Source organism: Pseudomonas botevensis, assembly GCF_019145475.1.
Taxonomy (GTDB): Bacteria; Pseudomonadota; Gammaproteobacteria; order Pseudomonadales; family Pseudomonadaceae; genus Aquipseudomonas; species Aquipseudomonas botevensis.
Genome location: NZ_JAHTKI010000038.1, coordinates 1 through 53,646 on the forward strand (window position 1 = coordinate 1; position 53,646 = coordinate 53,646).

Sequence of the window (53,646 nt, forward strand, 5' to 3'; positions counted from 1 at the left end):
TGGTGTTGCCATGGGGTGCTCTCCTTGCGGAATAAAGTTAAGGGCCCGGAGGCGATATCGCCCGGTGGGTGCCTGACGGTTATCAAGGAGCGTGCCAGTCAATTAAATAGCCTTGCAAAACAGCTCGTTGAGCGTTTTGTCGTAGGATTTTTGCGATTTGGCTGTAGGAAAAGCCTCTGAAGTGCGCAAGAAGTTGCGCAGTACTGCGCAACTTCTTGCGCACTTGGCTGGAGGCCACGTGGTACATGGGCTCCAGCGGTTTTTAGGGATGTTTTATTACGTGCAACTGCGCAACTTCTTGCGCACTGCTGTTCCAGGGCAGCGAAACGCTGAAAGCAATAGGGGCGACGCATCCACTCAGCCGCCAACCCCTGACTTGCCGCCCGGTAAAAGATAAACTTTGCGGCCCTCGCAGGAGCAGCCATGAATTATCGTCACGCCTTCCATGCCGGCAATCACGCCGATGTGTTCAAACACCTGACCTTGACCCGCCTTATCGCCCTGATGGCGCGCAAGGAACAGCCGTTTGCCTATCTCGACAGCCATGCCGGCATCGGTCTGTACGACTTGCAGGGCGATCAGGCCAACCGCACCGGCGAGTACCTGGAAGGCATCGCGCGGTTGTGGGATCAACCGGACCTGCCGGCGCTGACCGCCGATTACATGAAGGTGCTGCACGAGATGAACCCGGATGGCCAGTTGCGCTACTACCCGGGCTCGCCCGAGCTGGCGCGGCGTCTGACCCGTTCGCAGGATCGCGTGTTGCTCAACGAGAAACACCCGGAAGACGGCGTGCTGCTCAAGGACAACATGAAGGGCGACCGCCGCGTTGCGGTGCACCTGGGTGAGGGTTGGCATGTGGCGCGGGCGCTGCTGCCGGTGGCCGAGAAGCGCGCGGTGATGCTGATCGACCCGCCGTTCGAGAAGCTCGACGAGATGCAGCGTTGCGCGGCGTCGCTGAAAGAGGCGATCGCGCGGATGCGCCAGACCGTGGCGGCGATCTGGTATCCGGTCAAGGACCAGCGCGCGCTGCGTCGCTTCTATCAGGATCTGGCCGGCACCGGCGCGCCGAAACTGCTGCGGGTGGAGCTGCTGGTGCATCCGCTGGATACGCCGAACAGCCTGAACGGCTCCGGGCTGGCGATCGCCAATCCGCCGTGGGGGCTGGAGGAAGAATTGCGTGAGCTGCTGCCGTGGCTGTCCAAGAAGCTTGGGCAGACCCAGGGTGGGTGGCAGATGGATTGGTTGATTGCCGAGTAGCAGCGACAAGCTGCGAGCATATTGATGTGATCGTTCCCACGCAGGGTGTGGGAACGATCAGGTGTCGGCTTAGTTGCCCGCCAGGCTCGGCGGCATGCACACGCCGGTGCCGCCAATCCCGCAGTAGCCTTCCGGGTTTTTCGCCAGGTATTGCTGGTGATAAGCCTCGGCGAAGTACACGGTCGGGGCCTGTTCGATCTCGGTGGTGATTTCCCCCAGGCCAGCCTTGTTCAGTTCGGCCTGATAGGTTTCCTTGCTCTTGAGCGCCGCGTCCAGTTGTTCCGGGGTGGTGGCGTAGATCACCGAGCGGTACTGGGTGCCGATGTCATTGCCCTGGCGCATGCCCTGCGTCGGGTTGTGCAGTTCCCAGAACATGGCCAGCAACTCTTCGTATTTGACTTTGGCCTTGTCGAACACCACCAGCACCACTTCCGAATGGCCGGTCAGGCCCGAGCAGACTTCTTCGTAGGTCGGGTTCGGCGTGAAGCCGCCGGCATAGCCGACCACGGTGCTGACCACGCCTTCACGCTGCCAGAAACGGCGCTCCGCCCCCCAGAAGCAACCGAGGCCGAAGATCGCGAAGTCGACGTCTTCGAAGAACGGGCCGAGCAGCGGAGTCTCTTCGAACACGAAGTGTTTTTCCGGCAGGGTCATCGGAGTTTCGCGGCCAGGCAGGGCTTGTTCTTTAGTGGGTAGCACGTTTTTGTTCACCAGAATTTCCGAGCGCAGAACCATGATCGTTCCTCTCAGTCAGGATGGGATGTAAATCAACAGACAGCCAGTGTGCCCAATGATGCCAAGTTAATCACTAGCCAAAATGTGGGGGTACTGGCCGGCTTCCACAAGGGGCTTGTGGTTTACAGCGACAACGGGCCGCGCGGGTAGCGCTTGAGGGTGGGAATCAGTTCGGCGCCGGGGATCGGCCGGTCGAACAGGTAGCCCTGGCCGACGTCGCAGCGGTGGCGGCGCAGGAAGGCCAGTTGCTCGGCGGTTTCGATGCCTTCGGCCACGACCTTCAGCTTCAGGTTGTGGGCCATGGCGATCACTGCCGAGGTGATTTCCATGTCGTCCTGGTTGTCCGGGATTTCGTGGATGAAGCTGCGATCGATCTTGATGATGTCGATCGGGAATTTTTTCAGGTAGCTGAGCGACGAGTAACCGGTGCCGAAGTCGTCCATCGCCAGGGTCAGGCCCAGACGCTTGAGCTGATCGAGCTGCAAGTGGGTGTCTTCGGTGGCCTCCAGCAGCAGGCCTTCGGTTAGCTCCAGCTCCAGCAGATTGGCCGGCAACGCTTCTTCCTTGAGGATATTGGCGATGGAGGCGACCAGATCCGGGTCGGAGAACTGCTTGGGTGACAGGTTGATCGCCACTTGCAGATTGCCCATGCCGGCGGCGGTCAGGGCTTTGCTCATGCGGCAGGCCTGGCGCGCAATCCACTTGCCGATCGGGATGATCAGGCCGGTTTCCTCGGCGACGCTGATGAACTGGTCCGGGCGGATCATGCCGCGTTCCGGGTGGTTCCAGCGCAACAGCGCTTCCATGCCCAGCAAGCGACCGCTGCGCAGGCACAGCTTGGGCTGATAGAACACGTCCAGCTCGTTCTGGGTCAGGGCGCGGCGCAGGTTGTTTTCGACGAACAGCTTGTAACTGGCCTCGGCGTTCAGCGCTTCGGTGAACACCTGCACTTGATGTTTGCCGTTGGCCTTGGCCTTGTGCAGCGCCAGGCCGGCGTTGCGCATCAGGGTCTGCGGATCACGGCCGTGCAGCGGCGCACAGGCCAGGCCCACGGAGCCGGTGACGCTGATCAGCTGGTTATCGACGAACATCGGTTTGTCGAGAGTCATCAGCAACTGGCTGGCGATCTGCTGGCCGGCTTCGAGGTCGGTGTCGTCCAGCAGCACGGCGAATTCGTTACTGGCGAAGCGGGCGAGGCTGCCGCTCGGGCTGAGGCTGTTGCGCAGGCGTCGGGCCAGGCTGATCAACAGTTTGTCGCCGGTCTGGTGGCCGAGGCTGTCGTTGATCCGCTTGAAATTGTCGATATCCACCAGCAGCAGGCTGATCGGGGTATCGCTATCTCGGGCGAAGCGTTCATCCAGATTGCGGATGAACGCAGGGCGGTTGCCGAGGTTGGTCAGGTTGTCGGTGTAGGCCAGGCGCTCGATGCGCTGCTGCGCCAGTTTGGTCTGGGTGATGTCTTCGTAGATGCCGATGTAGTGCGTCAGCTCGCGGTTGTCGCCGTAGACCTTGGAGATCGACAACTGGCCCCAGTAGGGTTCGAGGTTCTTGCGGCGGCTCTTGAATTCGCCCTGCCAGCTGTTGCTCTTGGCCAGCGCCGAGGGCGCGTCGAACAGCAATTCGCTGAGGTTCTCCAGGGCCGGCAGTTCCGACAGGCGCTGGCCGTGGACTTCCTCGGTGCTGTACTGAGTGATCGCGGTGAAGCTCGGGTTGACGTACTCGACCACGCCGTCGCAGTTGACCAGCAGAAAGGCGTTGGCGCTTTGCTCGACCGCGCGCTGGAACAGGTGCAGGGCGCTGGTGGCGGTGCGGCGGTTGTGATTGTTGATGACCTGCGCGAACTGGTCGGCCAGTTCACCGGCAAAGGCGATTTCGTCGGACTGCCAGGCGCGGGTGACGCCGGTCTGTTCCAGACACAGCACGCCGACCACCTGGCCGTCGACGCGGATGCTGGCGTCGAGCATGGCGTTGACATCGCGCGGGCGCAGGGCTTCGGCCATCTCGCGGGTGCGCGGGTCGCGCATGGCGTTGTGGGCGTCGATGGCACGGCTGCTGTGCAGGGCTTCCATGTAGTCGGGGAAGCTGCTGACGTCGATCACGTCCGGCAGGATGTATTCCTGGGTCGCGCGGTGATAGGCGGAAATCGGCACCAGTTGCTGGCCTTCGAGGTTCCACAGGCTGGCGCAGTCGATCTCATAGATGTCGCAGGCGCAGCGGGTAATCAGTTCGGCGGCTTCCTGCAGCGAGTTATGGCTGCTGTAGCGCTGGCGGGCCAGTAGCAGGATCAGGTCCTGCTGGGCGCGCACCCGCTCCAGATGCTGGAGTTGTTCCTGCTGGGCGCGCTGATTGAGTTCAAGGGCGATTTGCAGGCGGGAGTTCTGGGTTTCGAGGTCGAGGGACGACAGCGATGGCGCTTCGGCGAACACGTTGTCGACCGCCAGCAGATAACCGCGCAGCAGGTGACGATTGTGTTGTTTATAGGCTTCGCCCAGTTCCAGGATGCTCAACACGCCGGCAGCGGTGTGCAGCGTGTAGCGCACCAGATAATGGGGGCTGTCGCTCAGTTGCTGCTGGATCGTGTCATGCAACTGATAACGCGCTTCCGGCTCCATCAGGCTGGCGTAGGGCGAGCCGACCAGGGCGCAGAGTTCGACGGCCGGCTGGCCGAACTGGCGTTCGCAGTTGGGATCGAGAAACAGCATCGCCCAACTGGCTTCATTCAAGCGCTCGAAACGCAGCATGCCGAGCCGCGAGGGCACAGGCAACTGCGTCACTACCTCGGCCGCCATACGGCTGGCGGCATCGGGTTGGCTCTTCATGAAGGGAACTCGCTTGGAAATATGCTGAACGCGCCGGGCTCTCGCCCTCTTTACTGTTGCCTGCGGCAAGGTTGCATCATTGCGGCACCGACTGACAAGAGACATGAAGGCCAAGTGCTATAAGAATATGTCGGCTGCTTTCCACATTTCTCCAGCGCGGGCTTGAAAAGAGCTCAGGATCGCCGTCTGCGGCTGTTTCTACAGGAAATGTAAACGTTTGTAGGCGCCACCGAAGACCGCGATTTTTTCTGTTTCAGCGCAGTTTCAGACTGACCGATTGCAGGGGTTTGCCATCCCGGTCGTGATAGGTGATTAAAATTTGACCAGCATCGACCCGCACATGGGCGAAGTTGTCCTCACTGATGACCTCGCTGGTGAGCTCATGCCGATAATCACCGCTGGTCGTTTGCGCCAACGGCTGGTCGAGCATGAAGCTGGATGCCTTGGCATAGGGCAACAACGCGCTGTTGTGCAGCGGTGACGAGACGAGGGTGTGGACTTCGAAGTCCGGGTCGTCGCTGTGCGTCAGGCGCGCCGTGAGCGAGCCATGCACGTCGCCGGAGACAAACACGACGTTGCTGATCCTGTGCGTGCGAATCAGCTCCAGCAGCCGCAGGCGCTGTTCCGGGAAGGCTTTCCAGGCATCGTCGCCCTGGGTTTTGCGATCCGGATAGAACATCACGCTGGTGACCACGAATTTGACCCGTGCCTGACTGTCGATCAGCCAGTCGCACAAGGCTTGCTCCTGCTGTTCATCGAGAATGCGCCGGTCGCTGGCCGACAAGCTGCGCCGGGTGCGGCTGTCGGTGACAAACCATTCAATATCGCCGTCGCTGAATTGATACCAGTAGTGTTTCAGCGATGAGCGATCAACTTGTCCGTTAGTTGTCAGCGAATACGCTGGACTGTGACTGGCTTGATATAACTCATAGGCGGCCATGGCATTTCGATATAAGTGCTCGTCCGCCTCTATGGCATTGGCCGGCCAGTTATCTTCGATTTCATGGTCGTCGAGAATCATGTAAGTCGAAGTGCCGGACATCAACCGTCGAATATTCGGTTGCGAGAATGCCGTGCGGTACTTCTTGAGAATGTCCTGATATTCGCGATCCGGGGCAATCACATTCAAATCGTCGACGTAGATTTGATCGCCGGTCATGACCGTGGCGCTGACTGGCGGTTGTGCGCCTTCGATCAACTGATTGATCGAGGCGAAAATCCGGTCGCTACGCTGGGGCAGTTCGGCGATGCCGGCGGTCAGGCGAAGGTAGCGGCACGAGCCGACGATGTAGGCCCGTGGCTGCAAGGCCCGGCTGGCACGGGTGCGCAGGCGATGGATGTCCCGTGGCCATTGCAGCGGCAACTCCGCCACGCTTTCCTCGGTGTGTACCGGGCTCATCGGGCTGAAGCAGCCGGTCTGATATTCATACTCGGTGTCGGCGCTCAAGTGGTCGAGGACGAATACATGTGACATGTCGCGCGATGCGCCCAGTCGGGCAAAGAGGGCTTTCGACCAGACTTGTGTGTCGGCAAGGCGATAACGAATTGCGGCAAATACCGTTGCGTTGTCCTGAAGTTCTCCACGGATGAATATCCTGGTCTGGTTAGTTGTGGTGTGGCCAATGATCGGGCCGACAGTAGGGTTCAGCATGTTCGAATCCGTTCGAATAAGTGTTGATTGATAGGCAGGTTGTTGAAAGTTATTGGCGATAACTTTGTTGTGCCAAGGTTAGTTGCTGGTTAATAAAAAACATTGGCGTGAAGTGGACCAGAGTCGTGGCTGATATCGGCATCCTTTGTGGGAAAAGTGCGAACCAGTGGTTTTTCAGGCAAAAAAAGCCCCGTCAATTGACGGGGTTGAGGTACGAGCGTGTGGCGCTCGAAAACGTAGAGCCATCGGGCCCTCCGTTGCCGGAGGGCCGAGTGGTTTACAGCAGGATGGTGCGGATGTCCGCCAGCAGATCGCTCAGACGCTTGGTGAAGCGTGCAGCAGCGGCGCCGTTGATCACGCGGTGATCGTAGGACAGCGACAGCGGCAGCATCAGTTTCGGCTGGAAGGCTTTGCCGTCCCAGACTGGCTGGATGGTTGCCTTGGAAACACCGAGGATCGCCACTTCCGGCGCGTTGACGATCGGCGTGAAGCCGGTGCCGCCAATGTGGCCGAGGCTGGAAATGGTGAAGCACGCGCCTTGCATTTCGTCCGACGAGAGCTTCTTGGTCCGGGCCTTTTCAGCCAGGGAAGCGGCCTCGGCGGCCAGTTGCAGCAGGCTCTTCTGGTCGACGTTCTTGATGACCGGTACGAGCAGGCCATCCGGGGTGTCGACGGCGAAGCCGATGTTCACGTATTTCTTGCGGATGATTGCCTTGCCGCTCGGGGCCAGCGAACTGTTGAAGTCCGGCAGTTCCTTGAGCAGGTGGGCGCACGACTTGAGCAGCAGCGGCAGGATGGTCAGCTTGACGCCAGCCTTCTCGGCCACGGCCTTCTGCGCGTTACGGAACGCTTCCAGCTCGGTGATATCCGCCGAGTCGAATTGCGTCACGTGCGGCACGTTCAGCCAGCTGCGGTGCAGGTTGGCGGCGCCGACCTGCATCAGTCGGGTCATCGGCACTTCTTCGATTTCGCCGAAGCGGCTGAAGTCCACGACCGGGATCGGCGGGATACCCGCGCCACCGGTTGCGCCGGCAGCGGCGGCAGGTGCTTCCTTGGCCTTCTGCATCATGGCCTTGACGTACGCCTGCACGTCTTCCTTCAGGATGCGACCGTGCGGGCCGGTGGCGCCGACAGCGCTCAGCTCCACACCGAATTCGCGAGCCAGTTGACGCACGGCCGGGCCGGCGTGAACTTTGGCGCCTGGCTTGGCTGGTGCGGCGGCTGGAGCGGCAACCGGAGCGGCAGCGGCAGGTGCGGCAGCAGCAGGGGCAGCAGCAGGGGCAGCAGCGGCTGGCGCCGCAGCGGCGACCGGTGCTGGAGCGGCCGCAGGCGCAGCGCCTTTGACTTTCAGCTTGAGGATCAGGTCGCCAGTGCCGACTTCGTCATCCAGCTTGATGGAAATGCTTTCCACCACGCCGGCGGCAGGCGATGGAATCTCCATGCTCGCCTTGTCGGATTCCAGGGTGATCAGCGACTGGTCGGCTTCGACGCTGTCGCCGGCCTTGACCAGCACTTCGATGATCTTGGCCTTGCCGGCCGAGCCGATGTCCGGGACGTGAATGTCCTGAACGCTGTCGGCCACTGGAGCAGCTGGGGCTGCCGCAGGAGCAGGCGCAGCAGCGGCCGGAGCAGCCGCCTGGGCCGGAGCGGCGACAGCAGGGGCCGCAGCACCCGCCACTTCCAGATCCAGGATCAGGTCGCCCGTGCCGACTTCGTCGTTGAGCTTGACGCTGATGGCCTTGACCACGCCAGCGGCAGGCGACGGGATTTCCATGCTCGCCTTGTCGGATTCCAGGGTGATCAGCGACTGATCGGCGGCGACGGTGTCACCGACCTTGACCTGGATTTCGATGATCTGAGCCTTGCCCGACGAACCGATGTCCGGCACGTGTACTTGCTGAACCGAAGCGGCAGCAGGTGCAGCGGCTGGCGCAGCAGCGGCAGGAGCGGCAGCCGGAGCCGGCGCAGCTTTCGCAGCCGGGGCGGCGGCAGGCGCAGGAGCCGCTTGCGCGGCGCCCTCGACTTCCAGCTCCAGCAGTTCGTCGCCTTCTTTCAGGCGATCGCCCAGCTTCACTTTCAGGCTCTTGATGACGCCGGCCTTCGGGGCCGGCACTTCCATGCTGGCCTTGTCCGATTCCAGGGTCAGGATGCTCTGGTCGGCTTCGATACGGTCGCCGACTTTCACAAACAGTTCGATTACTTCACCTTCACCGCTGCCGATGTCAGGTACGCGAATGAGTTCGCTCACAGAGTTTCTCCTCAGCAGTCCAGTGGGTTGCGTTTTTCCGGGTCGATGCCGAACTTGACGATGGCCTCGGCCACGACTTTAGGTTCGATATCACCACGGTCAGCCAGTGCTTCCAGGGCTGCCAACACCACGAAATGACGGTCGACTTCGAAGAAATGACGCAGTTTCTTGCGGCTGTCGCTGCGGCCGAAACCGTCGGTGCCCAGGACTTTGAATTCCTTGGACGGTACCCACTGACGGATCTGCTCGGCGAACAGTTTCATGTAGTCGGTGGAGGCGATGACTGGACCCTTACGGCCGTTCAGGCACTCTTCGACGTAGCTCAGCTTAGGCTTCTGGCCAGGCTTGAGACGGTTGCTGCGCTCTACGGCGAGGCCGTCGCGACGCAGTTCGTTGAAGCTGGTAACGCTCCACACGTCGGCGCCGATGTTGAACTCTTCACGCAGGATCTTCGCCGCTTCACGCACTTCACGCAGGATGGTGCCGGAGCCCATCAGTTGTACGTGGTGTGCCGCTTCGCGGGTGTCTTCTTCGAGCAGGTACATGCCTTTCTTGATGCCTTCTTCGGCACCGGCCGGCATGGCTGGCTGCTGGTACGATTCGTTCATCACGGTGATGTAGTAGAAGATGTCCTGTTGCTCTTCGGTCATCTTCTTCATGCCGTCCTGGATGATCACCGCCAGCTCGTAGCCGTAGGTCGGATCATAGGTGCGGCAGTTCGGGATGGTGGCAGCCAGCATGTGGCTGTGACCGTCTTCGTGCTGCAGGCCTTCACCGTTCAGGGTGGTGCGGCCGGCGGTGCCGCCGATCAGGAAGCCACGGGTACGGCTGTCGCCAGCGGCCCAGGCCAGGTCGCCGATACGCTGGAAGCCGAACATCGAGTAGAAGATGTAGAACGGCAGCATCGGCTGGTTGTGGCTGGAGTACGAAGTACCGGCGGCGATGAAGGAGCTCATGGCGCCCGCTTCGTTGATGCCTTCTTCAAGGATCTGACCTTTCTGGTCTTCCTTGTAGAACATCACCTGGTCTTTATCGACTGGCTCGTAGAGCTGGCCGACGGACGAGTAGATGCCCAGCTGACGGAACATGCCTTCCATACCGAAGGTACGGGCTTCGTCCGGGATGATCGGGACGATGCGCGGGCCGATTTCCTTGTCCTTGACCAGTTGCGCGAGGATCCGCACGAAGGCCATGGTGGTGGAAATTTCACGGTCGCCCGAACCGTCGAGGATTGCCTTGAGGGTATCCAGATCAGGAGTCGGCACGCTGAAGCTTTGCGCGCGACGCTGTGGCACGAAACCGCCCAGCGCATTGCGGCGCTCGGCCAGGTAGCGGGCTTCGGCACTGTTCGGCTCTGGCTTGAAGAACGGCAGGTTCTCCAGCTCTTCGTCCTTGACCGGAATGTCGAAGCGGTCGCGGAACAGCTTCAGGCTGTCGACGTCGACTTTCTTGGTGTTGTGCGCGGTGTTCTTCGCTTCACCGGCGCCGGTGCCATAACCCTTGATGGTCTTGGCCAGGACAACGGTCGGCTGGTCTTTGTGGTTGACCGCTTCGTGGTACGCCGCGTAGACCTTGTACGGGTCGTGGCCGCCACGGTTGAGTTTCCAGATCTCGTCGTCGGACAGATCGGCAACCATCGCCTTGAGTTCAGGCGTGTTGAAGAAGTGCTCGCGAACGAACGCGCCGTCTTTGGCCTTGTAGTTCTGGTACTCGCCGTCGATGACTTCGTCCATGCGGCGTTGCAGGATACCGTCGACGTCTTTGGCCAGCAGCGGGTCCCAGAAACGGCCCCAGATGACTTTGGTCACGTTCCACTGGGCACCACGGAACACGCCTTCGAGTTCCTGGATGATCTTGCCGTTGCCGCGAACCGGGCCGTCGAGGCGCTGCAGGTTGCAGTTGATGACGAAGATCAGGTTGTCCAGCTTCTCGCGGCCGGCCAGGGAGATTGCGCCCAGGGATTCCGGCTCGTCGCACTCGCCGTCGCCCAGGAAGCACCAGACTTTCTGTTTGCCCGGCTGGATGAAGCCACGGTGCTCCAGGTACTTCATGAAGCGTGCCTGGTAGATCGCCTGGATCGGACCCAGACCCATGGATACGGTCGGGAACTGCCAGAAGTCAGGCATCAGCCAAGGGTGCGGGTAGGACGACAGGCCCTGACCGTCGACTTCCTGGCGGAAGTTGTTCATCTGGTCTTCGGTGATGCGGCCTTCCATGAATGCACGGGCGTAGACGCCCGGGGAGGTGTGGCCCTGGAAGTAGATCAGGTCGCCGCCGTGTTCTTCGGTCGGGGCCTGGAAGAAGTAGTTGAAGCCGATGTCGTACAGGGTCGCGCTGGAAGCGAAGCTGGAGATGTGACCACCCAGGTCAGAATCTTTCAGGTTCGTACGCATTACCATGGCCATCGCGTTCCAGCGTACCAGCGAGCGAATGCGGCGTTCCATGAACAGGTCGCCAGGCATGCGTGCTTCGTGGGTGACGGGGATCGTGTTGCGGTAAGGCGTGGTGATGGCGTAAGGCAGTTGCGAGCCGCTGCGGGTCGCGAGTTCGCCCATACGGGTCATCAGATAGTGAGCACGGTCTTCGCCTTCTTTGTCGAGAACCGATTCCAGGGCGTCCAGCCATTCCTGGGTTTCGACGGGATCGAGGTCTTGCATGGCTTGCTCCAGGGCGGAAAGGCTTCCAGAATCGGTTGCCTGAGTTTGCGACTGGCCTTGTGGGCAGACGTTTAAAATTCTTGGATTGCCGCGAGGTTGTTCCGGCGGCGTGTAGTTTTACTACAAATCTTCTGGCATTTCAGCCTTTCGAATGTATAGACGAGTAGTAAAACTACAGATGAAAGGCTTATGGCCTCCAAAAGCGTTGTGAGAATAATCGTTAAGGTTGGTCGTTTACCATCCGAAAAAGGTGAAAGTTTGATGCTGACTGCCAAGATGAAAGAAATTTCAGCTATTTCTCACTTTTGTTCGACAGTCCATCGCGTAGCGGGTTTTCACCATTCACTACAAGCGGCGGTTAATACGCCGATCAAGGATAGACCATGACCCTGCCTGTGCTTGCCGAACTGCCCGCCATTCTCCTGCCGTTGGTCAGCCGATCCGAGCAGTCGTTCCGCACGGCCGTCGCCACGCTGGAGGACGATCATGGTCTTTCGACGTGGACGCCGGAACGCTGGGCGCAGTTCGCCCGGGTCAGCGCCGCCAGCGAGTTCGTCATTGAACAGAGCGTTCGTGACCCTTTGATGTTGCTCGCGCTGGTGCAGTCCGGCGAACTCGACCGGGCGTTCGCCCCCGGCGAGTTGTGCGCGCAGATCGCCGCCGCTGTCGATGCCGCGCAGAGCGAAGATGAACTCGGCCGCGTCCTGCGTCGTCAGCGCGCCCGGCATCAGGTGCGGATCATCTGGCGCGATCTAACCCGCCAGGCCGATCTGGTGCAGACCTGCCGCGATCTGTCGGACATGGCCGACGCCAGCATCGACCAGGCTTATCAATGGTTGTACAGCCGCCACTGCGCGCAATTCGGCACGCCCACCGGCCGGCGCAGCGGCTTGGCGCAGCAAATGGTCATCCTCGGCATGGGCAAGCTCGGCGCGGTGGAACTGAACCTGTCGTCGGACATCGACCTGATCTTCGCCTACCCCGAGGGTGGCGAAACCGTCGGCGTGAAGCGTCCGCTGGACAACCAGGAATTTTTCATCCGCCTCGGCCAGCGTCTGATCAAGGCGCTGGACCCGATGACCGTTGACGGCTTCGTGTTCCGCGTCGACATGCGCCTGCGTCCTTATGGCTCGTCCGGCGCGCTGGTGCTGAGCTTCAACGCGCTGGAGCAGTATTACCAGGATCAGGGCCGCGACTGGGAACGCTACGCGATGATCAAGGCGCGGGTGGTGGCGGGCGACCAGGTGGCCGGTGCGCAACTGCTCGACATGCTGCGCCCGTTCGTCTATCGGCGGTATCTGGACTTCTCGGCGATCGAAGCGCTGCGCACCATGAAGCAGCTGATCCAGCAGGAAGTGCGGCGTAAGGGCATGGCCGACAACATCAAGCTGGGCTCCGGCGGCATCCGCGAAGTCGAGTTCATCGCCCAGGCCTTTCAACTGATTCACGGCGGCCGTGACCTGAGCCTTCAGCAGCGGCCTCTATTAAAGGTGTTGGGGACGCTGGAAGGGCAGGGGTATCTGCCGCCGGCAGTGGTCAGCGAGTTGCGCGAGGGCTATGAATTCCTGCGTTACACCGAACACGCGATCCAGGCGATCGCCGACCGCCAGACCCAGATGCTCCCGGACAGCCCTCAGGATCAGGCGCGTATTGCGTTCATGCTTGGTTTCGCCGACTGGAACGCCTTCCATGAACAACTGATGTTCTGGCGCGGCCGGGTGGCCTGGCATTTTGCCCAGGTGATTGCCGATCCGGACGAAGACGAAGGCGCGCAAAGCGAGGTCGTGGTTGGCGGCGAGTGGTTGCCGTTGTGGGAAGAGGCACAGGACGAAGAAGCCGCTTGCCGCCAATTGGAAGAGGGCGGTTTTGCCGACGCGACCAAGGCGTTGAAAGCCTTGGCGAGTCTGCGCGGCAGCCCGCAATTGCGGGCGATGCAGCGACTGGGTCGGGAGCGCCTCGATGCCTTTATTCCGCGCCTGCTGGCTCAGGCGGTGGAGCATGACAATCCGGACCTGGTGCTGGAGCGGGTGCTGCCGCTGGTCGAGGCTGTCGCCCGGCGTTCGGCGTATCTGGTGCTGCTGACGGAAAACCCCGGCGCGTTGCGGCGGTTGTTGACCCTGTGCGCCGCCAGTCCGTGGATCGCCGAGCAGATTACCCGTTTCCCGCTGTTGCTCGATGAACTGCTCAACGAAGGCCGGCTGTTCAAGCCGCCACTGGCACCGGAGTTGGCCGCCGAGTTGCGCGAGCGCCTGACGCGGATCCCGGAAGACGACCTCGAACAACAGATGGAAGCCCTGCGGCACTTCAAACTGGCGCACCGTCTGCGTGTCGCCGCTTCGGAAATCGCCGGCAGCCTGCCGTTGATGAAAGTCAGTGATTACCTGACCTGGCTGGCCGAGGCGATTCTCGAGCAGGTGCTGGCCCTGGCCTGGCGCCAGACCGTGGCCAAGTACGGCACGCCGTTGCGCACCGACGGTACGTTGTGCGATCCCGGCTTCATCATTGTCGGTTACGGGAAAGTCGGCGGTCTGGAACTCGGGCATGGTTCCGATCTGGATCTGGTGTTCATCCACGACGGCGACCCGCAGGCTGAGACCGATGGGCCGAAACCGATCGACGGCGCACAGTTCTTCACCCGGCTCGGCCAGCGGATCATTCACCTGCTGACGGCGCAGACCAACTCCGGCCAGCTGTATGAAGTGGATATGCGGCTGCGGCCGTCCGGGGCGTCCGGTCTGCTGGTGAGTTCGCTGGGGGCGTTCGAGCGCTATCAGGAAAATGAAGCCTGGACCTGGGAACATCAGGCGCTGGTGCGGGCGCGGGTGCTGGTCGGCAGCCAGGATGTCGGGCAGGCGTTCGAGAAGGTTCGCGCGCAAGTGTTGGGTAAAGGTCGGGATCTGGCGAAGCTGCAACAGGAAGTCAGCGAGATGCGCGCCAAGATGCGTGACAACCTCGGCAGCAAGAGCACAGCCGCCGGCACCGGGGCAAATGCCTTCGAGGCCACGGCGCCGTTCGACCTCAAGCAGGACGCCGGAGGTATCGTCGATATTGAATTTATGGTGCAATACGCGGCCCTGGCGTGGTCGCAAAGCCACCCGCCATTGCTGCGCTGGACCGACAATATCCGCATTCTGGAAGAGCTGGAGCAGGCAGGGCTGATGCCGGTCGAAGACGCCGCCCTGTTGCGCGAGGCCTATAAAGCCTACCGCTCTGCCGCTCACCGTCAGGCCTTGCAGAAACAGGCCGGGGTGATACCGGGCGACCAGTTCGCGGACGAACGTCGGCAGGTGATGCGGATCTGGCGTGAACTGGGGCTAAGCTGATTCTCGAGACGGGGAGGCGTAAAGCCTCCCCGGTTCGTTTTTGGAAACCACATGAATATTCTGATCGTTGGGCCCAGTTGGGTCGGTGACATGGTGATGGCGCAGACACTGTTTCAGTGTCTCAAACAACGCCACCCGCAATGCGAAATCGACGTGCTGGCCCCTGAGTGGAGCCGGCCGATCCTCGAGCGCATGCCCGAAGTGCGCAAGGCTTTGAGCTTTCCGCTCGGCCACGGCGCGCTGGAGCTGGCGACTCGTCGGCGCATCGGCAAATCCCTGGCCGGCCAGTACGACCAGGCGATTCTTTTGCCCAACTCGCTGAAGTCGGCGCTGGTGCCGTTCTTTGCCGGCATCCCGAAACGCACCGGCTGGCGCGGCGAGTTCCGCTACGGCCTGCTCAATGACGTGCGCCGCCTCGATAAAGAGCGCTATCCGCTGATGATCGAGCGCTTCATGGCGCTGGCCTATGAGCCGAACGCCGAGCTGCCGAAACCTTACCCGCGGCCGAGCCTGCAAATCGACCCGGTGACCCGCGAAGCGGCGCTCGCCAAGTTCGGCCTGACCCTCGATCGCCCGGTGTTGGCCCTGTGCCCCGGTGCCGAGTTCGGCGAGTCCAAGCGCTGGCCGTCCGAGCACTACGCCAAAGTCGCTGAAGCGCGCATTCGCGAAGGCTGGCAGGTCTGGCTGTTCGGCTCGAAGAATGACCACGCGGTCGGCGAAGACATCCGCGCGCGGTTGATTCCCGGCCTGCGCGAAGAATCGGTGAACCTCAGCGGCGGCACTTCCCTGGCCGAGGCCATCGACCTGCTGTCCTGCGCCGAAGCTGTCGTCTCCAACGATTCCGGTCTGATGCATGTGGCCGCCGCGCTGAATCGTCCATTGGTGGCGGTCTACGGCTCGACCTCGCCGGGCTTCACCCCGCCGCTGGCCGAGCACGTCGAAATCGTCCGCCTGGGCCTCGATTGCAGCCCGTGCTTTGACCGTACCTGCCGTTTCGGCCATTACAACTGCCTGCGCCAGCTGATGCCGGATGCGGTCAACGATGCCTTGCAGAAGTTGCAGGGCTCTGTGGTCGAGGTTCATTAACTTGCGGGTATTGCTGATCAAGACTTCATCGCTGGGCGACGTGATTCACGCGTTGCCGGCGCTGACCGACGCGGCCCGGGCCATCCCCGGCATCAAGTTCGACTGGGTGGTGGAAGAAGGCTTCGCCGAAATCCCGACCTGGCACCCGGCCGTGGGCAAGGTGATTCCGGTGGCGATCCGTCGCTGGCGCAAGAACCTCTGGCAAACCATCAAGAGTGGCGAGTGGAAACGCTTCAAGCAAAGCGTGCGCGCGGCCAAATACGATCTGGTGATCGATGCCCAGGGCCTGCTGAAAAGCGCCTGGCTGACCCGTTACGTCAAGGCGCCGGTGGCCGGCCTCGACAAAGGCTCGGCCCGTGAGCCGATCGCCTCGCGTTTCTACGATCGCAAACTGGCGGTGGCCCGTGGGCAGCATGCTGTCGAGCGCGTGCGCCAATTGTTCGCCATCGCCCTCGGTTACGATTTGCCCAAGGGGCTGGGCGATTACGGTCTCAACGTCGAGCGTCTGGTGGAGCTGCCGCGCAAGAACGCCTACGTGGTGTTCCTCCACGGCACCACCTGGGACACCAAACACTGGCCGGAAGCCTACTGGCGTGAGCTGACCGAGCGTGTCGGTTACCTCGGCGTGGGGGTGAAGCTGCCATGGGGCAACCCGCTGGAGAAGGCCCGCGCCGAGCGCATCGCCGCCGGTTTCAAGCACGCCGAAGTGCTGCCGAAACTGAACCTGGCCGGCGTCGGCAAGGTGCTGGCCGGCGCCCAGGCCTGCGTGGCGGTGGACACTGGCCTGGGCCATCTCGCCGCCGCGCTGGACGTGCCGACCCTGTCGCTGTTCGGGCCGACCAATCCGGGCCTGACCGGCGCGTACGGCAAAGTGCAGATTCACCTCGCCAGCGACTTCCCGTGTGCGCCGTGCCTGCAAAAGAAATGTACTTACCAACCGACCGCGCAGGATGCCAGTCAGTTTGACCTGAAACGCGAGTGGCCCCTGTGCTTCACGCGTCTGAACCCCGAGCGTGTCGCCAGCAGACTGAGCACGTTGTTGATGGCTGAGGAGCTGCGCTGATGCAATTGGCTTTTGTCCTGTACAAATATTTCCCGTTCGGTGGCTTGCAGCGCGATTTCATGCGCATCGCCCTCGAATGCCAGAAGCGCGGCCACCAGATCCGTGTCTACACCCTGATCTGGGAAGGCGACGTGCCGCCCGGTTTCGAAGTGCTGGTGGCGCCGGTCAAGGCGTTCTTCAACCATCGGCGCAACGAAAAGCTCAGCGCGTGGATGGAAGCCGACCTGGCCAAGCGTCCGGTGGACCGGCTGATCGGCTTCAACAAGATGCCGGGCCTGGACGTCTACTACGCCGCCGACGGCTGCTTCGAAGACAAGGCGCAGAACCTGCGCAATTCGTTGTACCGGCGCTGGGGCCGCTACCGCCACTTTGCCGAGTACGAGCGCGCGGTGTTCGCCAGGGACGCGAAGACCGAAGTGCTGATGATTTCCGAAGTGCAGCAGCCGCTGTTCATCAAGCATTACGACACGCCGCTGGAACGCTTCCATCTGCTGCCGCCGGGCATTGCCCAGGATCGTCGGCGTCCGGCGGATGCTGACGAGATTCGCGCCGGGTTCCGTGCTGAATTCAGCCTCAAGGACGATGAGTTGCTGCTGGTGCAGATCGGTTCCGGGTTCAAGACCAAGGGTGTCGATCGCAGCCTGAAAGCGCTGGCGGCGCTGCCGGCCGAACTGAAAAAACGCACCCGGCTGTTTGTAATCGGCCAGGATGACCCCAAATTGTTCCAGATGCAGAGCGCTACGCTCGGTCTCGGCGACAACGTCACGTTCCTCAAGGGGCGCAGCGATATCCCGCGCTTCCTGCTGGGTGCCGATCTGTTGATCCACCCGGCATACAACGAAAACACCGGCACGGTGTTGCTCGAAGCGCTGGTCGCCGGGCTGCCGGTGCTGGTCAGCGCGGTCTGTGGCTACGCCCACTACATTGCCGAGGCGGACGCCGGACGGGTGCTGGACGAGCCGTTCGACCAGGCGCAACTGACCCAGTACCTGACGGAAATGTTGACCGACGCCTCTGCACGCGCGGCCTGGAGCCGCAACGGTGTGGTCTTCGCCGAGACGGCCGACCTCTACAGCATGCCGCAGCACGCGGCCGATGTGATTCTGGCGGAGCACGCTTAAATGAAGTTGATGCTGGCTGAACCGTTCAAGAGCCTTTGGGCCGGACGCGACCCGTTCGCCGAAGTCGAGGGCTTGCAGGGCGAGGTGTATCGCGAGCTGGAAGCGCGCCGCACCCTGCGCACGGAAGTCGACGGCAATGGTTTTTTCGTCAAGATCCACCGGGGCATCGGCTGGGGCGAGATTTTCAAGAATCTGCTGACCGCCAAGCTGCCGGTGCTCGGCGCGGGCCAGGAATGGCAGGCCATTCAACGCTTGCAGGAAGTCGGCGTGCCGACCATGACCGCTGTCGCCTACGGTGAACGAGGCAGCAACCCGGCGGATCAGCATTCGTTCATCGTCACCGAAGAACTGGCACCGACCATCAGCCTGGAAGACTTCAGCATCGACTGGGTCAGGCAGCCGCCCGAGCCAAAGCTCAAGCGTGCGCTGATCGCCGAAGTCGCGCGCATGACCGGCATGATGCACCGCGCCGGGGTCAATCACCGCGACTGCTACATCTGCCACTTCCTGCTGCACACCGACAAACCGGTCACGCCCGACGACTTCAAGCTCTCGGTGATCGACCTGCACCGCGCCCAGACCCGCCCGGCCATCACCCGGCGCTGGCGCAACAAGGATCTGGCGGCACTGTATTTTTCCGCGCTGGACATCGGCCTGACCCGCCGCGACAAGCTGCGCTTTCTCAAGGGCTACTTCCAGCAGCCGCTGCGCCAGGTCCTGGCTGAAGAAGCGCCGCTGCTGAACTGGCTCGAAGGCAAGGCCAACAAGCTCTATGAGCGCAAGCAACGTTATGGGGATGCGCTCTGATGGCGGGTTGGAATCTTGAACCCGAGTACAGCGACCTCGCCGCCGACTTCGGCAGCCTCGAGGCAGTCTTTGCCTTGCAGGGTGAGCGTCTGACGCGCGATCCGCTGTCCGAGGTCATCCGCGTGCAGCGCAACGGCGTCAACTATTACGTCAAGCGCTACTCCGGCGCCGGCAAGGGCCTGCGCCGTTACCTGGGCAAGCCTCGGGTAAAAATGGAGTGGCAGAACCTCAAGCGCTTCGCCAAGTGGGGCATCCCCACCGCCGAAGTGGTGGCCTGGGGTCTTGAACGGCGCGGGGCGGCGTATGCCCGTGGGGCGATGATTACCCGCGAGCTGCCGCGTACCGAAGACCTTTCGGCGCTGGCCGACCGCAAGGACCCGAAACTCCAGGATCGTGCCTGGGTCGATGGCATCAGTCGGCAGTTGGCGGTTTACACCCGAACCATGCACGACCATCGCTTCACTCATAACGATCTGAAGTGGCGCAATCTGCTGATCGACGATCAGGCGCAACTGTTTCTGATCGACTGCCCGAACGGCGACTTCTGGCGCGGCTTCTGGCTCAAGTACCGGATCACCAAGGATCTGGCCTGTCTCGACAAGGTCGCCAAATATCACCTGTCGAACACCCAGCGCCTGCGCTTTTACCTGCAATACCGCCAGCGTGACCGGCTCAACCGCGCCGACAAGCAACGCATCCGGCATGTGGTGAGATTTTTCGAGGGACGCGAATGACTGATTTTCTCGCCGCTGAAGACCGTGCGCTGCTGGAGCGCCACGGCCTCGGCACTTTCGATGCGCTGTGGGCCAAGCAGCTCGATGCGGTGGACGAGCCGAACACCGACGGCGGCGGCTGGAGCAGCGTGTTCCGCCTGGAGCTGGAAGGGCGCGGCTATTACCTCAAGCGCCAGAGCAACTACCTGACCCGCACCTTGCACGCGCCGTTCGGCGAGCCGACGTTCGCCCGGGAATTTCGCAACATCAGCCGCTACCGCAAGCTCGGCATTCCGGCGCTGCAAGCGGCGTTTTTCGGCGAGCGCAAGGTCAAGGGCGAAGTGCATGCGCTCCTGCTGACCCGCGCCCTGGACGGCTGGGATGATCTGGATTCGCTGTTGCAGCGCTGGTCGACCCTGAGCGCCGGACAGCATTCGGCGATTCTCCAGGCCTGTGGACAACTGGCCCGCCGCCTGCACGGCCTGCGTCAGGTTCACGGCTGCTTTTATCCCAAGCATATTTTTCTCCAGGCCGATGGCGACGCTTATCGCGCGCAACTGATCGACCTGGAAAAGACCCGGCCATTGCTGTTCGGTCAGCGCGACCGGGTCAAGGATCTGGAACCGCTGCTGCGGCGCGCCCCGGAGTGGAGCGAGGCACAGTTGCGCGAATTGCTTGCGGCCTACCTCGATCAGCCCGGCGACAGCTCGCTGGTCGATAGCTGGGTCACGCGTCTGACCGCGCGGCGCAGTCACAAGGAGACGCGCTGATGCAGTTGTCCGACCTGAAGAGCGCCGGGCGTACGCCGAGCCTGCCGCTGACGGTTTCCCTGGCTGACGCGGCAGGGGCTGCGGATCTGCAATTGCTGAGTCTGTTGCGGGTGTTGCCGGGGCAGCGCTACGTCGGTGCCGGTGTGTGGCGCGGGCGTCCGGTGCTGGCCAAGTTGTTGGTCGGCAGCAAAGCGGCACGGCATTTTCAGCGCGAACTGGAAGGCGTGAAGTTGCTCGCCGCCCAAGGCATGACCACACCGTTGCTGCTGGCCGATGGCCTGAAGGACGGCGAGGGCGGCTGGTTGTTGTTCGAGTTCCTCGAAGGCGCCGAGAGCCTGGGCGATGCCTGGCAGCAGGTCGAGCCGCTGCCGGCGTTGGCGGACGAGCAGTCGGCGGTGCTGGCCGAAGCCCTCGGTGCGATCGGTCAGTTGCACGGCAAAGGCCTGTGGCAGGAAGACCTGCACCTGGACAATCTGCTGCGCCATGGCGGTCAGTTGTATTTGATCGACGGTGCCGGTATCCGCGTGGAAACCGCCGGCCAGCCGTTGTCCCGGCAAAAGGTTCTGGAAAACCTCGGGGTGTTTTTCGCCCAGTTGCCCAAGTCGCTGGAGCCGTTCACCGAAGAACTGCTGGTGTATTACCTGCTGAGCAACAGCGAGCACGCGCTGCCGCTGGAAGCCTTGCAGAAACAGATCGACAAGGTCCGCGCCTGGCGGCTGCGGGACTATCTGATCAAGGTCGGTCGCGAATGCACGCTGTTCAGCGTGGTGCGCGGCGCGTTCGGTCTGCGGGCGATTCGCCGCGAAGAGGAACCGGCCATGCTGCCGGTGCTGGAACAGGCCGATGCCTTGCTCGATCAGGGCCATCTGTACAAGACCGGTGGCGCGGCCAGTGTCGGCAAGGTCGAGGTGGCCGGGCGTGCGCTGGTGATCAAGCGCTACAACATCAAGGGTTTTGCGCATTGGCTCAAACGCTTCTGGCGCCCGAGCCGCGCCTGGCATTCGTGGCGCGAAGGTAATCGCCTGGCATTCCTCGGCATCGCCACGCCGAAACCGCTGGCGGTGCTGGAAAAACGTTTTCTGTGGCTGCGCAGCCGGGCTTACCTGATTACCGAATATCTGGCGGGGCCGGACATCATCGAGCGCTTCGCGCCGTATGTTGAAAACGGCGCGGCGCCGGAGTCGGAGTTGCAGGCGCTGGATCAACTGTTTGCGCGGTTGATCGCCGAGCGCATCAGCCATGGCGATTTCAAAGGGCACAACCTGTTCTGGCAGGAAGATCGCTGGGCGCTGATCGATCTCGACTCGATGTGCCAGCACGGCTCCCTGGGCAGTTTCGCCCCGGCCTATGCCCGGGATCGTGCGCGGTTCATGCGCAACTGGCCGCAGGGCAGTGCGTTGTATCAGGTAATCGATCAGCGGTTGCCCAAGGATATTTCCGGCGCAGCCTGAAACCTTTCGCGAGCAGCGGAGGACAAACTCCTCTGACTTGTCCTACAGCTTCTCCAGAAGCCATGAACTGCCCCGCCAGCAACCCCGATGCTAGTTTGCCCGGACGTACACGGAGGGCAAATCTTGACCATCAAAATGGCGCTGACTATCGGTTTTTTTTCATGGGCGCTCAGCGGCTGCGGCAGCGTCGTCACGGTGTTGCAGGACGAGGCCGACGTCGCCCGCGATCTCAGAAAACTGAAAACCTACTGCCAGACCCTTCCCCGGGTCTACAGCGGCCTGGCCTACGACTTCTGCGCAATGAATGCCCCCCCGGACCCGACCGGCATCCTGCTGCCGTTCGTGCTGGTGGACCTGCCGCTGTCCGGGGTGCTGGATACGGTGGTGCTGCCGTATACGGTTTATCGGCAGGTCATGGAGGGGAATATCAGTATTTATTGGCGTGCGGGGCGTGGATGACAGTGCGATTCCCTTGATGACATTGGCACGATGAATCAGGCCGGGAAGTTCAGCGACTTCATTGTCTATGTTGATGAGAGCGGCGACCAGGGAATACAAACGCTCGATGCTCACTACCCAATCTTCGTACTCGCTTTTTGTGCCTTCCATAAACGGCACTACTGCGAGCAGGTCATACCTGCGCTTCAAAAGTTCAAGTTTGACCATATGGGCCACGACCTGGTTGGTCTGCATGAGCTGGACATTCGAAAAGAGAAGGGGGCGTTCTCGGGCCTTTTCGCTTCAAGGCAGCACAAAACGGCTTTTCTTGATGAGTTGACGGACATTATCAATGCCAGCAACTTCATCTTGATCAGTTGCGTTATCGACAAAGCTTCACTACGTGAAAAACAAGGTTTTGCTCAAAACCCTTATCACTTGGCGCTCGGTTTTTGTCTGGAAACGCTTTATGAGTTCTTGCAAGAAAAGAGTCAGCAAAGTGCATTAACTCATGTGATCTTCGAGCGTCGAGGGAAACGAGAGGATAACGAACTCGAGTTTGAGTTTCGTCGGATGTGCGACGGCATGAATCGGTGGGGAGTTCAGTTGCCGTTTGACATCATCTTTGCCACTAAACAGGTCAATTCCACGGGATTGCAATTCGCTGATCTTGTCGCCAGACCCATCGGGATGAGCGTATTGAGGCCGGGTCAGGAAAACCGTGCCTTTGACGTGCTAAAGCGCAAGTTCTATTGCAGTGGTGGGCGGAGTAGAGGGTGCGGGGTTTGAAAACTGGGGGCTGAAACTTTTCCCGCCTCCAGAAAGCGAAAAGCCCCAGTGATACTCACTGAGGCTGCGACGCCGACCGGGATCCCCCAGCCCATTTGCGTCAAAGTCTACGTCTGGGCTCTTCCGCGTGTCAACGCAATGCCTTGCCAGTTCCGCTAGCGGCCTGCCGGCGCTTTTACGCTATAATCCCGCCCTTTAGCTGTCTCTCGCCCGGTGCGAGGGGCACATTACTTTTCGAGGCGCATCGCGCCTGCATGCAGACTAAAGAGGCTAGACCCCTGTGGCATTGACGATTCTTGGCCTGTCCGGCGCCCTTAGCCATGACCCTTCAGCCGCCTTGTACATCGACGGCAAGCTGGTGGCGGCAGCTGAGGAGGAGCGCTTCGTACGCGATAAGCATGCAAAGAACCGCATGCCCTACGAATCGGCGAAGTTCTGCCTGGAGCAGGCCGGCATCAAGCCGTCCGACGTTGACGTGGTCGCGATTCCTTTCGCTCCGATCAGCATTTTCGGCAAGGCTCGCTGGCAGTACGCCAAGCGCTACTGGTACGCCCCGGACCGTGCACTCGACGCGATCCTGATGGGCAACCGTCGCTACAAGCGCTATCGCAACAAGATCGTCTGGTGCCTGGAGCAACTGGGTTTCGATCCGAAGAAAATCAAGATCGAGCCGGTTGAACACCACCTGGCCCACGCTTCCAGCGCCTACCACTGCTCGGGTTTCAAAGAGAAAACCGCGATCCTCGGCATCGACGGCAAGGGTGAGTACGCCACGACCTTCTTCGGTTATGGCGAAAACGGCAAGATCCACAAGCTCAAGGAGTTCTTCGATCCGGACTCCCTCGGCGGCCTGTACGGCGCGATCACCGAGTTTCTCGGTTTCGACATGCTGGACGGCGAGTTCAAGGTCATGGGCATGGCGCCGTATGGCGACGCCAGCAAATACGATTTCTCGCGCCTGGCCTCGTTCGAGAACGGCGAACTGGTGATCAACACCGACTACGCCAACGTCATCGGCCTGCGTCGCTATAAAGAGAAAGGCAAGGGTTACTACTTCTCGCCGAAGCTGATCGAGTGGCTGGGTCCGAAGCGCGAAGGCGACATCGCCGACGAGCCGTACATCCACTACGCCGCCAGCATTCAGGCGCTGTTTGAAAAAATTGCGCTGCAGATGATCGATTACTACCTGGGCGACGTGCTCAAGGAAACCGGCAAACTGGCCTACGCCGGTGGCTGTGCGCTGAACGTCAAGCTCAACCAGAAAATCATCGCCCGCGACGACGTCAAAGAGCTGTTCGTGCAACCTGCATCCGGCGATGCCGGCACTGCGGTCGGTGCCGCCGCTTATGTGTCCAACGCCCGTGGCGTGCCGGTCGAGAAGATGGAACACGTCTACCTCGGCCCGTCGTACAGCAACGAAGACGTGATCGCCGCGTGCGCCCGTCACGAGAACAAGCCGACCTGGCGCAAACTCGACAACATGCCGGAGCAGATCGCCAAGATCATGGTCGACGGCAACCCGGTGGCCTGGTTCCAGGGCCGCATGGAGTTCGGTCCGCGTGCACTGGGTGGTCGTTCGATCATCGGCTGCCCGAGCGTGGCCGGTGTGGCCGACCGTATCAACCACCAGATCAAGTTCCGCGAGCGCTGGAGGCCTTTCTGCCCGTCGATGCTCGACACCGTTGCACCGCAGATGATCAAGATCGATCACCCGGCGCCGTTCATGACCTTCACCTTCGAAGTCGCCGAAGAGTGGAAAACCCGCGTGCCGGAAGTCGTCCACGAAGACGGCACCTCCCGTGCCCAGGTGCTCAAGCGCGAATACAACCCGCGCTACTACGACATGATGAAGGCCCTGGAAAACCTGACCGGCAACGGCGTTTCCCTGAACACTTCGCTCAACCGTCGTGGCGAACCGATGATCTGCTCGCCGACCGATGCCCTGAACATGTTCTTCGGCTCCGATCTGCAATACCTGATCATGGAAGACATCCTGGTGGTCAAAGAGGGTGCAGACGCTTATGACACGCTCGGCTGAACGCCATGTGCTGCAGTTCTGCCACGGCTATGACGGGCCGTTTCTGGACTGCGCGCGGCAGTACGCCAGCCTGTTCGCGGGCACCGGTTATCGGGTGACCACGGTCTTTCTGACCGGGGCCGCCGATAGCGAGGTGGCCGCCGCCTGCGCCTCCGACGAAGTGTTGTTCATGGAATACAGCTCCAAGGCCATTCGTGGCCTGAAGCTGGGCGCCATCGGCGATCTGCGCAAGATCGCCGCTTCGCGCAATTTCAGTTTCTGCATCGCCCATCGCTTCAAGCCGATCTATATCGCCTTGCTCGGCACGTCGCTGCCGGTGATTGGCGTGCATCACGCGTTTGACGATTACAAACGCGGCTCGCGCAAACTGTTCGCACAGATTTTCCGCAAGCGCCTGAGCCTGCTCGGCGTGTCCGACGCGGTGCGCGACGACATGCGCCGTTGCCTGCCGAAATGGCCGGCGGCGCGGATCCAGACGCTTTATAACCGCATCGACGTGCCAGCCTTGCAAGCCAGCCAGGTGTCCGCCCGGGAGGCCCGGGAAACCCTTGGTCTGGCGCCGGACGCTTGGATTGTCGGCAACGTCGGCCGTCTGCACCCGGACAAGGATCAGGCCACCCTGCTGCACGGTTTTGCCAAGGCGTTGCCGGGGTTGCCGGGCAACAGTCAGTTGGTGATTCTCGGCAAGGGCCGTCTGGAACAGGACCTCAAGGAACTGGCCCGGGAACTGGGCGTCGGTGACCGGGTGCTGTTTCTCGGCCAGGTGCCGGACGCGCGCAATTACTTCCGCGCCTTCGATGTGTTCGCCCTGAGCTCCGATCACGAACCGTTCGGCATGGTGCTGCTGGAGGCCATGGCGGCCGGCGTGCCGTTGCTGGCCACCGCCTGTGGCGGGGCGAAGGAAGTGGTCGAAGGCGTGGGCATTCTGTTCCCGCTCGGCGATGCCGAGCACCTGGCCCAGGGCCTGCACCATCTGGCCGGCATGGACGAGCAACAGCGCCGCCAATGCGCGGAACTGATGCTCGACCGTCTGCGCGAGCGCTTCTCCGACCGCGCGGTGCGTGACACCTTCTGGCGTTTGCCGCAAGTCATCGATCTGGCACCGAGGGGCTGATGCTCAACCGATTTCAAGGCTGGCGCGAACGTGGCTGGTCGCCCGTCGACGCCTCAACTTATGCACAGGCCTGGCAGCGTTTCGGCGGCAGCGTCGCGACTCATCCCATGGTGGTCGAGCGTCTGGCGGATCTGGCCGGCATCCCCGTGCGTTATCTGGCCTGGGAGCAGCAAGGCGAAGTCAAAGCCGCGATTCCGACCTGGGGCCGCGATCTGGCGTTGTCCAAGGATGTGCTCAAGCGCAGTGGCAAGAAAGGTCTGTTCGACCTCGGCAACGCCGAGCTGATCCTGCCGGCCGCCGCTGACGCCCAGGCCGCGCTGCGGCATCGCGGGCGCTACCTGTCGGCGCTCAACGAAAACCGCTTCAGCGGTCTCAAGTTGCAGGCCGAACAACTGGCCATGGCCCGTACCCCCGAAGAACTGTCGAAAAAGTTTCGCTACAACCAGCGTCGCGAGCTGCGTCTACTGGAAGAGGCGGGCGGGGTGGTGCGTCCGGTCGGCGAGTTTTCCAGCGCCGAACTGGCGGCGATCTACTGCGATCTGTTCCAGCGCCGCTGGGGTTTCCCCGCCACCGGCGCGGCACGGATGGCCGAGGTCATCGAGCTGTTGCGCGAGCTGTTGATCGGTTCGGTGATCTTCCTCAACGATGCACCGATCGCGATTCAACTGGTGTACCGCGTCGAAGCGCCGCAGTGGATCAGCGTCGAGTACATCAACGGCGGCGTCGACCCCGAAACCCGCGAATTCAGTCCCGGCAGCGTGCTCAGCTTCCTCAATACGCAAAGTGCCTGGGAACACGCGCGGGCGCTGGATAAGCCGCTGCGTTTTTCCTTCGGTCGCGCCGACCGTGAATACAAGGATCGCTGGTGCAATCCTGTGCCGGTCTTCACCGTATGAGTCAGCCCATGAGCCGCAAACAGCAATTGCTCAAGCGTCACCGGCGCAACAAACGAATCGGCCTGCTGATCGCGCTGGCCGTGCTGATCGCTCTTGGCGTGCTGGTGGCCTGGTGGCTGCCGCTGGTGCTGGCGGTCGTCGGCTGGGTCGCCCATGAGGCGTGGTTCGCCGATCACCTGTTCTACTCGCCAAAAGACGATTACCAATACAGCTTTCCGCCGTTCACGCCGCAGCCGAAAGTGCATCTGAACGGCGGACATCTGCGCCTGGACGAAGGCGTGATGCTGGTGGACGACGCGACGCTGATCCTCGCCGTGCGGGTCAAAAGTACCTGGCTTGGGCGTTTCTTCGATCCTCGGGTCGAGTTGGCCGGCGGCACGAATCCCGATGCGCAGACCTTCGAACGCGGCGTCAACGGCCTGCGTTACCTCAACCTCAGCGGACAGGCGCAAACCCTGTCCCAGGGCCAGTTGCATCTGCGCGGACGTTTCTGCCGGGTCTCCGGCGAGCCGCTGCTATGGGCGCTGGAGCAGCCGGACTACCGTCGTCAGCGGGTGATGGTCATCGCTCCCCACGCCGACGATGCGGAACTGGCTGCCTACGGTTTGTACAGTCAGGCCGACGAGGCGTGGATCGTCACCCTGACCGCCGGCGAGATCGAAGCCGAACACTATCAGCAGATGGGCATGAACAAGGTCGAGGCGGCGCGGCTCAAGGGGCGTCTGCGTGCCTGGGACAGTCTCACCGTGCCGCGCTGGGCCGGAGTCGCGCAGGAACGCTGCGTGCAGCTGGGTTATTTCTGCCTGCAACTGGCGGCCATGCAGGCTGCACCGAATCAGGCGGTGGCCTCGCGGGAAGCCGATCTGAGCGACACCCGGCTGTTTCGTCAGTTGAATCCGTTCACGCTGCCCGGCGATGCCGATGGCGCGCCGACCTGGAACAATCTGTTGGCCGACCTGCGCGAGGTGCTGTTACGGGCGCGCCCGGACGTCATCGTGCTGCCGCATCCGACGCTCGATCCACATCCCGACCATCTCTGTGCCCAGCAAGCGGTGCTGGAAGCCTTGAACGGCCTCGACTGGCAGCCGACCCTGCTCGGCTACGCCAACCACCTGCACGATAACGACCGCTGGCCGATGGGCAACTCGGGGCAGGGCATTGCGCTGCCGCCCGCGTTCGATTCGGGCGTGCCGATGCAGCCGTGCTGTCTGCCGTTGTCCATCGAGCAGCAGCGCGACAAGGCCATGGCCCTGGGTATGATGCATGATCTGCAACCCCCGGCACCGTTCAAGCGACGTCTGCGGCGATTGATCCAGAGAGTGCTCGCCAGTAGAGTGCCATCGGTCTACGGTGAGAACGAATTCTTCCGCAAAGCGGTCAGGCGCCAGGAGTTGTTCTGGCTTCTGAAGCATGGTGAAACATCTGTGAAGCAGAATTGAAGTCATTCGCGGCCTAGCATGGCGCCATGTTCGATAACCGAGTGAATTTCTGTGATCAATCCACGTCCACGGATTCTGTTTCTGATTCCGTATTTTGGCCAATGGCCGTTCTGGATGCCTTTTTTCCTGGAGAGTTGCCGGCGCAACGCGGACATCGACTGGCTGCTGTTCAGTGACTGCGGTACACCGGCGGATCTGCCGCCCAATGTCACGGTCGAGGCCATGACGTTTTGCGATTACTGTGCGCTGGTGTCGCAACGATTGCAGATCGACTTTGCGCCGAAGGCGGCGTACAAGCTCTGCGATATCAAGCCGGCCCTTGGGCACATCCACGCCGATCGCCTGCAAGGCTACGATTTCTGGGCGTTCGGCGATATTGACCTGGTGTACGGTGACCTGCGAAGTTACTTCACCCCGGATCGCCTGGCAGGCTACGACCTGTTTTCGACGCACGAGCGTCGGGTCGCCGGCCATCTGTGTCTGATGCGCAATACCGCGCGCAAGCGCGAGCTGTTCATGCAGATGAAGGACTGGCGGTTGCGGTTTACCGATCAGGCGCACCATGCGCTGGATGAGGGTGCGTTCAGCCGCATCTTCATGTGGCGCAAGAATTTTCCCGAGCCGCTGTTCACCCTGGTGGGCAAGCTCAACCCGTGGCGCCGCCGCAGCGAATTCACCGAGGCGTTCAGTACGCCGGGTGGCTGCATCAAGTGGCACGACGGCACGAACGATTTTCCGCGCCAGTGGTTCTGGCGCGATGGCAATTTGAGCAATGATCGCGATGGCGATCGCCGGTTTCCGTATTTCCATTTCGTTTGCTGGAAACGCAACGAATGGTCTCGGTTGCCTCAACCCGATCCGGCCGAGATCAGGCGCATTGCCGCCGGTCCGGGGTGGATCATCGATGCAACGGGTTTCCACGGGGAGTCATATGAGTCAACGGTCAAAGGTTCTGCAACTGCAGCCTGACTACAACATCAAAGCCCATGATTTTGCCGACCTCTCCGAGCAGATCGTCAAGGCGCTGCCGACGGATCGCTATGAGGTGACCGCAGCGTTTCTGCGCGGCAAGCCCGGGCCGGGCGAACCTGTGAGCCGGTCCGATCGTTCGGTGTATTTCGAGTTTTCCGACAAGTCCCTCAAGGGTATGCGCCTGCGTGCCATGTGGCAGCTCTACAAGTTCTGCCGCCGGGAAAAGTTCGATGTGGTGATCTGCAATCGCTTCAAACCGGTGAACATGATGCTGGCGCTCAACCGCTGGCTGAAGGTGCCACTGTGCATCGGGATTTCCCACGGCTTCGGCGAGTACGACCGGTTTTACCGGCGTCGCCAGACCCAGCGCCTGATCGATCGGCACTGGCGTTTTGTCGGGGTCTCGCCGGCGGTCAAGCAGTACCTGCTGGATTGCGACTGCGGTTTCACCGACGCCAACACTTGGGCGATCACCAACGCCATCGACATCGAGCAGGCCGAGGGTTTGCAGCACAGTCGCGAGCGCGCCCGGGAAATGCTCGGCATCGACCCGAACGTGCGCCTGATCGGCGCACTGGGGCGGCTGGTGTCGGTCAAGGGCCATACCTATCTGTTGCAGGCGTTTGCCGCGCTGAAGGACAAGTATCCGAACACGCAATTGGCGATCATCGGCGCCGGGCGTCTGGAGTCGTCGCTGGCGGCCGAGATCGAGCAATTGGGCCTGACCGGCCGTGCGCACCTGCTGGGTTTCAAGGAAAACGCCCTGCAATATGTGCGTGCGTTCGATATCTGGACCATGCCTTCGCTGGCCGAAGGGCTGGGCCTGGCGTTGCTCGAAGGCATGAGCGGGCACTTGCCGGTCATCGCGTCCAACGTACCGGCAATGCTGCCGTTGATCGAAGGTGCCGGTGGACTGACCATCACGCCGAAGGACGTTCCGAGCCTGGTCGCGGCGCTCGACACCTACCTGGCGCTGTCCGATGACGAGCTCAGGGCCAAGGGCGAGCAGGCGTATCGGTATCTCCAGGAACACCACGACATCGAGGTATTCCGTCAGGAGTACTTCAACCTGATCGACTCTGGCCTGGAACTGGCCCGCAAGGAGCAGCAACAGCCGTGAGCGAAGAAAACAACGTGACCAAAGAAACATCCCGGAGCGGTGCGCAGCCGATCGTCACCGTCATCATTGCGTCGTACAACCACGGCCCGTACATCGAAGAAAGCATTCTCAGCGTCATCAACCAGAGCTACCAGAACATCGAGCTGCTGGTTGTCGATGACGGTTCGAAGGACGACAGCGTCGCGCGCATCAACGCCTTGCAGGCGCAGCACGGTTTTGATTTTCGTGTGCAGCAGAACCAGGGCCTGACCAGCACGCTCAACGGGGCGATCGCCCGAGCCAAGGGTAGCCTGATCGTGCCGTTCGGCTCCGACGACATCATGTTGCCGGAGCGTATCGCCACGCAGGTCGCCTACATGGACGGCAAGCCGGAAGTCGGCATCTGCGCCGGCAACATCGAGCTGATGGACGCCGAAGGCAAGCCATATCCGGAAAAGCGCCAGCGCCGTGACGTGCCATTCCGCCGTCTCGATTTCGAGGACATGTTGCTGGAGCGCAAGCCGTATCCGCCAGCACCGACCCTGATGATCCGCCGCGAGGCACTGGAGAAGGTCGGCGGGTTCGATCCGCAGATTCGCCTGGAAGACCTGGCGATCGAGCTGAAGGTCACCCATGCGGGTTACTTCATCGATGGTCTGAACGTGCTGATGGCGCGCTATCGCAAGCACGCCACCAACTCCTACAAGAACCACCGGTTCATGATCGACAACATCCTGCGCACCTATGCGTTGTTCAGCGATCATCCGCTGTACGACGAGGTGCGCTACAAGGCGCTCAACTCGATGTTCCTGAAGACCGCCAACCGCGATCGCAAGCTGGCGCGGGAGCTGCTGGCGCAGATTCCGTTCAAGGCGTGGAACAAGAAGACCTGGCGTGGATTGGGTCGCCTGCTGTTTTCGCCGCTGGAAAAAGACTGAGGTGCGGGTCGCTCGCGGTCAGCGAGCGACCTTTTCCGTCACAGGCCTGTTGTCCTTCTGGCGCAGGCGCAGCCATTGCACGATTCTCTTGCCCGCGTTCATGCCCGGCTGCTCGATGTACAGGAAGGTGGCGCTGCTGATCAGAATCAGCAGGCAGGTGCATACCGCCATCAACGGCAGGTAGACCCAGGTTTCCCGGGCATCCAGATGCAGCGCCAGCGGCAAGCGCTGGACCATCAGCCAGAGCACGAAGCCGTGCAGCAGATACGTGCTGTAGCTGATCTCGCCGAGCCAGCGAATGCTGCGCGGTTTCAGCGCCCCGAACAGCGTGTTGCCGGATGCCACGATCACGAAAAACAGTGACAGCAGAAACAGCGGCGTCGTCTTGAATGCCCGGTTGAATGCCGTGAAGGCAACGACCAGGGCCACGATGGCGATTACGCTCGCCAGCCGTGTCCGGCCCCACGCCACCAGTTGTGGCCGGCGAACCCAGTACGCTGCTGCAATCCCGCCGAGAAAACTGGCAATGAAGTGCTTCTTCAGCGAATGCTCCCAGCCGACCAGTTGATACAGCGCATAGATCCCGATCAGGCACAGCAGAATCTGCCGCCAGTTGCTGCGGAAGATGAACGCCGTCGCGGCCAGGGGCAGTGCCAGATAGAAAAACACTTCGTAGGCCAGCGTCCAGGTGACGTTGGAGATCAGCATGCCGGTCTGCGGGTATTGATTGATGTCTGGCCGGTCAAAGCTCAGCCAGGCCAGAATCTGTTTCAACAGCTGGATGCCCGGTTCCTTCAGCTCCCAGCCTTGCAAATGGAACACTGTCGCGAAGACGATCAGCATCAGCGGCAGATACAGCGGATACAGGCGGAACACCCGTGACACGCCGAACGCCAGCCAGTCGTGCTCTCGGCCCTGGGCCAGCAGACGGCCCCAGAACAGAAAACCGGTGATCATGAAGAACAGGGCCACGCTGCCCTGGCCGAGCATTGAGTAGAAGTTGCTCGGCGGAAACTCGAACACACCGGTGCGCAAAAAGATCCAGGTGATGATCGAGTGGTGTACGAATACACCGAACGCCAGGTAGCCGCGCAGTCCATCGATGCTGGCATAGCGGCTTTCGCCGGAATGCTGCAGGTGACGGGCGATCTTCGGCACGGCACGCAGCAACAGTGCGGCGGATACGATGGCCAGTGAATAAGCGACCAGCGCAATCAGGGGATTGGTTTCGTTCATCATTGAACCTGCGCCGGTGTATTGGCGGCCAGCACTTGCCTGTGCAGATTGTCCACGGCGGATTTCGACGCGGTGACAGCGTACCCCTGGAGCAGGGCGTCAAGGTGTTCTTCGAACAGCCAGCGCTTGTCCACGGTGTAGCGTTGCATGTGGCGCAGATTACGCTGACGCAACGCGAGGCTGAGGGGCGACGGGTAGACCCGCAGGTCGGCCAGATCGATCAGCCCGAATTCGCCATCTTCCAGCACCAGTACGTTGCCCAGATGGAGCGAGCGGAAATACACCCCCTGTTCATGCAACTGGGCCATGAATTTGCCGAAACGTTCGACCAGCGCCTGGCGCACTGCCGGCGCGGTGATGCCCTGCAGCACCTGACGCAAGGTGTGGCCCGGCAGTGGCGCGTAATGCACCGCGCTGCTGCCATCGCTCAGTCGATACAGGTTGAGTACTTGCGGGGTGGGGATGCCCATCTGGCGCAATTGCTCGCTGTTGACGGCGAAACGCTCGGAATACGGATTGAAACTACCCGAGGTATACCAGCGGCGAGGTCGGAACAGCTTGAGGAAGCTGCCATCGGACAGGCGCAGGACTTTCGGGCCGAGGCCGTCTTCTTCGATGACCTGGGCGTCGCTGCTCAGTTGCTGCAAACCGGCCACCGACAGAGGTTGCACCGGCAAGGTCAGCAGGCGCCGGGCTCGCTGGTTGATGCTCAAGGCCGCGATCAGCGCCAGAGGAATCCACAACAGGAACCAGTGCTCCTTGGGTCGCGAAATGATTCCGCCACCTTCGGTCAGCCCGGCGCCGATGCCGAACACCAGCCAGGTCGAGGCGACGATCAGCAGCGGTTGCACACGCTGGCGCCAACTGCTCGACAGCGCCCATGCCTGAAAGAACAGCCAGGGAATCAGGCCGAGGATGCCCACGTAATAGAGCACGCCGAGGGCAAAGCTGTGCGGTTCCTGGAAGTTGTAACCGACCCCCGGATCGATCGCCAGGCTGGCGCTGTAGCCATGACCGAGCCAGGGGTGGTCGGCGATCTTGTGCAGGACCATTTGCCAGATTTCCAGGCGGTACGAGTCGCCGCGCTCGAAAATCATCTGTGCGAACAGCACGAAAACCGTAAGGCCACTCACGGCCATTGCCGCCAGAAGTGCAATCGAGCGGCGATTCCAGCAGATGAAGCTCAGCCACAAGGCTGCCATGGTGAGGGCCACCAGCGGAGTTCGGGAGCCGGTGCCGATGACCGCCATGAACATGATCGCCATCGCCGGCACGCTCAGCCACATCATTCGCTGGCGCTTGCAGGTCATGGTCACGCTCAGCCAGTAGGCGCAGAAAAAACCGAACAGGTGCGAGCTGAGCAGCGGGTTGTCGAAGGCACCGCCACCGATCAGGCGCATGCCCGGTTCATAGACCCGGGCGAACATGAACAGGTAGCAAGTCGTGGCAATCAGCGCCACCAGGGCGGCGAGAAACAGCAGGGGTTGCAGGATGTCACTGCGATAACGCACCAGCAGATAGCAGCCGGCAAACAGCAGCAGGGTATGCAGCGGCGGTTTGAACATCCCGCCGACCGGTTCGTCATGCGGCCCCCAGCACAGGCTTAGCAACGCCCAGACGACAAACAGCAGGATCGCGACGAAAATCGGCTCGCGCAGCAGCTCCTTGAGTTCGCGCGGGCGCAGGCAGAGGGCGATCAGCGTCGGAATGCTGAACAAGCCATAAAACAGTTTGTGATGAAGGCTGCGGCCCGGCAGAAAAAACAGCGCGCACAAGAGCAAGAAATAGCCGGTGGGTAGAATCCACAGGCTGATGAAATCGAAAACTCGATTGGACGTACTGCTGAAGCTGCGAAGTTGCATGCTGTGAGATTCAATCCTGAAGTTGATCGACCATTCGGATGATGGCTATTTGATGCTGGAAAACATGCCTAACAATACCAGCCTTTCGCCGATTGCCAGAACCCCGAACAAGCTGTGCTAAAGTCAGCGTCCTTTTTATCGACTTTCGCGTGATATGACCGACTCCAGTCCCGCCGCAAGCCCTTCGAGCCTTAAAATCTACTTCCGACTGCTCGGTTACGTCCGGCCGTATATCAGTCTGTTCCTGATCAGCATCGTCGGTTTCCTGATTTTCGCCTCGACCCAGCCGATGCTCGGCTACATCCTCAAGTACTTTGTCGACGGCCTGTCCAACCCTGAGGCGGTGCTGTTTCCGACCGTGCCGTACCTGCGCGACCTGCAACTGCTGCAGGCCGTTCCGCTGCTGATCATCCTGATCGCCGCGTGGCAGGGGCTGGGGTCGTATCTGGGCAACTACTTTCTGGCCAAGGTTTCCCTCGGCCTGGTACACGACCTGCGGATCCAGCTGTTCAACAACCTGCTGACCCTGCCCAATCGCTACTTCGACAAGCATAACTCCGGTCATCTGATTTCGCGTATCACCTTCAACGTGACAATGGTCACGGGGGCGGCAACAGATGCGATCAAGGTCGTAATCCGTGAAGGCATGACGGTGATCTTCCTGTTCGCCTCGCTGCTGTTCATGAACTGGAAGCTGACGTTGGTGATGGTGGCGATCCTGCCGCTCATCGCCGTGATGGTGCGCACCGCCAGCAAGAAATTCCGCAAGCAGAGCAAGAAGATCCAGGCGGCCATGGGCGACGTCACCCACGTCGCTTCGGAAACCATCCAGGGTTATCGCGTGGTACGCAGCTTCGGTGGCGAGACGTACGAAGAACAACGCTTCCTGAACGCCAGCCAGAGCAACACCGACAAGCAACTGCGCATGACCCGTACCGGCGCGATCTATACGCCGATGCTGCAACTGGTGATCTACAGCGCCATGGCGGTGCTGATGTTCCTGGTGCTGTTCCTGCGTGGCGATGCCTCGGCCGGTGACATGGTGGCCTACATCACCCTGGCCGGTCTGTTACCGAAACCGATCCGTCAGTTGTCTGAGGTCAGCTCGACCATCCAGAAAGGCGTGGCGGGCGCCGAAAGCATTTTCGAACAGCTGGACGTCGCGCCGGAAGTCGATACCGGTACGGTCGAGCGCGACTCGGTCAGCGGTCGCCTGGACGTGCGCAATCTGAGCTTCACCTATCCGGGCACCGATCGTCAGGTGCTCGACGACATCAGCTTCTCGGCCGAGCCGGGGCAGATGGTGGCTCTGGTCGGGCGCTCGGGCAGCGGCAAGTCGACCCTGGCGAACCTGATTCCGCGTTTCTACCACCACGACAAGGGCGAAATCCTCATCGATGGCGTGGAAGTGGAGCAATACAAGCTGTTGAACCTGCGTCGTCACATCGCCCAGGTGACCCAGCACGTCACGCTGTTCAGCGACACCGTGGCCAACAACATCGCCTACGGCGACCTGGCCGGTGCGCCGCGCGAAGATATCGAGAAGGCTGCGCGTGATGCCTACGCGATGGACTTCATCTCGCAACTGCCCAATGGCCTGGACACCCAGGTCGGCGAGAACGGTGTGTTGCTCTCCGGCGGTCAGCGCCAGCGCCTGGCGATTGCCCGCGCCTTGCTCAAGAACGCGCCGCTGCTGATTCTCGACGAGGCCACCTCGGCCCTCGACACCGAGTCCGAACGGCACATCCAGGCTGCGCTGGACCAGGTGATGAAGGGCCGTACCACGCTGGTGATCGCCCACCGTCTGTCGACCATCGAGAAAGCCGATCTGATCCTGGTCATGGACCAAGGGCGGATCGTCGAGCGCGGCACCCATGATGCGCTGCTCGCGCAGAACGGTTACTACGCCCGCCTGAATGCGCTGGGCCTCGACGCCCCGGCCGAAGACATCGCCTGACCCCCGAGCAACCGATGAGGGCGCCGTCCCGCGCCCTCATCGGTTTGTATCCAGACCTTTACGCTTCTTGACCAAACCGGAATAAAACCCGGCACCGCGCTTGTTAAGGTTCCTGAACGAACTTTGATTTTCATCGAGGGGGCCATCCCCGTCGCGCGGGTACTCTCATGCTGCAACGCTATCTCTGGAAACTGCTGCCCAAGCCGCAGCGGGCCTTTCTGTTGGGGCGCCTGTCGGTGGTCGACCGGCAAGTGGTGAACAAGTCGATGTCAGCCAACCTGACCTTTCCCAAGGCGTTCGAGCGGCGCGCCTGCCTGTTCATCCATGTGCCCAAATGTGCCGGCAGCAGCGTGTGTACGGCAATGTTCGATGGCTGGCGTCCCGGCCATCTGCCGTTGTACTGGTACGAAGAACAGTTTCCCGAGCAGTTCGCGGCCGTCTACAAATTCGCCTTCGTGCGCGACCCGTTGGAGCGCGCTTATTCGGCCTACGCCTTTTTGCGCGGCAACGAGCTGAGCGGGCGCGATCATGCCGCGCAGCAACTGGTACGCAATTACCGTGATTTCGACGAGTTTGTCGCTCGCTGGCTGCATGCCGAAACCATCCCGCGCCAATTGCACTTTGCTGCGCAGACCGACTTTCTCACCGACTCGCTGGGGCATCTGGCGCTGGATTTCATCGGTTATCAGGAACATCTGGAGCGGGATTTCGGCCTGGTCTGCGAGCAGTTGGGGCTGGCGAGCCAACTGCCCCGCATCAACGTCTCCCGGCAACGGCGCCCGATGCTGGCGCGGGAGCTCTGCACGCTGCGTACCCGGCGTCTGGTGCGGCGGGTCTATCAACGTGACTATGAGCTGCTCGGCTATGAATGAAGCGCTTTGCTTGACGACAAATGCATCGGCCATCCGGCCCTATGAACTGGCGCTGTCGAATCAGGCCCGTGCGGCGCTCAAGAAGCAACGACCGCGCTGCGTGTGGCTGACAGGGTTGTCGGGGGCCGGCAAATCGACCCTGGCCAATGCCCTTGAACTGCACCTGCATCAATACGGCCTGCACACCTTCCTGCTTGATGGCGACAATGTGCGCAATGGCTTGTGCCGCGATCTGGGGATGGGCGACGGGTGTCGGCGCGAGAACATCCGGCGTATGGGTGAAGTGGCACGCCTGATGTTCGATGCCGGACTGATTGTGATCGTCGCAGCCATTTCGCCGTTCCGCGCAGAGCGGGAGGCGGCGCGTCAGCTGTTTGCTGCGGGTGACTTTATCGAAGTGCATGTCAGCACCTCCCTTGAAGTCTGCGCCCGACGCGATCCCAAAGGCCTGTACCGCGCCGTGCGTGAAGGGCGGATCAAGGATTTCACAGGCATCGACAGCCCGTACGAAGCGCCGCTGGCGGCCGAGTGCCGGATTGATACCGACGCACTCGAGCTGACGACGGCCTGCCGCTGCCTTGCAGCCATCCTGCTCAAAAAATGAGCAAAAAACCCCGTTGTTTCATCCTGTTGCAGCCGTCGCACAAGCCTTCGCCAACCCTGTGCTAATATCGCGCCCCTGTTCATTTTGTATGTGGGTTGCTCCATGAAGTTGTCCATGCCGCGATTCGATCAAGCCCCTGTCTTGGTGGTCGGCGATGTCATGCTCGACCGTTACTGGCATGGTGGGACCTCACGGATTTCCCCTGAGGCGCCGGTTCCCGTGGTAAAGGTCGAGCAAATCGAAGACCGTCCGGGCGGTGCCGCCAACGTTGCCTTGAACATTGCCGCGCTGGGTGCGCCGGCGTCGCTGGTCGGTGTGACCGGTGACGACGAGGCCGCCGACAGCCTGAGCAACAGCCTCAAGGGTGCCGGCGTAAAGGCCTTGTTCCAGCGCATCGCGCACCAGCCGACCATCGTCAAGCTGCGGGTCATGAGCCGGCACCAGCAATTGCTGCGTATCGACTTCGAAGAACCGTTTGCCACGGACGCCCTCGCGCTTGCCTCCCAGGTTGACGATCTGCTGGAAGGTATCAAGGTGCTGGTGCTGTCCGACTACGGCAAAGGCGCGCTGAAAAACCATCAGGCGCTGATCCAGGCCGCCCGTGCCAAAGGCATTCCGGTGCTGGCCGATCCGAAAGGGAAGGATTTCTCGATCTACCGTGGCGCGAGCCTGATCACCCCCAACCTCAGCGAGTTCGAAACCATTGTCGGCGGTTGCGCCGATGAGCACGAACTGGTGAGCAAGGGCGCGAAGCTGATGCACGACCTGGAACTCGGCGCATTGCTGGTGACCCGTGGCGAGCACGGCATGACCCTGCTGCGTCCGGAGCACCCGGCGCTGCATCTGCCGGCCCGTGCCCGTGAAGTGTTCGACGTGACCGGTGCCGGCGACACGGTTATTTCCACTCTGGCGGCGGCAATTGCCGCTGGCGAAGAGCTGCCGCATGCGGTAGCGCTGGCCAACCTTGCCGCTGGCATTGTGGTCGGCAAGCTCGGTACGGCGGCGATCAGCGCCCCGGAACTGCGCCGTGCGATTCAGCGCGAGGAAGGTTCCGAGCGCGGTGTGCTGGGTCTGGAGCAACTGCTGCTGGCGGTTGACGATGCCCGGGCGCACAACGAGAAGATCGTCTTCACCAACGGTTGCTTCGACATCCTCCACGCCGGCCACGTGACCTACCTCGAGCAGGCGCGGGCGCAGGGCGACCGGTTGATTGTCGCGATCAACGACGACGCCTCGGTCAGCCGTCTGAAAGGCCCGGGACGGCCGATCAACAGCGTCGACCGACGCATGGCGGTGCTCGCTGGCCTGGGCGCGGTGGACTGGGTGATCAGTTTTGCCGAGGGCACCCCGGAGAACCTGCTGCGCGAGGTCAAGCCGGACGTGCTGGTCAAGGGTGGCGACTATGGTATCGATCAGGTGGTCGGCGCCGATATCGTCAAGGCCTACGGCGGCACCGTGAAGGTGCTGGGGCTGGTGGAAAACAGCTCGACCACCGCGATTGTGGAAAAAATCCGCAAGTCCGAATGACCTGTACTTGATTGCTCCCGCGCGCTGCGTGGGAGCAATCAGGATCAAGCCGTCTTGCGCGGCACGATCTTCTTCAGCAATTGCTTCGCCTTGCCACGCAAGCGCGCCAATCCGGTGTCCTTGTCTGGCGCTGTCAAACCCTGCTGACGCAGCCAGTCCTTCCAGCGAATCCGCTCGTCGCGCACCAGCCAGCCGTCCTGTCTGGCGAAACTCTCCGCCAGATACAGCCCACGGGTGCCCGCCGGGGACAACTGACCCTTCTTGAGCGTATACAGCTCGGCCAGCGGTTCGCCGTCCTGCAACGGCATCAGATACAGGTCCGGACGTTTGCGGTCGAGCCGCGCGACCAGTTGATCGCCCTCAAGACGTTCGTCGACATGGAACAGACTCAAGGTCTTGGCTTCCTTCGGCACCTCCAGGCGCAAATCGTAGATCAACTGCAAGGAGGCGGTCGGCAGATGCACATAGGCCCGTGGCCGCTCGAGCAATTGCAGATTGGCGCAGCGCACCGGGCGCGCCGAGCCGGACAGCGGCGTCAGGCGAAACGGCAACGCCTCGCGGTAATGCAGCGCGGCGGCGTAGGGCGCCGGCAGCCAGGTGTCGTTGAAGCGCCCGCCGAGCCAGCCTTCCGGGGTTTCCAGCAGGCACTCTTCGGCGATCTCCTGAATCGCTGTGTGCAGCGGAATATTCAGCTCATGGGCCGGCACGTAGCCGGAAATCAGTTTCAGTACCACATCGCCGCGATCCTGCCGGCGCTGGCGCACCAGCACCCAATAGTCGCGGTTCTGCCAATGCAGGGTCAGTCGCACCGATACACCGAGGTTGGCCAGCTCCAGTGCGAAACGCTCGGCGTCCGGCACCGTGACCGGCTTTCGCCGTTGCAGGGTCTGGGCGAAATTCAGCGGCATGCCGACGCTCTGGTAGGCCAGACCTTCGGGGGTCGCTTCGACGAACAGCGGCAGCGTCTTGAAGTTGCTCGGGTTCTTGCGGATGAGCGTGCGCGGCATGTCGGCTCCTGCTTAAGGCCGCGAAGCGGCGTCAGTGACCACGAATGACCTGGGCAACGGTCGCAACGTTGTGGGCGAGGTGCAGCGGATTGATCGTGCCGACGATAGCACTGGCCACGCCGGGCTGGGCGAACAACAACTCGAAGCTGGCGCGCACCGGGTCGACGCCGGGACTCAGGCACACATGGCCGCTGGCCAGGGCTTTTTTCACCAGAATGGCTTTGCCGTGGTCAGCAGCATAGTCAATGACTGCCTTCTCGTTTTGTTCGTTCAGATTGTAGGTGACCATCGCGCAATCGCCTTGCTCCAGCGCCTTGAGGCCGCCGTCGACGGTTTTCCCGGAAAAGCCGAAACCGCGAATCTTGCCTTCGGCCTTGAGCGCCGCGAGGGTGGCGTAGACTTCGCAGTCGTTGAGGATCGCCAGGTCGTTGCCGTCCGAATGCACCAGCACCAGATCGATGAAGTCGGTTTCCAGGCGTTGCAGGCTGCGCTCCACCGACATGCGCGTGTGGGCCGCGCTGAAGTCGTGGCACGACAGGCCATCGGCAAACTCTTCGCCGACCTTGCTGACGATCACCCAGTCCTGACGCTGGCCACGCAGCAGCGGGCCGAGGCGTTCTTCGCTGCGGCCGTAGGCCGGGGCGGTATCGATCAGGTTGATGCCCAGATCCCGAGCCTGACGCAGGAGCATGCGCGCCGCGTCATCGTCGGGGATCTGAAAGCCGTTGGGATATTTCACGCCTTGGTCGCGGCCCAGCTTCACGGTGCCCAGGCCAAGAGGAGAAACCATCAGACCGATGCTGCCCAATGGGCGGTGCAGTTCGTGCAGGGTTGGCAGGGTCATGGCAGCAATTGCTCCCAGGCCGGAACGCCCATCGGTGGTTTCGGCAGGTCCGACGGCAGGGCGGCGTGGCTTGGCTGGATGCCGTCGCGCTGCAGCGCAGCGAGCACCCGGTCGGCGAAGTCCGGGGCCAAGGCCAGTTTGGTCGGCCAGCCCACCAGCAGCCGATCCTGCTCGGCGAGGAAGGCGTTGTCCGGGCGGGTCAGGCCGGTTTGCAGCGGCTCGGCGCGGTCGACCCGCAGGGTCGCCCATTGCGCGCTGCCCAGGTCGATCCACGGCAGCAACTGGCCGAGTTCCTTCTGCGCGGTGGCGATCTGCTCGGCTGGCTCGCGGGCCACGCCCTCGGCCTCGGCGATGTCGCCGCCCAGATACCAGACCCACTGGCCGTTCGCGGCCGGATGGGTGGTCACGGTGATGCGCGGCTTGGTGCCGCCGCCCAGGCAGTGCGCGTACAGCGGCTTCAGGCCCGGTCCCTTGACGAGAATCATGTGCAGCGGTCGGCGTTGCATGGCCGGCTGGCTCAGACCGAGGGCCTTGAGCAGGTCTTCGGTGCCGGCGCCGGCGCTGAGCACGATGCGCTGGGCGCGGATCTCGCGCTCGTCGACTTTCAGGCCGACCAGTTGGCCGTTTTCCAGCAGTGGTTGAATATCTCGCCCGGCGAGCAGACCGTCGCCGGCCAGATCCGCCAGGCGCTGAACCAGGCTCGGCACATCGATCACCAGTTCGGCGAGACGGTAGACCTTGCCCTTGAAGCGCTTGTCCTGCAGGGCCGGCGGCAGTTGCTCGCCCTTGACCTGATCGACCCGGCCGCGCACGGCCTTGCTGGCGAAGAAACTGGTGAGGTTGCCGGCCAGGGTGCCCGGCGACCACAGGTAATGGGCTTCGGACAGCAGGCGCACGCCGCGCAGATCCAGCTCGCCGTCACCGGCCAGCGCTTCACGCCAGCGGCGCGGCATGTCGGCGATGGCTTCTGAGGCGCCGGTCAGCGCACCATGCAGCGCGTACTTGGCGCCGCCGTGGATGATTCCCTGGGATTTCACGCTCTGCCCGCCACCGAGGCTGGCGCTCTCCACCAGCACGGTCGAAAAGCCCTGGCGGCGCAGGCGCGCGTTCAGCCAGAGGCCGGCGACACCAGCGCCGACAATCAGAACGTCGGTGGAAATAACGGATGGCATGCAACGACCTCAGGGCTTAAAGAAGCTGCAAGTTTCAAGCTTCGAGCTGCAAGCTGCAACCCGGAGCCGAAAACTTGCAGCTTTGCAGCTTGAGGCTTGTCGCTGCCGTCAGTGCCCGGCGGTTTTCGAGAAGAGCTGGATGACCACCACGCCCAGCACGATCAACGCCATTCCCAGCATCGCCGGTATATCGAGCTTCTGCCCATAGATGAACAACGCGGCGACGCTGACCATCACGATGCCCATGCCCGCCCACACCGCGTAGGCGACGCCCACTGGCACGCTGCGCACCACCAGGGTCAGCATCCAGAACGCGATCCCGTAGCCGACGATGACCAGCAGCAAAGGCAGGGGCGTGCTGAAACCCTTGACCGCTTTCATCGAAACAGTGGCGATCACTTCGGCGCAGATGGCAATGGCCAGGTAGGCGTAGGCGGTCATGGTTCAATCCTCATGTAAATGTTGCTTGCTGAGGTCGGCATTCTAGGGATTCGCCAGATGGGGTAAAGTCATTACCTATCTGTTTTGGAGATGGGTTGCCCATGAGCATGCAATGGAATCTGGAGCAGTTGCAGGTGTTCGTCAGCGTCGCCGAGCATCGTTCGTTTTCGGCCGTCGCCCGCCAGCAACGCAAGGCGCAATCGGCGATCAGCAGTGCCATTGCGCTGCTGGAAGATGATCTTGGGGTCAGTCTGTTCGAGCGTAGCAGCGGTCGTCAGCCGAGTCTTACCGAGGCCGGCGAGGCGTTGCTCGAAGAGGCGCGGGAAGTGTTGCGCCAGTGCGAGCGCCTGAATGGTCGGGCCATGGCGATGATGCGCGGCCAGGAAGCGCAATTGCGCGTGGCCCAGGACGAGGCAATGCCCTATCAGGCGCTGGTGGAAAGTTTCGGCGCGCTGGCCGAGCAGTTTCCCAGCCTGGAAGTGCAACTGACCAGCGCCGCCCAGGGCGAGGTGTCGCGCAAACTGGTGGAGCGCAAGGCTGACCTCGGTCTGCTGTTCTACCACGATGAAATCCCCGAAGCGCTGGAGCGCCGCGTACTCGGCAGCGTGGAAATGGTCACGGTCTGCGGCGTCAACCATCCACTGGCGACGCAGCCCTACGTCACCTGTCAGCAACTGGCGCAACACCGGCAATTGCTGATGTCGACGCAAACCAGCGTCTATCCCGGCAACGAACCCGCCAGCCCGCAGGTTTGGCGGGCCGACAGCTTCTACGTGATGGCCGAATGGCTGGTACGCGATCTAGGCTGGGCCTGGCTGCCGCGCCATGTGGTGCAGTACTCGGCGTATCAGGGGTTGATGGTCGAACTCGACAGCGAATGGACACCCCCGGCGCTGGTGGTGGAACTGGTCTGGCGCCGTGACGAACCGCTCGGCCCGGCCGCCCGCTGGCTGGCGGAGCGATTTGCCATACACCTGCGGGCGATCGGCGGCAAAAGTCGATAAACTCCGCCGCCATGAATAGAACTCTCTACACCGTGCTGTTTTACCTGGGGCTGCCATTGGTGGCGATTCGGCTATGGCTGCGTTCGCGCAAGGCGCCGGCCTATGCCAAGCGGATTGGCGAACGTTTCAGCTACGCCATGCCCGCGCTGCAACCCGGCGGCATCTGGGTGCATGCGGTATCGGTGGGCGAAAGCATCGCGGCGGCGCCGATGATCCGTGCGCTGCTGCAACGTTATCCACAGTTGCCGATCACCGTGACCTGCATGACCCCGACCGGTTCGGAGCGCATCCACGCGATGTTCGCCGATGAACCGCGGATTCAGCATTGCTACCTGCCTTATGACTTGCCGTGTGCGGCGGCGCGGTTTCTCGATCGCGTGCAACCGAAACTCGCGGTCATCATGGAAACCGAATTGTGGCCCAACCACATTCACCAGTGCGCCAAACGCGGGATTCCGGTGGCGCTGGCCAACGGCCGGTTGTCCGAGCGTTCGGCCAAGGGCTATGGCCGGTTCAGCAAACTGACCGCGCCGATGCTCGCCGAAATGAGCCTGTTCGCCGTGCAGACCGACGCCGAGGCGCAGCGCTTTCGCGAGTTGGGCGCGCGTGCGGAGACGGTCGAAGTCACCGGCTCGATCAAGTTCGACCTGACCATCGACCCGCAACTGCTGCAACGCGCCGCTGATCTGCGCGGGCAATGGCAGGCGCTGGAACGACCGGTGTGGATCGCCGCGAGTACCCACGAAGGCGAGGACGAAGTGGTGTTGAATGCCCATCGTCGGTTGCTGGCGAACCATCCCGATGCGCTGCTGATTCTGGTGCCGCGTCACCCGGAGCGCTTCAACTCCGTGTTCGAGTTGTGTCAGCGCGAAGGTTTTGCCACGGTGCGCCGTTCCGGCGGCGCCCATGTTGAGGCTGGAACGTCGGTGCTGCTCGGCGACACCATGGGCGAGTTGCTGTTTCTGTATGCACTGGCCGACAGCGCCTTCGTCGGCGGCAGTCTGGTGCCGAACGGCGGACACAACCTGCTGGAGCCGGCAGCCCTGGCAAAACCGGTGATCAGCGGCCCGCACCTGTTCAACTTCCTCGACATCGCCGCGCAACTGCGCAGCGCCGGGGCGTTGGTCGAGGTCGATGATGCCGAAGGTCTGGCGGTGGAGGTTCAGCGTCTGTTCGAGTTGCCACGGGATGCGCAACGCATGGCCGATGCCGGGTTGAGCGTGATGCGGCGCAATCAGGGCGCGTTGCAGCGCCTGCTGGATGGTTTGGGTCGACTGATCAAATAACCGGCCATCGAGATGCAAAAAAAGATCGCAGCCTGGTGCAGGCTACGATCTTTTTTGTTTTTCACGGGCGGGCTTTGAGCTGTTCTTCTGCCGCCTTCGCCAGATCCGGAGGCAGGAAGTCCTTGTCCGGGTTGTAGTCGGCTTTCAGGTAGCGGGTCAGATCCTGCAAGTCCCCCGGATTCAGCGTGCCGGCCGCCTGCTTCAAGCGCAGGTTGTCGAGGATGTAGTCGTAGCGGGTGTTGTTGTAGTTGCGCACCGAGGTGTAGAGCTGGCGCTGGGCGTCCAGCACGTCGACGATGTTGCGCGTACCGACCTGATAACCGATTTCCGTGGCTTCCACCGCGCTCTGGTTGGAGATGATCGACTGCCGGCGCGCCTGCACCTGCTCGACATCGGTGTTCACCGCGCGGTGCAGGTTGCGGGTGTTTTCCACCACTTGCCGGCGCAGGCCTTCGCGTTGCTGTTCGGTCTGGTCGAGTCGCGAGTAGGACTCACGGACCTGGGAACTGGTGAGGCCGCCGCTGTAGATCGGAATGTTCAGTTGCAGGCCCAGGGTGCGCTGTTCGACGTTGCCGCTGTAGGGCGTGCCGAAGGCATTCGGGTTGCTGAAGCCGAGGGCGTCGTTGTCGCCCTTCTCGTATTTGGCCACGGCATCGAGGGTCGGCAAGTGGCCGGCCTTGCGCTGCTTGAGCGTCTGTTCGGCGGAGCTGACCGCGTAGTTGCTCGCCAACAGGTTGAGGTTCTGCCTGGCGGCGGTGTCGACCCAGGCCTTGGCGTCATTGGGTGCCGGCGGCAGGATCGGCAGCGTATGCACGATGCCCTGGATCGAGTTGTACTGACGGTTGGTCAGGGTGATCAGCGCTTCGAACGCATCGTCCACCTGGCGCTGGGCAACGATCCGGTTGGCGCGCGCGGTGTCGTAGCTGGCTTGCGATTGCAGCACGTCGGTCTTGTCCGACAGGCCCACGTCGAAGCGCTCGTTGGACTGGTCGAGCTGGCGTTTGAACGCCGCTTCCTCAGCCTTGGTCGAGGCCAGGTTGTCCTGGCTGCGCAGCACGTTGAAGTAGCTCTCGGCGCTTTGCAGGATCAGGTTCTGCTCGGTGGCCGAGAGTTGCAGCGCCGCCTGTTCGTTGACGTCCTTGGCCGCCTGGTACTGGAACCAGCGGTCGGCGCGGAACAACGGTTGGGCCAGGGTCGCCTGATAGGAATGGGCGCTGCGGTTGGCGATGGCCGAAGGCTGGTCGATCGAGGTGCGCACGTCGGCGACTTCGGCACCGCCGGACAGGTTCGGCAGCAACCCGGCGCGGGCCTGGGGCACGACTTCTTTCTGGGCGCCGTACTGGGCGCGGGCGGCGGCGAGGTCGGCGTTGTTGTCGACCGCTTCCTGATAAACGCTGACCAGATCGGTTTTGGTCGACAAGGGCGCTTCGGCTGCCCAGGCCATTGCGTTGGACGCACAAGACACGGCAACAGCCAGTGAAAGTTTGCGCAGCATGAGGCGATCCCTAGCATGAATATTATGGAAATAATCCGGGCGCCCAAGTTAGGGCGCGGACACTGCGGCGTCAAGGCGCAGCAGGGCACAGCGAGTGTAGTTGCGCATTGCAGCGGCAACAATCCTGCAAGCCGCCGCAATTGCGCCATTCATCATGGTGTTTGCCACGGTGTTGGCGTTCTTTGCCGGTTGTGTCTAGACTGGCCGGGTTCTTGTCGGGGTGCCTTGCTATGAGGCTGAGATCGAATAATTTCGGATCCCGTTGAACCTGATCAGGTTAGCGCCTGCGTAGGGAACAAGATTTCTCGTCAACCCGGCGAGTCCTCTTGTGCTTCGTCCGGGAAATTGTTCGACAATCGAACGCTCGACGACGATGCACAGCACCAGTCCTGGTGCGTCCGTGCCTTTCAGGTTCTGCTCCGACAATCCATGCCTGGATGCTGTCTGGAGAGCCCGTGATGACGACAAAATCAAAAAACGCGATCAACCTGAGTGACTCGGCCAAGGTCGATGAGCAGTCGGTTCAACCGTTCACCCGTTCGCAAAAAGTCTACGTTCAGGGCTCCCGCCCGGATATCCGCGTGCCGATGCGCGAAATCACCCTCGATGTGACCCCGACCGACTTCGGCGGCGAAATCAACGCCCCGGTGACCGTCTACGACACTTCTGGCCCGTACACCGATCCGAACGTGGTGATCGACGTGCGCAAAGGCCTGGGCGATGTGCGCTCGGCGTGGATCGACGACCGTGGCGACACCGAGCGCCTGAGCGGCCTGAGCTCGAACTTCGGCCAGGAGCGTCTGGCCGACCCGGAGCTGACCAAGCTGCGTTTCGCCCACGTCAACAATCCGCGCCGCGCCAAGGCCGGGGTCAACGTCAGCCAGATGCACTACGCGCGCAAAGGCATCATCACCGCCGAGATGGAATACGTCGCCATCCGCGAAAACATGAAGCTGCAAGAGGCCCGCGCCGCCGGCCTGCTGAAGCAGCAACACGCCGGCCACAGTTTCGGCGCGAGCATCCCGAAAGAAATCACTGCCGAGTTCGTCCGCGAGGAAATCGCCCGTGGTCGCGCGATCATTCCGGCCAACATCAACCACACCGAACTGGAACCGATGATTATCGGCCGTAACTTCCTGGTGAAGATCAACGGCAACATCGGCAACAGCGCCCTGGGTTCATCCATCGAAGAAGAAGTGGCGAAACTGACCTGGGGCATCCGCTGGGGTTCGGACACGGTGATGGACTTGTCCACCGGCAAGCACATTCACGAAACCCGCGAGTGGATCATCCGCAACTCGCCGGTGCCGATCGGCACGGTGCCGATCTATCAGGCGCTGGAAAAGGTCAATGGCGTGGCGGAAGACCTGACCTGGGAGCTGTTCCGCGACACGCTGATCGAGCAGGCCGAGCAGGGCGTCGACTACTTCACCATCCACGCCGGTGTGTTGCTGCGCTACGTGCCGCTGACCGCCAAGCGTGTGACCGGCATCGTTTCCCGTGGCGGTTCGATCATGGCCAAGTGGTGCCTTGCGCACCACAAAGAGAACTTCCTTTACACCCACTTCGACGAAATCTGCGAAATCATGAAGGCCTACGACGTCAGCTTCTCGCTGGGCGATGGCCTGCGTCCGGGCTCGATTGCCGACGCCAACGACGAAGCGCAGTTCGGTGAACTGGAAACCCTCGGCGAGCTGACCAAGATCGCCTGGAAACATGACGTGCAATGCATGATCGAAGGCCCGGGCCACGTGCCGATGCAGTTGATCAAGGAGAACATGGACAAGCAGCTGGAGTGCTGCGACGAGGCGCCGTTCTACACCCTCGGCCCGCTGACCACCGACATTGCTCCGGGTTATGACCACATCACGTCCGGTATCGGTGCGGCGATGATCGGCTGGTTCGGTTGCGCGATGCTCTGCTACGTGACGCCGAAGGAACACCTGGGCCTGCCAAACAAGGATGATGTGAAGACCGGGATCATCACCTACAAGATCGCCGCTCACGCAGCGGACCTTGCCAAGGGCCATCCGGGCGCGCAGATCCGTGACAACGCCTTGAGCAAGGCGCGGTTCGAATTCCGTTGGGAAGACCAGTTCAACCTCGGCCTGGATCCGGACACCGCCCGTTCGTATCACGATGAAACCCTGCCGAAGGACTCGGCCAAGGTCGCGCATTTCTGTTCGATGTGCGGGCCGAAATTCTGCTCGATGAAGATCACCCAGGAAGTCCGCGAATACGCGGCCAACCAGCGGATCGACGCGGTCGACGTGGACGTCGCCCAAGGCCTGGCGGAACAGGCCGAGCGCTTCAAGAAGGAAGGCAGTCAGCTGTACAAGAAAGTTTGATCTGACCTGAGACCGGCGGCGCCGGTACAGGCCTCTTCGCGAGCAAGCCCGCTCCCACGGGGAATCTGTGTGGGAGCGGGCTTTCGCGTGAGGGCGGCAGAACCGGCGCCGACCATCTCAATGACAAAAATATTCCTCTGAGATAACACCCTTGAGCATTCAACCCGGCACCTATTCCCCCGATCTCGCCGTACCCGCTGACAAGCGCGTGTTCGGTGGTCGTGATCTGTTTTCCCTGTGGTTCTCCCTCGGCATCGGCCTGATGGTGTTGCAGACCGGTGCGCTGCTGGCGCCGGGGCTGGGCCTGTCCGGCGCGTTGCTGGCGATTTTTCTCGGCACGCTGGTCGGCGTGCTGCTGCTGGCGGCCGTGGGCGTGATCGGCAGCGACACTGGCCTGTCGTCGATGGCCGCGCTCAAACTCAGCCTCGGCAGCAAGGGCGCGAGCCTGCCGGCGCTGCTCAATCTGCTGCAACTGGTCGGTTGGGGCTCATTCGAAATCATCGTCATGCGTGACGCCGCCAGCCTGCTTGGCACCCGTGCGTTCAGCGAAGGTTCGCTGTGGGCGAACCCGGTGCTGTGGACGCTGTTTTTCGGCGCACTGGCGACCTTGCTCGCGGTCAGTGGACCGCTGACATTCGTGCGCAAGATCCTGCGCAAATGGGGCATCTGGCTGCTGCTTGCGGCGTGCCTCTGGCTGACCTGGAACCTGTTCGCCAAGGCTGATCTCGCTGCCCTGTGGGCGCAGGCCGGTGACGGGTCGATGCCGTTTGCCGTGGGCTTCGACATCGCAATCGCCATGCCGCTGTCGTGGCTGCCGCTGATCGCCGACTACTCGCGTTTCGGCAAGCGGGCGAGAAACGTGTTCGGTGGCACCGCCGTCGGCTTCTTTATCGGCAACTTCTGGCTGATGAGCCTTGGCGTGGCCTACACCCTGGCGTTTGCGCCGAGCGGTGAAGTCAACGCGCTGCTGCTGGCGCTGGCCGGTGCGGGGTTGGGGATTCCACTGTTGCTGATCCTGCTGGACGAGTCGGAAAACGCCTTCGCCGACATTCACTCGGCGGCGGTGTCCAGCGGAATTCTGTTGCGTCTGAAAGTCGAGCATCTGGCCCTGATCATTGGTGTGGTCTGCACCCTGATCGCGTTGCTCGCGCCATTGGCGCAGTACCAGAATTTCCTGTTGCTGATCGGCTCGGTGTTCGCGCCGCTGTTCGGCGTGGTGCTGGTGGATCACTTCATCCTGCGCAAGCGCAGTGGCCAGGTGGCGTCAGCCGCGTTGCGCTGGCCGGCGCTGCTGGCCTGGCTGGGTGGCATCAGCACCTATCATTTGCTGGCGAATCTGTACCCGGATGTCGGCGCCACCCTGCCGGCACTGGTGCTGGCAGGGCTGCTGCAACTCGTGCTTGGCCGGGCCTTCAGTTACGGCCGGGAAACAGCTCGGGCTTGAGGATGCCATTCAGGCGCGGGTAAGGGATTTTCAGTTCGACGTGGCCCAGCGCATAAGGCGCGATGGTGCTCACGTCGTACTTGAGGATCACGCCGCCGTAGGTCAGCGCCACGTGCGGGGTTTTCTTGAACGGCCAGTTCGCCACGAACTCCGCTTCCTGATCGAGCTTGGTGCTGATCAGCCAGCTGTTGTGAGCCACTTGCCCGGCCTTCCAGAACGCGTCTTCCTGGCCCGGCAGCAACATGTCCGCCAGGGTCAGCACCTTGTGCTGCTGACGCGAATAGTTGATGAAGCCGCGACCCGGTGTGCCATGGGCGCCACCGGTGTCGAGGTAGCTCGACACCTCGACGATCACCAGTCCGTCATGCTGCTCGCGTACCTTGGCCTGCAAATAGCTGCTGTTGCGCGGGCCGGCGGTGCGCAGGAACTGCTCGCGATAGGCCGCCAGAGTCGGCGCTACCGGGTCGCTGGCTTCGGTGCGGGTCATTTGCAGCAGGCGTTTTTCGATGATGCCGTCCAGCGCCGGTTCTGCCGGGAAATGCACGGTGTCGATGTTCACCAGCGGGCAGTCAGGGTTGGAGCAGCCGGGTTTCAGTTGTTCCGAAGCATCGCGGGTGGTTTCCAGCGGCGTGCGGTAATTGGGCTGGAACAGGCTGGCGCAGGCGCCCAGGGTCAGGGCGATGGCGGCCACGGAGGCGATTTTGAAAAGCGACATGGGCGTCCTTTCTGAAGCAGGGGAAGGCAAAAAGTTACCGCTTCGACTCTCAACGAAGCAGTCAGTTCGCCACTAAGCTAATTAGAGTGGGTTTCGCCTCCACCGTCCATCCCGCAGACGGTAAAGGGGCTGCATCAAACGGCGCGGGCGCGTTAGGATGCGCGAAATCGAGGTCGCAAGTCACAAAAGGCACCTCGTAACGGATTTGCAGTAGACGAGGATGCTCATGACTGATTTTGCCAATGCCACGCCGACCGCCATCGATATCGTGCGTCGCGAAAATTGCTACAAGGGCTTCTACAAGCTCGACCGGGTGAACCTGCGCCATGAATTGTTCGCCGGTGGCATGAGCCGCGAAATCAACCGTGAAGTGTTCGTGCGTCACGACGCCGTGTGCATGCTGCCCTACGATCCGCAGCGCGATGAAGTGGTGCTGATCGAGCAGTTTCGCGTCGGCGCCATGGGCAAGACCGACAATCCGTGGCTGGTGGAACTGGTCGCTGGTCTGATCGACAAGGATGAACAGCCGGAAGAAGTTGCTCACCGCGAAGCGCAGGAGGAAGCTGGACTGGACATCAAGGCCCTGTGGCCGATGACCAAATATTTCCCGTCGCCGGGCGGCAGCAACGAGTTCGTGCATCTGTATCTGGGGCGTTGCGAGACAACCGGCGTCGGCGGCCTGTATGGGCTGGAGGAAGAAGCAGAAGATATCCGCGTCACGGTCTGGGCTTTTGAAGATGCTCTGCAGGCCGTACGCGACGGACGGATTGCCAATGCGGCGAGCATCATCGCCTTGCAGTGGCTGGCGCTCAATCGCGCCGAAGTGAGGGGGCTATGGTCGTAAACAAGTTGCGCGATCGCTACCGGGTCGACCTCGTGGGGCTGCAAGCTGCCTGCGAGGCCAACTATGCGCGCCTGATGCGACTGCTGCCGGACATGCGCAACGATCCCGAGGCGCGGCGCATCGCCGTGACCCAGGGCGAGCAGATGCTCGGCGTGCTGGCCCTCGAAGTGCTGCAGACCTGCCCGTACACCACCACCCTGCAGGTGCGTCAGGAACACAGCCTGCCGTGGTTGCCGGTGCCGCAACTGGAAGTGCAGGTCTATCACGATGCGCGCATGGCCGAAGTGATCAGCGCCGAACATGCGCGGCGCTTTCGCGGCATCTATCCTTACCCGAACGCGGCCATGCATCAGCCCGATGAAAAGGCCCAGCTCAATCTGTTCCTGGGGGAATGGCTGAGCCATTGCCTGGCCTGCGGTCACGAGTACGCGGTGGTTCGATAACCGCCGCAAGTTGTGAACTGCGTCCGGTTCACCGGTTTCCTCTTTGAACAATCCCCCAGCATAATTGCGCCACCTATCCGATCCCGCGATTCAGCCCTGGGAGAACGCCTTGCCGAGCGTATCGACTCTGACCACCGCCGACGCGGCGTTGCTGGTGCAAATCTCCGACAGTCATTTGTTCGCCGAAGCGGACGGCACGCTGCTGGGCATGAACACCCGCGAGAGCCTGCAAAAGGTCATCGAACTGGTGCTCGAACAGCAGCCGAAGATCGATCTGGTGGTTGCCTCCGGGGATTTGTCCCAGGACGGCACGCTGGAGTCGTATCAACAGTTTCGCCGCCTGACCGCGCAGCTCGCTGCGCCGGCGCGCTGGATTCCCGGCAACCACGACGAGCCGCAGATCATGGCCGAAGCAGCCGTGCAAAGTGCGTTGCTCGAGTCGGTGGTCGACATCGGCAACTGGCGGGTGACCCTGCTGGATTCGGCGGTGCCGGGTTCGGTGCCGGGGTATTTGCAGGACGATCAGTTGCAGTTGCTGGCGCGTGCGTTGAGCGAGGCGCCGCAGCGGCATCATCTGGTGTGCTTCCATCATCATCCGGTGTCGATCGGGTGTGCCTGGATGGAGCCGATCGGGTTGCGTAATCCTGAGGCGTTTTTCGAGGTGCTGGATCGGTTTCCTCAGGTGCGTGCGGTGTTGTGGGGGCATGTGCATCAGGAGATTGATCGGGAGCGAAATGGCGTGCGGTTGATTGCTTCGCCTTCGACTTGTATTCAGTTCGAGCCGGGGAGTGGGGATTTCAAGGTCGGGGAGCAGGCGCCGGGGTATCGGTGGTTGCGGTTGTTGCCTGACGGGCGGCTGGAGACTGGGGTGGAGCGGGTTACCGGGTTTGAGTTCACGGTTGATTATGGGTCTGATGGGTACTAGGTTGATCGGACTACCGGGTACATATCCGTTGCTGCGGTAACGGCTGCTTTCGGTTCCGCCCTGACGGTCGGGTCACTTTTGGCAAACGCCCCAAAAGTAACCAAAAAGTCTTGCCCCAACGTTCGGCCCCTCGCCTGGGCTCGGGGTTCCTTCGTTGCGGGATCCATCCGGGGGCATCGCCTACGGTTTGCTT

General features: G+C 61.9%; 42 protein-coding genes, 1 pseudogene and 1 riboswitch. Of the genes and pseudogenes, 30 read left to right on the top strand and 13 right to left on the bottom strand.

Features of this window, described 5'->3' with window-relative positions:
- On the top strand, nucleotides 1-180 hold a 180-nt coding region (locus tag KVQ74_RS28290), incomplete at its 5' end, for a hypothetical protein (RefSeq protein ID WP_217834664.1).
- 243 nt (nucleotides 181-423) lie between these two features.
- Complete coding sequence (locus KVQ74_RS28295) at nucleotides 424-1,260, top strand: 23S rRNA (adenine(2030)-N(6))-methyltransferase RlmJ (protein WP_217834665.1); 837 nt, start codon at nucleotides 424-426, stop codon at nucleotides 1,258-1,260.
- Nucleotides 1,261-1,329: 69 nt separating this feature from the next.
- Here KVQ74_RS28295 and msrA read toward each other — a convergent pair whose 3' ends face one another.
- The 5 genes from msrA to aceE form a co-directional block, all read right to left on the bottom strand.
- Nucleotides 1,330-1,995, bottom strand: a complete 666-nt coding sequence (msrA, locus tag KVQ74_RS28300) for a peptide-methionine (S)-S-oxide reductase MsrA (RefSeq protein WP_217834666.1) — start codon at nucleotides 1,993-1,995, stop codon at nucleotides 1,330-1,332.
- A gap of 122 nt (nucleotides 1,996-2,117) precedes the next feature.
- Nucleotides 2,118-4,814 (bottom strand): putative bifunctional diguanylate cyclase/phosphodiesterase, encoded by a 2,697-nt coding sequence (locus KVQ74_RS28305; RefSeq protein ID WP_217834667.1) that lies wholly within the window; start codon nucleotides 4,812-4,814, stop codon nucleotides 2,118-2,120.
- Nucleotides 4,815-5,067: 253 nt separating this feature from the next.
- The gene (locus KVQ74_RS28310) at nucleotides 5,068-6,465 is read right to left on the bottom strand and encodes an alkaline phosphatase D family protein (RefSeq protein WP_217834668.1); all 1,398 of its coding nucleotides are present in this window, start codon (nucleotides 6,463-6,465) and stop codon (nucleotides 5,068-5,070) included.
- 277 nt (nucleotides 6,466-6,742) lie between these two features.
- Nucleotides 6,743-8,713 carry a dihydrolipoyllysine-residue acetyltransferase gene (aceF, locus tag KVQ74_RS28315; RefSeq protein WP_217834669.1) on the bottom strand — a complete coding sequence of 657 codons (1,971 nt, stop codon included), beginning with the start codon at nucleotides 8,711-8,713 and terminating at the stop codon, nucleotides 6,743-6,745.
- Nucleotides 8,714-8,724: 11 nt separating this feature from the next.
- Nucleotides 8,725-11,370, bottom strand: a complete 2,646-nt coding sequence (gene aceE / locus KVQ74_RS28320; RefSeq protein ID WP_217834670.1) for a pyruvate dehydrogenase (acetyl-transferring), homodimeric type — start codon at nucleotides 11,368-11,370, stop codon at nucleotides 8,725-8,727.
- Between the two features lie 383 nt (nucleotides 11,371-11,753).
- Here aceE and glnE point away from each other — a divergent pair, with 383 nt between their 5' ends.
- The 17 genes and pseudogenes from glnE to KVQ74_RS28405 all read left to right on the top strand — a co-directional run bounded on the left by glnE (nucleotide 11,754) and on the right by KVQ74_RS28405 (nucleotide 31,427).
- Nucleotides 11,754-14,693 carry a bifunctional [glutamate--ammonia ligase]-adenylyl-L-tyrosine phosphorylase/[glutamate--ammonia-ligase] adenylyltransferase gene (glnE, locus tag KVQ74_RS28325; RefSeq protein WP_217834671.1) on the top strand — a complete coding sequence of 980 codons (2,940 nt, stop codon included), beginning with the start codon at nucleotides 11,754-11,756 and terminating at the stop codon, nucleotides 14,691-14,693.
- Nucleotides 14,694-14,744: 51 nt separating this feature from the next.
- Nucleotides 14,745-15,779, top strand: coding sequence for a lipopolysaccharide heptosyltransferase II (waaF, locus tag KVQ74_RS28330; protein WP_217834672.1), 1,035 nt, complete (start codon nucleotides 14,745-14,747; stop codon nucleotides 15,777-15,779).
- Between the two features lies 1 nt (nucleotide 15,780).
- The gene (gene waaC / locus KVQ74_RS28335; RefSeq protein WP_217834673.1) at nucleotides 15,781-16,842 is read left to right on the top strand and encodes a lipopolysaccharide heptosyltransferase I; all 1,062 of its coding nucleotides are present in this window, start codon (nucleotides 15,781-15,783) and stop codon (nucleotides 16,840-16,842) included.
- On the top strand, nucleotides 16,842-17,963 hold the full coding sequence (locus KVQ74_RS28340; RefSeq protein WP_217834674.1) for a glycosyltransferase family 4 protein: 1,122 nt from the start codon (nucleotides 16,842-16,844) through the stop codon (nucleotides 17,961-17,963). The genes waaC and KVQ74_RS28340 overlap by 1 nt, the downstream gene beginning before the upstream one ends.
- Entirely contained in the window at nucleotides 17,964-18,770 is an 807-nt protein-coding gene (rfaP, locus tag KVQ74_RS28345) for a lipopolysaccharide core heptose(I) kinase RfaP (protein WP_217834675.1), read from the top strand. It begins immediately after the preceding gene.
- Nucleotides 18,770-19,504: a lipopolysaccharide kinase InaA family protein gene (locus KVQ74_RS28350; RefSeq protein WP_217834676.1), complete on the top strand. Its 735-nt coding sequence runs from the start codon at nucleotides 18,770-18,772 to the stop codon at nucleotides 19,502-19,504. The genes rfaP and KVQ74_RS28350 overlap by 1 nt, the downstream gene beginning before the upstream one ends.
- Entirely contained in the window at nucleotides 19,501-20,253 is a 753-nt protein-coding gene (locus KVQ74_RS28355; protein ID WP_217834677.1) for a lipopolysaccharide kinase InaA family protein, read from the top strand. Before KVQ74_RS28350 ends, KVQ74_RS28355 begins: the two co-directional genes overlap by 4 nt.
- Nucleotides 20,253-21,704 (top strand): lipopolysaccharide kinase InaA family protein, encoded by a 1,452-nt coding sequence (locus KVQ74_RS28360; RefSeq protein WP_217834678.1) that lies wholly within the window; start codon nucleotides 20,253-20,255, stop codon nucleotides 21,702-21,704. The genes KVQ74_RS28355 and KVQ74_RS28360 overlap by 1 nt, the downstream gene beginning before the upstream one ends.
- Before the next feature lie 123 nt (nucleotides 21,705-21,827).
- Nucleotides 21,828-22,163, top strand: coding sequence for a YceK/YidQ family lipoprotein (locus tag KVQ74_RS28365; protein WP_217834679.1), 336 nt, complete (start codon nucleotides 21,828-21,830; stop codon nucleotides 22,161-22,163).
- A gap of 42 nt (nucleotides 22,164-22,205) precedes the next feature.
- Nucleotides 22,206-22,983, top strand: a pseudogene (locus KVQ74_RS28370) (DUF3800 domain-containing protein); the annotation flags it as partial.
- Nucleotides 22,984-23,211: 228 nt separating this feature from the next.
- The gene (locus KVQ74_RS28375; protein ID WP_217834680.1) at nucleotides 23,212-24,969 is read left to right on the top strand and encodes a carbamoyltransferase family protein; all 1,758 of its coding nucleotides are present in this window, start codon (nucleotides 23,212-23,214) and stop codon (nucleotides 24,967-24,969) included.
- Complete coding sequence (locus KVQ74_RS28380) at nucleotides 24,953-26,083, top strand: glycosyltransferase (RefSeq protein ID WP_217834681.1); 1,131 nt, start codon at nucleotides 24,953-24,955, stop codon at nucleotides 26,081-26,083. The genes KVQ74_RS28375 and KVQ74_RS28380 overlap by 17 nt, the downstream gene beginning before the upstream one ends.
- The gene (locus KVQ74_RS28385) at nucleotides 26,083-26,979 is read left to right on the top strand and encodes an antimicrobial resistance protein Mig-14 (protein ID WP_217834682.1); all 897 of its coding nucleotides are present in this window, start codon (nucleotides 26,083-26,085) and stop codon (nucleotides 26,977-26,979) included. The genes KVQ74_RS28380 and KVQ74_RS28385 overlap by 1 nt, the downstream gene beginning before the upstream one ends.
- Nucleotides 26,980-26,987: 8 nt before the next feature.
- Nucleotides 26,988-28,418, top strand: coding sequence for a PIG-L deacetylase family protein (locus tag KVQ74_RS28390; RefSeq protein WP_217834683.1), 1,431 nt, complete (start codon nucleotides 26,988-26,990; stop codon nucleotides 28,416-28,418).
- 51 nt (nucleotides 28,419-28,469) lie between these two features.
- The gene (locus KVQ74_RS28395; RefSeq protein ID WP_217834684.1) at nucleotides 28,470-29,387 is read left to right on the top strand and encodes a DUF6625 family protein; all 918 of its coding nucleotides are present in this window, start codon (nucleotides 28,470-28,472) and stop codon (nucleotides 29,385-29,387) included.
- A complete protein-coding gene (locus KVQ74_RS28400) occupies nucleotides 29,350-30,510 on the top strand; it encodes a glycosyltransferase family 4 protein (RefSeq protein ID WP_217834685.1) in 1,161 nt (386 codons plus the stop codon). Before KVQ74_RS28395 ends, KVQ74_RS28400 begins: the two co-directional genes overlap by 38 nt.
- Complete coding sequence (locus KVQ74_RS28405; RefSeq protein ID WP_318837896.1) at nucleotides 30,507-31,427, top strand: glycosyltransferase; 921 nt, start codon at nucleotides 30,507-30,509, stop codon at nucleotides 31,425-31,427. The genes KVQ74_RS28400 and KVQ74_RS28405 overlap by 4 nt, the downstream gene beginning before the upstream one ends.
- A gap of 18 nt (nucleotides 31,428-31,445) precedes the next feature.
- On the opposite strand, the gene KVQ74_RS28410 is transcribed toward KVQ74_RS28405, so the two are convergent.
- Together KVQ74_RS28410 and KVQ74_RS28415 are read right to left on the bottom strand one after the other, a co-directional pair.
- Nucleotides 31,446-32,663, bottom strand: a complete 1,218-nt coding sequence (locus KVQ74_RS28410) for an acyltransferase family protein (RefSeq protein ID WP_217834686.1) — start codon at nucleotides 32,661-32,663, stop codon at nucleotides 31,446-31,448.
- On the bottom strand, nucleotides 32,663-34,525 hold the full coding sequence (locus KVQ74_RS28415) for a bifunctional O-antigen ligase/aminoglycoside phosphotransferase family protein (protein WP_217834687.1): 1,863 nt from the start codon (nucleotides 34,523-34,525) through the stop codon (nucleotides 32,663-32,665). Before KVQ74_RS28415 ends, KVQ74_RS28410 begins: the two co-directional genes overlap by 1 nt.
- Before the next feature lie 154 nt (nucleotides 34,526-34,679).
- On the opposite strand from KVQ74_RS28415, the gene msbA reads away from it, so the two are divergent.
- The 4 genes from msbA (at nucleotide 34,680) to hldE (ending at nucleotide 39,485) form a co-directional block, all read left to right on the top strand.
- Complete coding sequence (msbA, locus tag KVQ74_RS28420) at nucleotides 34,680-36,482, top strand: lipid A export permease/ATP-binding protein MsbA (RefSeq protein ID WP_217834688.1); 1,803 nt, start codon at nucleotides 34,680-34,682, stop codon at nucleotides 36,480-36,482.
- Between the two features lie 167 nt (nucleotides 36,483-36,649).
- Nucleotides 36,650-37,354, top strand: coding sequence for a sulfotransferase family 2 domain-containing protein (locus KVQ74_RS28425; RefSeq protein ID WP_217834689.1), 705 nt, complete (start codon nucleotides 36,650-36,652; stop codon nucleotides 37,352-37,354).
- Nucleotides 37,347-37,958, top strand: a complete 612-nt coding sequence (cysC, locus tag KVQ74_RS28430; RefSeq protein WP_217834690.1) for an adenylyl-sulfate kinase — start codon at nucleotides 37,347-37,349, stop codon at nucleotides 37,956-37,958. The genes KVQ74_RS28425 and cysC overlap by 8 nt, the downstream gene beginning before the upstream one ends.
- A gap of 102 nt (nucleotides 37,959-38,060) precedes the next feature.
- Nucleotides 38,061-39,485: a bifunctional D-glycero-beta-D-manno-heptose-7-phosphate kinase/D-glycero-beta-D-manno-heptose 1-phosphate adenylyltransferase HldE gene (hldE, locus tag KVQ74_RS28435; RefSeq protein ID WP_217834691.1), complete on the top strand. Its 1,425-nt coding sequence runs from the start codon at nucleotides 38,061-38,063 to the stop codon at nucleotides 39,483-39,485.
- 44 nt (nucleotides 39,486-39,529) lie between these two features.
- Here the strand turns inward: hldE and KVQ74_RS28440 are convergent, their stop codons facing one another.
- From KVQ74_RS28440 to KVQ74_RS28455, 4 genes are all read right to left on the bottom strand, one after another.
- A complete protein-coding gene (locus KVQ74_RS28440) occupies nucleotides 39,530-40,492 on the bottom strand; it encodes a metal ABC transporter ATPase (protein WP_217834692.1) in 963 nt (320 codons plus the stop codon).
- A 31-nt stretch (nucleotides 40,493-40,523) separates the two neighbouring features.
- On the bottom strand, nucleotides 40,524-41,336 hold the full coding sequence (locus KVQ74_RS28445; RefSeq protein ID WP_217834693.1) for an aldo/keto reductase: 813 nt from the start codon (nucleotides 41,334-41,336) through the stop codon (nucleotides 40,524-40,526).
- Nucleotides 41,333-42,508, bottom strand: coding sequence for an NAD(P)/FAD-dependent oxidoreductase (locus KVQ74_RS28450; protein ID WP_217834694.1), 1,176 nt, complete (start codon nucleotides 42,506-42,508; stop codon nucleotides 41,333-41,335). The genes KVQ74_RS28445 and KVQ74_RS28450 overlap by 4 nt, the downstream gene beginning before the upstream one ends.
- Nucleotides 42,509-42,616: 108 nt before the next feature.
- On the bottom strand, nucleotides 42,617-42,949 hold the full coding sequence (locus KVQ74_RS28455) for a DMT family transporter (protein ID WP_085585270.1): 333 nt from the start codon (nucleotides 42,947-42,949) through the stop codon (nucleotides 42,617-42,619).
- A 101-nt stretch (nucleotides 42,950-43,050) separates the two neighbouring features.
- On the opposite strand from KVQ74_RS28455, the gene KVQ74_RS28460 reads away from it, so the two are divergent.
- On the top strand, nucleotides 43,051-43,953 hold the full coding sequence (locus tag KVQ74_RS28460) for a LysR family transcriptional regulator (protein WP_217834695.1): 903 nt from the start codon (nucleotides 43,051-43,053) through the stop codon (nucleotides 43,951-43,953).
- A gap of 11 nt (nucleotides 43,954-43,964) precedes the next feature.
- The gene (gene waaA / locus KVQ74_RS28465) at nucleotides 43,965-45,239 is read left to right on the top strand and encodes a lipid IV(A) 3-deoxy-D-manno-octulosonic acid transferase (protein WP_217834696.1); all 1,275 of its coding nucleotides are present in this window, start codon (nucleotides 43,965-43,967) and stop codon (nucleotides 45,237-45,239) included.
- Between the two features lie 61 nt (nucleotides 45,240-45,300).
- Here waaA and KVQ74_RS28470 read toward each other — a convergent pair whose 3' ends face one another.
- Nucleotides 45,301-46,734: a TolC family outer membrane protein gene (locus KVQ74_RS28470; RefSeq protein WP_217834697.1), complete on the bottom strand. Its 1,434-nt coding sequence runs from the start codon at nucleotides 46,732-46,734 to the stop codon at nucleotides 45,301-45,303.
- A 206-nt stretch (nucleotides 46,735-46,940) separates the two neighbouring features.
- Nucleotides 46,941-47,046: riboswitch (TPP riboswitch) on the top strand.
- Nucleotides 47,047-47,192: 146 nt separating this feature from the next.
- On the opposite strand from KVQ74_RS28470, the gene thiC reads away from it, so the two are divergent.
- Together thiC and cytX are read left to right on the top strand one after the other, a co-directional pair.
- Nucleotides 47,193-49,082: a phosphomethylpyrimidine synthase ThiC gene (gene thiC / locus KVQ74_RS28475; protein WP_217834698.1), complete on the top strand. Its 1,890-nt coding sequence runs from the start codon at nucleotides 47,193-47,195 to the stop codon at nucleotides 49,080-49,082.
- Between the two features lie 151 nt (nucleotides 49,083-49,233).
- Nucleotides 49,234-50,526, top strand: coding sequence for a putative hydroxymethylpyrimidine transporter CytX (gene cytX, locus KVQ74_RS28480; protein ID WP_217834699.1), 1,293 nt, complete (start codon nucleotides 49,234-49,236; stop codon nucleotides 50,524-50,526).
- Here cytX and KVQ74_RS28485 read toward each other — a convergent pair.
- The gene (locus KVQ74_RS28485; RefSeq protein ID WP_217834700.1) at nucleotides 50,495-51,241 is read right to left on the bottom strand and encodes an RsiV family protein; all 747 of its coding nucleotides are present in this window, start codon (nucleotides 51,239-51,241) and stop codon (nucleotides 50,495-50,497) included. The genes cytX and KVQ74_RS28485 overlap by 32 nt on opposite strands.
- Before the next feature lie 226 nt (nucleotides 51,242-51,467).
- On the opposite strand from KVQ74_RS28485, the gene KVQ74_RS28490 reads away from it, so the two are divergent.
- The 3 genes from KVQ74_RS28490 to cpdA all read left to right on the top strand — a co-directional run bounded on the left by KVQ74_RS28490 (nucleotide 51,468) and on the right by cpdA (nucleotide 53,453).
- Nucleotides 51,468-52,085 carry an NUDIX domain-containing protein gene (locus KVQ74_RS28490; protein ID WP_217834701.1) on the top strand — a complete coding sequence of 206 codons (618 nt, stop codon included), beginning with the start codon at nucleotides 51,468-51,470 and terminating at the stop codon, nucleotides 52,083-52,085.
- Nucleotides 52,076-52,528: a DUF1249 domain-containing protein gene (locus tag KVQ74_RS28495; protein ID WP_217834702.1), complete on the top strand. Its 453-nt coding sequence runs from the start codon at nucleotides 52,076-52,078 to the stop codon at nucleotides 52,526-52,528. Before KVQ74_RS28490 ends, KVQ74_RS28495 begins: the two co-directional genes overlap by 10 nt.
- A 109-nt stretch (nucleotides 52,529-52,637) precedes the next feature.
- Nucleotides 52,638-53,453, top strand: coding sequence for a 3',5'-cyclic-AMP phosphodiesterase (gene cpdA / locus KVQ74_RS28500; RefSeq protein ID WP_217834703.1), 816 nt, complete (start codon nucleotides 52,638-52,640; stop codon nucleotides 53,451-53,453).
- The last annotated feature ends 193 nt before the right edge of the window (nucleotides 53,454-53,646 follow it).

Coding starts and splice junctions, on each gene's coding strand:
- KVQ74_RS28295 (WP_217834665.1), top strand. CDS start 424: ATGAATTATCGTCACGCCTTCCATGCCGGCAATCACGCCGATGTGTTC.
- msrA (WP_217834666.1), bottom strand. CDS start 1,995: ATGGTTCTGCGCTCGGAAATTCTGGTGAACAAAAACGTGCTACCCACT.
- KVQ74_RS28305 (WP_217834667.1), bottom strand. CDS start 4,814: ATGAAGAGCCAACCCGATGCCGCCAGCCGTATGGCGGCCGAGGTAGTG.
- KVQ74_RS28310 (WP_217834668.1), bottom strand. CDS start 6,465: ATGCTGAACCCTACTGTCGGCCCGATCATTGGCCACACCACAACTAAC.
- aceE (WP_217834670.1), bottom strand. CDS start 11,370: ATGCAAGACCTCGATCCCGTCGAAACCCAGGAATGGCTGGACGCCCTG.
- glnE (WP_217834671.1), top strand. CDS start 11,754: ATGACCCTGCCTGTGCTTGCCGAACTGCCCGCCATTCTCCTGCCGTTG.
- waaF (WP_217834672.1), top strand. CDS start 14,745: ATGAATATTCTGATCGTTGGGCCCAGTTGGGTCGGTGACATGGTGATG.
- KVQ74_RS28340 (WP_217834674.1), top strand. CDS start 16,842: ATGCAATTGGCTTTTGTCCTGTACAAATATTTCCCGTTCGGTGGCTTG.
- rfaP (WP_217834675.1), top strand. CDS start 17,964: ATGAAGTTGATGCTGGCTGAACCGTTCAAGAGCCTTTGGGCCGGACGC.
- KVQ74_RS28350 (WP_217834676.1), top strand. CDS start 18,770: ATGGCGGGTTGGAATCTTGAACCCGAGTACAGCGACCTCGCCGCCGAC.
- KVQ74_RS28355 (WP_217834677.1), top strand. CDS start 19,501: ATGACTGATTTTCTCGCCGCTGAAGACCGTGCGCTGCTGGAGCGCCAC.
- KVQ74_RS28360 (WP_217834678.1), top strand. CDS start 20,253: ATGCAGTTGTCCGACCTGAAGAGCGCCGGGCGTACGCCGAGCCTGCCG.
- KVQ74_RS28380 (WP_217834681.1), top strand. CDS start 24,953: ATGACACGCTCGGCTGAACGCCATGTGCTGCAGTTCTGCCACGGCTAT.
- KVQ74_RS28385 (WP_217834682.1), top strand. CDS start 26,083: ATGCTCAACCGATTTCAAGGCTGGCGCGAACGTGGCTGGTCGCCCGTC.
- KVQ74_RS28390 (WP_217834683.1), top strand. CDS start 26,988: ATGAGCCGCAAACAGCAATTGCTCAAGCGTCACCGGCGCAACAAACGA.
- KVQ74_RS28400 (WP_217834685.1), top strand. CDS start 29,350: ATGAGTCAACGGTCAAAGGTTCTGCAACTGCAGCCTGACTACAACATC.
- KVQ74_RS28410 (WP_217834686.1), bottom strand. CDS start 32,663: ATGAACGAAACCAATCCCCTGATTGCGCTGGTCGCTTATTCACTGGCC.
- KVQ74_RS28415 (WP_217834687.1), bottom strand. CDS start 34,525: ATGCAACTTCGCAGCTTCAGCAGTACGTCCAATCGAGTTTTCGATTTC.
- msbA (WP_217834688.1), top strand. CDS start 34,680: ATGACCGACTCCAGTCCCGCCGCAAGCCCTTCGAGCCTTAAAATCTAC.
- KVQ74_RS28425 (WP_217834689.1), top strand. CDS start 36,650: ATGCTGCAACGCTATCTCTGGAAACTGCTGCCCAAGCCGCAGCGGGCC.
- cysC (WP_217834690.1), top strand. CDS start 37,347: ATGAATGAAGCGCTTTGCTTGACGACAAATGCATCGGCCATCCGGCCC.
- hldE (WP_217834691.1), top strand. CDS start 38,061: ATGAAGTTGTCCATGCCGCGATTCGATCAAGCCCCTGTCTTGGTGGTC.
- KVQ74_RS28440 (WP_217834692.1), bottom strand. CDS start 40,492: ATGCCGCGCACGCTCATCCGCAAGAACCCGAGCAACTTCAAGACGCTG.
- KVQ74_RS28445 (WP_217834693.1), bottom strand. CDS start 41,336: ATGACCCTGCCAACCCTGCACGAACTGCACCGCCCATTGGGCAGCATC.
- KVQ74_RS28450 (WP_217834694.1), bottom strand. CDS start 42,508: ATGCCATCCGTTATTTCCACCGACGTTCTGATTGTCGGCGCTGGTGTC.
- KVQ74_RS28455 (WP_085585270.1), bottom strand. CDS start 42,949: ATGACCGCCTACGCCTACCTGGCCATTGCCATCTGCGCCGAAGTGATC.
- KVQ74_RS28460 (WP_217834695.1), top strand. CDS start 43,051: ATGAGCATGCAATGGAATCTGGAGCAGTTGCAGGTGTTCGTCAGCGTC.
- waaA (WP_217834696.1), top strand. CDS start 43,965: ATGAATAGAACTCTCTACACCGTGCTGTTTTACCTGGGGCTGCCATTG.
- KVQ74_RS28470 (WP_217834697.1), bottom strand. CDS start 46,734: ATGCTGCGCAAACTTTCACTGGCTGTTGCCGTGTCTTGTGCGTCCAAC.
- thiC (WP_217834698.1), top strand. CDS start 47,193: ATGACGACAAAATCAAAAAACGCGATCAACCTGAGTGACTCGGCCAAG.
- KVQ74_RS28485 (WP_217834700.1), bottom strand. CDS start 51,241: ATGTCGCTTTTCAAAATCGCCTCCGTGGCCGCCATCGCCCTGACCCTG.
- KVQ74_RS28490 (WP_217834701.1), top strand. CDS start 51,468: ATGACTGATTTTGCCAATGCCACGCCGACCGCCATCGATATCGTGCGT.
- KVQ74_RS28495 (WP_217834702.1), top strand. CDS start 52,076: ATGGTCGTAAACAAGTTGCGCGATCGCTACCGGGTCGACCTCGTGGGG.